Origin of the sequence: Amycolatopsis acidicola (assembly GCF_007713735.2) — a bacterium.
In the GTDB taxonomy this organism is placed as follows: Bacteria; Actinomycetota; Actinomycetes; order Mycobacteriales; family Pseudonocardiaceae; genus Amycolatopsis_E; species Amycolatopsis_E acidicola.
In genome coordinates this window covers 1-48511 of sequence record NZ_VMNW02000071.1, presented here as the reverse complement: position 1 = coordinate 48511, position 48511 = coordinate 1, and the positions used below count along the sequence as shown (strand labels likewise).

Genomic DNA, 48511 nt, shown 5'->3' with positions numbered 1-48511 from the left:
GGACCCGCAAGCTCTGTGTTGCCAGGCCCGCGCCGGGCAAAAAGGTTGCGGGTCCGGGGCGAAGTGATGAGGGCCTGGGCAGGCGACGGGATGACACCCAACTCCGGGTGCGGACCGCTGGCGCGGTCCGCACCCGTGTGGGTCGATCATGCTTACACGTCGATGGTGAATGCGCGTAGCCAGAAGCCTGGGACTGGTTCCCAATCCCGCTCCGGCATGCGGGCAAAGCCGATGCGCTCGTACAGGCGGTGCGCGGACTTCATCGCGTCCAGGCTGCACAGCACCACGCGCCGCGCGCCGAGTTCCCTCGCGCGGCCCAGCACGGCACGGGTCAGCGCCTCACCGACGCCGCGCCCGCGGGCGGCCGGGGCCGTGGACAGCATGCGGAACTCCAGCTCGTCCGGCCGCGAGATCTCCGCGAACCTCGAACCCGGCGGAGTGATCGTGACCGAGCCGAGCAGCTCACCCGCCCCGTCCACCGCGACGACCAGCTCCCCGTGCTCGGCGCGGCTCGCGGCGTCGGCCAGCTCCTCCGTGTACTCCGGATTCGCGACCAGCAGCCCATCATTACGATACGCCGCAACGGTGATCTCCCCGATCCTGCCGAACTCCCCTGGCTCGGCGGGACGGATCACCACCTCACTCATCCGCCTGCTCCTCCTCGCCCGCGGGCAGCGCCATCTCCGCCGCGGCTTCCGGGCCACGCTCCAGCAGCACCGCGAAACCGTCCTCGTCGAGTACGGGGACCTTCAGCTGCACCGCCTTGTCGTACTTCGAACCCGGCGCATCCCCCACCACGACGAAGGCCGTCTTCTTCGAGACCGACCCGGCGGCCTTGCCACCGCGGGACATGATCGCTTCCTTGGCCTCGTCCCTGGAGAACGTGTTCAGCGAGCCGGTGACCACAATGGACAGACCTTCGAGGTTGCGGGGAATCGACTCGTCCCGCTCCTCCGCCATCCGCACCCCGGCGGCACGCCATTTGTCGACCACCTCGCGATGCCAGTCGACCTCGAACCACTCCTGCACGGCTTGCGCGATGGTGGGACCGACCCCGTCGACGTCGGCGAGCGCTTCCTCCTCCGCGGACTCGATCGCGTCGATCGAGCCGAACTCCCTTGCCAGCGCCTGCGCCGCCGTCGGGCCGACGTGCCGGATGGACAGCGCCACCAGCACCTTCCACAGTGGACGGTCCTTGGCCGAGTCGAGGTTCTGCAGCAGCTTGCGCGCATTCGCCGACAGCTCACCCGCCTTGGTGCGGAAAAGCGGCACCATGGCCAGCTTTTCCTCGTCGAGGTCGAAGATGTCGCCCTCGTCGACCACCACCTTGGACTCCAGCAACGCGGTGGCCGCCTCGTAGCCGAGCACCTCGATGTCGAACGCGCCTCGACCGGCCAAATGGAACAGCCGCTCCCGAAGCTGCGCCGGGCAGGAACGCGCGTTCGGGCAACGGATGTCGACGTCGCCTTCCTTCTGGTGCGCCAGCTTCGTGTGGCACTCCGGGCACCGGGTGGGCATGACGAACTCGCGCTCGTCCCCCGTGCGGGCGTCGGCCACCGGGCCGAGCACCTCCGGGATCACGTCACCCGCCTTGCGGATCACGACCCTGTCCCCGATCAGCACGCCCTTGCGCTTGACCTCCTCGGCGTTGTGCAGGGTGGCCATCGCGACCGTGGACCCGGCCACCTTCACCGGCTCCATCACCGCGAACGGCGTGACCCGCCCGGTGCGGCCGACGTTGACCTGGATGTCCAGCAGCGTGGTCATCGCCTCTTCTGGCGCGTACTTGTACGCGATCGCCCAGCGCGGGGCCCGCGAGGTGGTGCCGAGCCGCCGCTGCAGCGACACCTGGTCCACCTTGATCACGATGCCGTCGATCTCGTGCTCGGCGTCGTGCCGGTGCTCGCCCCAGTACTCGATGTGGGCCAGCACATCGCCCGGCTTGGTGAACACCTTCGTGTGCGTGGACACCGGCAGCCCCCACGCCGACAGCGCGTCATACGCCTCGGACTGGCGCTGCGGCTCGAAGCCCTCGCGCTTGCCGAGCCCGTGGCAGATCAGCCTCAGCTTCCGGCTCCGCGTGACGCGGGGATCCTTCTGCCGCAAGGAACCCGCCGCCGTGTTGCGCGGGTTCGCGAACGGCGGCTTGCCCGCCTCGACGAGGCCGGCGTTGAGCTCCACGAAGTCCTCGACGCGGAAGAACACCTCGCCGCGCACCTCGACCAGCTCGGGCACCGGGAACTCGGCGGTGCCGGTGAGCTGCTCGGGCACCTGATCCAGGGTGCGGACGTTCAGCGTGACGTCCTCACCCGTACGCCCGTCCCCGCGGGTGAGCGCGCGCGTGAGCCTGCCGCGCTCGTAGAGCAGGTTGATCGCGAGCCCGTCGATCTTCAGCTCGCACAGATACTGCGTGGACCCGCCGACCTCGCGCTCGACCCTGTCCAGCCAGGCCAGCATCTCCTCGGTGTCGAAGACGTTGTCCAGGCTGAGCATCCGCTCCAGGTGGTCGTACGCGGCGAACTCGGTGGAGAACGTGCCGCCCACGTTCTGCGTCGGCGAATCCGGCGTGGCCAGGCCCGGGTACTGCCGCTCCAGCTCCTCCAGCTGGTGCAGCAGATCGTCGAACTGGCCGTCGGAGACCGTCGGCGAATCCAGCACGTAGTACCGGAACTGGTGGCCGCGGACCTCCTCCGCGAGGGCCTGGTGCCGTTCCCGCGCGTCGGCGGGAACCTCGGTCACATCCTGGGCAGCTGGCTGGTCACTCACAGCCGGTAGCCTAGCCACTCCCCCCGACATTTCCGGAATCCAGCTCGCGGACCAGGTCACGAAGTTCCAGCAGGCTCAGCGAATCCGCCGGTTCGTTGTCCGCGGCCTCCACTCTGCGTAGCCGTTCGCCCGCCAACCGTTCGCCGAGCGTGGCGTCCAGTGGGAGGAACGTCATCGCCGAGCGCGCGCCGGGATCCAGCTCGGCCAGCAGCGGGTGGTAGACGGCCACGTCCACCACGTCCCCGTCGACGAGCGCGGCCACCCGGAACTCGGCCAGCGCGATCCGGTGCCCGCCGAGGTTGACCGTCACCCCCGTCGGATCGGGCACCGGCGGTACCGAGTCGTGGTACTCCCAGATGGAGTCCTCCTCGGGCGCGGCCGCGGCCCACGCGTCGGTGAACGGGCGCAGCGCCGGGTCCTCCTGGCCGGTGACCACGAGCGCGTAGATCGCGCGCTGCCCGCGTTCGAGCGAGAAGTGCAGATCGGGGTGCAACCCGGCCACGGCCGAGGAAAGCTCGTGCTCGACCCGTTGCGGCGCGCCGTCACCGAGTGCGGCGTTGATCTCCGGCAGCAGTTCGAACCAGCGGCGCCAGAACGCGACCGCCGCCTCGTCCGGGTCGTCGGGCACCTCGGGGGCAGGCCAGGGCGTGCGCGGGTCGGGCACGTCGTCTTGCCTGGGGCGTCGCCGGAACCATCGCATCGCCCCTTACTACCAGCCTTCCGGCGGCTCTACGAACGCTTTGCCCAGATCCCTGGTCAGCGACAACGCCCGGCGCAGCCAGCTCGCGCCCGCCCCGGCGAAGCCGCACGAAGGCGTGGGCAGCGCTCGCTCGGCGAGGATCGATCGGTTGAACCCGAGGCGGTCCACCAACCGCAGCGCGGGCGCGGCGAGCTCGGCCAGCGTGACCGGCCGCGCGGGTTCGAGCGCCGGGACGAGGCCGAGGAACATCGTCACGCCGCTGTCCCACGCCTCACCGAGTTCGTCGAGCAGTTTCGCGGGCGCCCCGCCGAACGTGGTGCCGTCGAGCGCGAGCGCGCCCGCGCCGGTGGAATGGAGCAGGGCGACCGGCGGTTTCGGGGCGCAGCAATGGATGACGACCGGATTCCCGGTGATGGCACCGGCGCGTTCGACCACGTGCGAGAGCAGCTCGCGTGCCTCCGGCTCGCCGACCGCGTCGACCGTGCCGTAACCCGATGGCGTGGGCAGCGAGCCGGCGAGCACGTCCGGCAGGGTCGGCTCGTCGAACTGGACGACGACCTCGGCACCGGTGCGGGCCTTCAACTCGGCCACGTGGGAGGCGAGCCCTTCGAGCACCGATTCGGTGAATTCCCTTACCGCGCCGTGATCCGTGAGCACGCGGTGCCCGCGCGGGAGCTCGATGCCCGCGGCCAGTGTCCACGGTCCGGCCAGCTGGGTCTTGAGGACCTTCGGCCCCTGCGCGGCTTCCTGTACCGCGTCCAGGTCCCAGCGCAGCAGGTCGACCGCGCGGCGGTGGTCGTGTCCCGGCCGCGCCGCGACGCGGTACCCGCTGGGCACCACCTCGACGGCAAGGTCGACCAGCATCGCGGCCGTGCGGCCCAGCATGTCCGCGCCGACGCCGCGCGCGGGTAACTCGGGCAGGTGCGGGAACTCCGGCAGTTCACCGAAGACGACGGCGGCCGCCTCGGCGGGGTCGGTACCCGGCATCGAGCCGATACCGGTGGCCGCGGCCGCGGCCCAGGGCTTGTCGCTCACGACCGCCATTGTCTCCGGTGTTGCGAGGCCGTAAACGATGGGTGCCGCCGTCTCGCGCGGAGGCGCTCTGGTCCCGTACCTTTCGGGGAAAATCTTCCATTCGGACAAAGGAGGTGACGAGCATGAGGGTGGCACTGGCCCAGACGGACTGCCGGCTCGGCGATGTGACCGGAAATCTCGAGACCACCGAACGGCTGATCAAGGAATCCGCCGCGGACGGGGCCGACCTGGTGGTGTTCCCGGAACTGAGCCTGACCGGGTACGCGCTGGGGCAACTGGCCGACGACATCTCGCTGTGGCCGGACGACCCGCGGCTGGCCGAGCTGTCGAGGCACGGGCCCGACGTCGTGATCGGGTTGCTGGAGGACGGCCGGATCCGCAGGCACAATTCGGCGCTGTACCTGTCGGACGGGCAGGCGGTGCACAACCACCGCAAGCTCTACCTCCCGAACTACCTGATCTGGGAGGAGCGCAAGCACGCCAGCCCCGGGCAGCACATGCGCGCCTTCGACACCCGGTTCGCGCGGATGGCGACACTGATCTGCAACGACGCCTGGCAGCCGATGCTGCCCTGGCTGGCGGCGCAGGACGGCGCGGAAGTCCTTGTGGTGCCGACGAATTCGGCCGCCAAGCTGACCGGCGGTTCGTTCGATCCCGCGGAGTACTGGCACGACCTGCTCACGTTCACCGCCCGGATGCAGCAGTGCTGGGTGATCTTCGTGAACCGCGTCGGCGACGAAGCGGGCGTCCGCTTCTGGGGCGGCTCGCGGGTGGTCGACCCGTGGGGTTCGGTAGTGGCGACGGCGCCGACCTGGGAGGAGTCGCTGCTCGTGGTCGACATCGACCCGCAGGCGGTCCGCCGTCGGCGCCGGGAGATCCCGCTGCTGGCCGACGCCAGGCTCGGCCTGCTGCGCCGTGAACTCGAAAGGCTCATCAACGAAAGCGGCTCGGATTAACGGCGGGCATGAAGGGGCGGAGCCGCTTGTCGTGAGGACGGCGGCTTGCACCGCCGGGGGTTTGAATCGGCGGAGTCGCGCGGAGCGTGTCGGTTGAGGGTGGCGGTGGGAGACGGGAGGGGCCCCTACTCGCACCGCCACGCAAACCACCGTTGAAAGAGTTCCGCCAAAAATCCGACATTCCTCCGCAATTCACCGGTGTGCTCCCGCTGCGGGATTTCGCTGGCTACCCTTTGTGCGCATGACGAGTGATTCACGGCGGGCCGGTGGCGGCACGCTGTTCACCGAGCCGGTACTGGTGGTGAACCAGAAGGCCAAGCTGGTCGAGGCGTCGAACGAATTCGGCGTCTTCGACCAGCAGGGCCGGCAGCTCGGCGCGGTGGTCGAGGTCGGGCAGAGCACGCTGCGCAAAGCGTTGCGCCTGTTCACGAAATACGACCAGTACCTGACCCACCGGTTCGAAGTCCGGGACACCGGCGGCAGCATTGTACTGAAAGTGACGCGCCCGGCGAAAATGCTCAAGTCGCGTTTTCTGGTCACCAGGGCTGACGACACCCCGATCGGGGAAATCCAGCAGGAGAACGTGCTCGGGAAGATCCGGTTCTCCTTCACCGCCGGCGGCCGCGCGATCGGGCAGTTGCGCGCGGAGAACTGGCGCGCGTGGGACTTTTCCATCACCGACGCCGCGGACATCGAGATCGCCCGCGTCACGAAGACGTTCGCCGGTTATCTCCGGGAAGCGTTCACGACGGCGGACAACTACGTGGTCGAAATCCATCGTCAGCTGGCCGACCCGCTCGCCAGCATGGTCGTCGCCTCCGCGCTCACGGTCGACACGGCACTCAAGCAGGACGACCAGGGGTGACCGGGGTCTCAACGTCGTCCTGTGGACAATCCGTCCCTGAGCGTTTCAAAGTAAATGTTTCAGGCACGGAAGGGACGATGAGGTCGCGTGGAAGCAGTCGCCGATGACGGAGCACGCCCGTGGGACGAACCCGGGCTCTACGAGGTCGCCCCTGGCGTGCACCGGATCCCGCTCCCCCTGCCCAACGACGGTCTGCGCGCGGTCAACGTCTACGCGGTGACCGACGAGTCCGGCCTGGTGATGATCGACTCCGGCTGGGCGCTGGACGCGGCGCGGGAGCAGCTGGCGGCGGCGCTCAAGGGGATCGGCGCGGAGCTCGGCGACATCAGCCAGTTCCTGGTCACCCACGTGCATCGTGACCACTACACGCAGGCCGTGGCGCTGCGCCGCGAGTTCGGCACGAAGATCGCGCTCGGCGAGCACGAGGAAAACTCGCTGCGCATCACGATGGACCCCGATCGCGAGCCGGTGAACACGCATCTGCGGTTGATGCTGCAGTCCGGCGCCGAGCCGGTCGCGCGGAAGCTGCAGGAGATCTTCGCCGGCGGACGCCGTGAGCGCAGCATCTGGGACCTGCCCGACGAATGGCTCACCGCCGGCCGCCGCACCGTGCTGTCCGCCCGCGAGCTCGACATCGTGCCCACCCCCGGCCACACCGCCGGGCACGTGGTGTTCGACGACGGCGCGGCCGGGCTGATGTTCACCGGCGACCACGTGCTGCCGCACATCACCCCGTCGATCGGGTTCCAGCCCGGCGCGTCCGAGCTGCCGCTGCGCGATTTCCTCGACTCACTGCGCCTGGTGCGCGGGATGCCGGACCGGCGGATGCTGCCCGCGCACGGCGCCGTCAGCCCCAGCGTGCACGCCCGCGTGGACGAACTGCTGGCGCACCACGACGAACGGCTCACGCTCAGCGCGGAGGCGATCGCCGACGGCGCGACCACGGCTTACGAGGCCGCGCTCAAGCTGGGCTGGACGCGGCGCAAGCGCAAGCTCGCCGACCTCGACCCGTTCAACCAGATGCTGGCGGTCTCGGAGACCAAGGCACACCTCGATCTCCTTACCTACCAAGGCAGGATGAACGTGTCCGAAGTGGACGGAACGCGCTACTACAGCCTGCCCTAGCCTTCGCTCAGCTTCGCGCGCAGCTCGCGTTTGAGGATCTTGCCGGAGGCGTTGCGCGGCAGCTCTTCCACGAAGTGCACCGCCTTCGGCACCTTGAACGACGACAGGTGCCCCTTCGCGTGCGCCAGCAGCGCGTCCGCGGAAACGTCCTCTTTGGACACCACGACGGCGGTGACCGCCTCGATCCACTTCTCGTCCGGCACCCCGACCACGGCCACCTCGCCGACCGCCGGGTGGGTGTAGAGCGCGTCCTCCACCTCGCGCGAGGCGACGAGCACCCCGCCGGTGTTGATCACGTCCTTGATCCGGTCGACCACGTAGACGTAGCCCGCTTCGTCGACGCGCACGAGGTCGCCGGAATGGAACCAGCCGCCGCGGAAGGCTTCCTCGGTCTCCTCCGGCTTCTCCCAGTAACCGAGGCACAGCTGCGGCGAGCGGTACACGACCTCGCCCAGCTCCCCCGGCGGCACGTCGTTCATCTCGTCGTCGACCACCCGCAGCTCCACGAACAGCACCGCGCGGCCCGCCGAGTCCGGCCGCTGCTCGTGGTCGGCCGGGCCGAGGATCGTGGCCAGCGGCGCGATCTCCGACTGCCCGAAGCAGTTGTAGAAACCGAGCTCCGGCATGGCTTCCCGGAGCCGCGCGAGCACCGGACCCGGCATGATCGACGCGCCGTAGTACGCCTTGCGCAAGCCCGGCAGCGGGCGGAACTCCGGGTGGTTCGCCAGCGCCACCCACAGCGTCGGCGCCGCGAAGAAGGCGCCGTGCCCGTCCTCGCTCAGCCGCCGCAGGACCTCGCCCGGCTCCGGCACCTCCAGCAGCGTGTTTTCCGCGCCCACGGAAAGCCACGGCAGCAGGAAACAGTGCATCTGCGCGGAGTGGTAGAGCGGCATCACGTGCAGCGGGGCGTCGTCCGGCGTCATCTCCAGCCCCACCACGCAGGACAGGTACTCGTGCACCAGCGCCCGGTGGGTCATCATCGCGCCCTTGGGCCGCGAAGTGGTGCCCGAGGTGTAGAGCAGCTGCACCAGATCGGTGTCGGCGACGTCCACGTCCAGCTCCGGGACCGGCCCCCGCGAGGCGGCGGCCAACAGGGAATCCTCGGTGTCCCGCAAGGAAATCACCTGTTCGACCCCGGTGAGCCGGGCCGCCAGCGCGGGATCGGCGAGCGCCACCCGGCTGCCCGACTGCTCCACCAGATAGCCCAGCTCCTCGCCGACGAGGTTGTAGTTCATGGGTACGTGCACAAGGCCCGCACGGGCGCAGGCGAGGAAGCCGATCAGGTAGGCGTCGGAGTTCTTGCCGTACGCGGCGACCCGGTCGCCCTTCGCCAGCCCCAGTTCCAGCAGGCGCGCCGCCGCGCGGCTCACCGCCGCGTCGAGTTCGGCGTACGTCCACACCCTGTCGGCGAAGCGGAGCGCCACGCGCTCCGGCACCCTGGCTGAGCTGCGCCGGAGGATGTCCGCGACGGTGCTGGAACGGAGCGTGGTCATGGGTACCCTCCCGGCGACGGTGCCATACTCGGGTGCTGTGAGCGAGATCCACATTAGACGTGCCGAGGCCGCCGATGTCGAGCCGATCGTGGCGATGCTGGCCGACGACCACCTCGGCCGAAGCCGCGAGAACACCGCAGACCCGGCCCCCTACCAGCGCGCGTTCGCCGCGATCGACGCCGACCGGAACCAACTCCTCGCGGTGGCCGAGGAGGACGGCGAGCTCATCGGCACCCTGCAGCTCACGTTCATCCCCGGGCTGTCCCGCCAGGGCGCCACGCGCGCGCTCGTCGAGGCCGTGCGAGTGCGTGCGGACAGGCGCGGCGGCGGGCTCGGCGGGCAGCTCATGAAATGGGCCGTGGAGGAGGCGCGCCGCCGCGACTGCGCGCTGATCCAGCTGACGTCGGACGTCTCACGAACCGGCGCGCATCGGTTCTACGAAAAGCTCGGTTTCGAACGAAGCCATGCCGGATTTAAACTTTTGCTCTAGGCAAGCGTTTCGTGCCATACTCCGGCGAGTTGAGTCGAATACTTTTCCACGTCCGGGGTACCACGTTGTCGGGAACGGCCGCAGGCCGACAGACAACTTCGAGGACATCGCGGAGGTAGTATCGATGTCCGGTCGAACGGGCGAGTGCGGATGAGTGGAAGGCAGCACATCACCAGCGCGCACACCACGGTCTCCCAATGCTTCGTGGTCACTGTCGCGGGAGTACTCGACACGGTCAGCTACCGCGAACTGCGGGACACGCTGATCAAGCTGGCGGTCGAAGAACCGAGAGCGCTGGTGGTCGACATCGACAGCCTCGAAGTAGGCAACAGTGCGGCGCTCAGCGTTTTTTCCGCGGCCTCACTGCGGATCAGCGAATGGCCCAACCTGCCGCTCCTTCTGGTGGCCACCAACCCGGTCCGGCGGGGGGAACTCGACGCGAGCACCGTGCGCCGGTTCGTCCGCGTCTACGACTCGGCCACGTCCGCCATCGCCGCCCTCGACGAGGCACCACCCCGAAGACGCAGCGTCATGCGGTACCCGCCGGTGGCCGCCAGCTCGCATCTGGCGCGCAAGTTCGTGCGCACGACGACCGAGCAGTGGCACATCGGCCATCTGGCGCAGGACGCCGCGTGCATCGCCTCGGAGCTGGTCGAAAACGCTTTCCGGCACGCGGACACGGAGTTCGAGGTGCGGCTGGAACTGCGCCGCGGGCTGCTCACGGTCGCGGTGCGGGACGGCGTGACGACCCCGGCTGTCCTCCGCCAGCGCGCGGACGGGCTGCCGGACGGCTACGGCCTGCACATCGTCGCCGATCTGAGCCGGTCATGGGGCTGCATGCCGGACGTCCGCGGCGGCAAGGTCGTCTGGGCCGTACTGGCCTCGGCGCCGGACTGGTTCACCCGGCATCCCGCCTGGCCTACTCCGTGACCTCGTCGGCGGTCTCCATCACCAGTATCGCCCCGGTGGACGCCCCGTCGCGATTGCGCAGCGCGCCGCAGGTCACCCGGATCAGCACCGAACGGCCCCGCCGGTTCACCGCGTCCAGCACGGTTTCCTTGGCATAGGAGGAATCCGCGAGCGCCGAGCGCACCACCGGCCGGAGGTTGTCCAGCGGCAGCCCGATGTCGAGGTTCAGCAGATGCTCGCCCTCGGCCTCGTCGCGGCGCAGCCCCCACAGGTCCTCCGCGCCCGCGTTCCACGCCACCACGCGCATTTCCTGGTCCACCACGACGATGCCGGCACGCAGCGAGGTCAGGATGGATTCGAGGAACTCGTTGACGTCGTCGAGCTCCCTCGTGCGGTCCCGCAGCGCGTTGTTGATGGTCTGCAGCTCGTCGTTCGTCGACTGCAGCTCCTCGTTGGTGGTCTCCAGCTCTTCGTTGGTGGACTGCAGTTCCTCGTTCGTCGTCTCCAGCTCTTCGACCGTCGACTGGAGCTCTTCGTTCGTGGTCTCCAGCTCCTCGGTGGTGGACTGGAGCTCCTCGTAGGCGTTCTCCCGCTGCCGGTTCGCGTTGGCCAGCTCGGTGAGCAGCCGGTGGTTCGTCGTGACGTCATGGAAGACCACGGACACGCCGATCGGCTCGTCGGACAGGGAGATCAGGGGGCTCACGTGCAGTTCCAGCGCCAGCACCTCGCCGGGGCCGCGCTGCCATTCGATGTCCTTCACCCGCAGCGCGCGGCGTTCCTCGCGCGCCTGGTCGATCAGCGCGCGCAGTTCGATCGGGCGGTAGGAGATCTCCAGGTCCCGCAACGGCCTGCCGACATCGCGGTCGGACAGCGAGAACAACTGCTGTGCCTGCTGGTTCGCCAGTGCCACGACGCCTTCGGTGTTCACCACGACCTGCGCCACCGGGGTCGCGCCGAACGCCAGCGACCGCAGCTCCTCCAGCTCGCCGGGGCTGTGGCGCTGGGTGTTCAGCATGCTGTGGTCGTAGAACACGCCGCCGAGCGTGCTGGTGGGAATCTTGCGGAAGAACCGGTGCCGCAGGTCGATCGGGTCGAAGATGCGGCTGTGCGAGAGCAGCAGCTCCGCCTTGCCCATGAACAGGACTCCCCTTGGCACCAGGGCGAAATGCAGTTTGCGCAGGATGCTCGCCTGGCTCTCGGCGGTGAAGTACATCAGCGTGTTGCGGCAGACGAGCAGATCGATGCGCGAGATCGGGGCGTCCTGCACGAGGTCGTTGCGGCCGAAGATCACCGACCGGCGCAGATCCTTGTGAAAGACGTGCCTGCTGCCCTGCGGCTCGAAGTAGCGGTCGAGGTATTCCTCGGGAACCCCCGCGAGCTCGCGCTCCCCATAGGTGGCCGCACGGGCTTGCACGAGCGCTTCCTCGTCCACGTCGGTGGCGTAGATCTTGACCCGCTGGCGGAACTGCTCGAGCCCCATCGCCTCCGCGAACGCGATCGCGAGGCTGTACGCCTCCTCGCCGGAAGCGCAGCCCGCGCTCCAGATCCGCAGCTGATCCTCGGGACTGTGCTCGGCCAGCAGCATCGGGATGACGTCGGAGCGCAGGTAGTCCCAGGCGTCGTCGTCGCGGAAGAACGACGTCACGTTGATCAGGATCGTGTTGAACAGCGCAGCAAACTCGTCCGCGTTGACCTGCAGGTAGTCGAGGTACTCCGGGTAGCCCGCGATGCCGACCTGCGTCATGCGCCTGCCGACGCGGCGCATCAGGCTGCTGCGCTTGTACCCGGTGAAGTCGAAACCCCGGGCCTCCTTGACATAGTCGAGGATCGCCTCGAAACCCTCGTCGAAGTCAAGTTCCTTCTGGTCGCTCACGTGCGGACCCTACCTCGCCCCGCCTGGCTTGCTCAGGCCGATTCACCCGGTGGTTCCTCGTTGGCCCCGCCCGGCAACAGTGAACCGCCGAGCAGGTACCGGCGCAGCGTGTCGGCCGCGCCCGAAGCCTCGTCGTGGTGCCTGGTGTAGCGCTCGGCGACGTATCCGAAACCGTGCTCCCGCGCGTTCCTGCTCATCCGCCGCGCCAGGTCGCGCTTTTCCTCCAGCGCGCGCAACGCCGCCCACAGCGCGTGCTCGACGTCCTTCGACTGCTGCTCCAGCAACGCCTGCGCCGTCCAGGCGTGCCCGACGCGGCAGCGGTAGCGGGAATGCAGTTCGTCCACTGTGAAGAGCACGCCGTGGCAGTCCGGGCACGCGAGCCCGGACGGCTGGGAAACGTCGACCACTTCCGGTATCCCGATCCCGATCGCGCTCTCCGCGCGCGCGATCCGGTCTTCGACCTCTTCGAGTCGCGATGGCGGACCGCTGCCGCCGTTCGTAGGCTCGCGCACCAGACCTCCCAGTACCGCACCCATTTCGTTCGCGGACAACACCTGGTCCACCGCGACCCTCGCGAGCGCGCTTTCGGGCATTCCGGGGTACAGCGCGTCCCCGGGGTCCTGCACCAGCGCGAGACCACCGCGGGACTTGATGCTGGCGAGCCCGGCCGAGCCGTCGTCCAGCGAGCCGGACAGCACCACCCCGATCACACCGTCGCCGTGTGCCTGTGCCGCCGACCGGAAGAGCACGTCCACCGCCGGCCGGTACCCGTTTTCCGTGGGCCCGCGGGACAGCTGCATGCGGCCGTCGCGGACGAGCAGGTGGTGATCCGGTGGCGCGACGTAGATCCGGCCGTGCTCCAGGGAAAGCTCGTGCACCGCGGTTTCCACCGGCAGCGGGCCGGAGCGGGCCAGGATCGCGGGCAGCGCGCTCGCCCCGCCGGGCGGCAGGTGCAGCACCACCAGTACGGCGGCATCGAGGTTGCCGGGCAGCCCTCCCGCGAACTCGCGCAGCGCTTCCACTCCCCCGGCCGAAGCGCCGACCACGATCAGATCGCGGGTCTGCTCACCCACTCCGCTGCCTCCGCCCTCGCGTCGCCCGTGCAGTCGAGTGTTACCCGTTCCGTTTGACGGTAGTCCTTCCGAAGGCGTGCCGGTCAGTCTCCAGCCCGGGTTTTTGCCGTTTTTTCGGCGACTTCCACGGTGTCGTGGACCGTGATGCCGCCGGCGAGGCCGGTCAGCGCGAGCACGCGCGCGACGCGCGGGCCACAGACCAGCTGCGCGCGCTCGCATCCCCGTGCGGCGCGGGCGATCACTTCCAGGCCCGCGGCACCGAGGAACTCGACGTGCGACAGGTCGAGGATGAGCTCGCCGCAGCCGGAGGCCAGCTCCTCGGCGAGGCAGGCGTCGAGCCGGGGCGCGGTCAGCAGGTCGACCTCGCCGCCCACCGCTATCACCGTGATGTCCGGGCCCGGATGGCGCACTTCGAGCCGGAGCAGGGGGCCGGCCTGCGGGTCCTGCCGGGATGGGCCGAATTGCTCACGCACAGTCCGCCTCCCCTTTTCCGGGACGGTGTGGTGCTCCGCCTGCTCAGGCCGTCACGGCGATTTTAGCGCTGCCGAGGACCAGATCCCCACGTTTGTCCGGACCGTAGAGCACCGCGACCTGCCCTGGCGCGACGCCGCGCAGCGGCTCACGCAGCTGGATGCGCACCCTGCCGTCCACGACCTCGGCCACGGCGTCGGCGGTGCCGCCGTGCGCGCGCACCTGCAGCACGCATTCGGTAGGCCCGTCGAGCGGACGCTCCGACGGCCAGATCGGCCTGTCCGCCTCGATCTCGCGCACCTCGAGCTGCTCCGCGGAGCCGACCTTGACGGTGCCGGAGACGGGCTCCAGCGAGAGCACGTACCGCGGCTTGCCATCGGCCGCCGGCTGCTCGACGCCGAGGCCCTTGCGCTGGCCGATGGTGAACCCGTGCACCCCGGTGTGGCGGCCCAGCACGGCGCCGGTCTCCGCGTCCACGAGATCGCCGGGGTGCTGCCCGAGCCTGCGCTCCAGGAACTTCTTCGTGTCGCCGTCCGGGATGAAGCAGATGTCGTGGCTGTCCGGCTTGTTCGCCACCGCGAGCCCGCGGCGTTCAGCCTCGGCGCGCACCTCGGACTTGTGCGTGTCCCCGAGCGGGAACAGCGAATGCCGCAGCTGCTCCGGCGTCAGCGAGGCGAGGACGTAGGACTGGTCCTTGCCGGGGTCCGCGCTGCGCCGCAGCTCCGGCACGCCGTCCACAAAGGACAGACGCGCGTAGTGGCCGGTGGCGACGGCGTCGAACCCGAGGCCCATCGCCTTCTCCAGCAGCGCCTCGAACTTGATCTTCTCGTTGCAGGTGACGCACGGGTTCGGCGTGCGGCCCGCGGCGTACTCACCGACGAAGCTCTCGATCACCTCTTCGGTGAACCGCTCGGCGAAATCCCAGACGTAGAACGGAATCCCGAGGATGTCGGCGGCACGACGGGCGTCGTGCGAATCCTCGATCGTGCAGCAGCCACGCGCGCCGGTGCGCAGCGTGCCCGGCTTCGCCGACAGGGCGAGATGCACCCCGACGACGTCATGCCCGGCCTCGACCGCGCGCGCCGCGGCCACCGCCGAATCCACTCCCCCGCTCATCGCGGCCAGTACCCGCATCACACCCCCTGCTGTGTCTTCTGCTTGCGCAACCCGGTCAGCCCCGCCTGCCGCGCCCTGGCGACCACACCACCGATCTCGGCCGCCAACGCCTCGACGTCCGCCCGGGTGTTGGTGTGGCCGAGGGAAAACCGCAGCGAGCAGCGGGCCGACGTGGCGTCCGCGCCCATGGCCAGCAGCACGTGGCTCGGCTGGGCGACCCCGGCCGTGCAGGCCGAGCCGGTGGAGCACTCGATTCCCTTGGCGTCCAACAACATCAGCAGGCTGTCGCCCGCCGCGCCGGGGAACGTGAAGTGCGCGTTCGCGGGGAGCCGCTCCGGCCCCGGCGGGGCGCCGTTGAGCACCGCGTCCGGCACTTCGCGCAGCACCGCCGCGACCAACTCGTCCCGCAGCGCGCCGACGGTGGCCTCATGCCGCGGCTGCCCCGCCACGGCGGCCTGCACCGCGGTGGCGAAGGCGTGGATGGCCGGCACGTCGAGCGTGCCGGAGCGGACGTCACGCTCCTGGCCGCCGCCGTGCAGCAGCGGCACGCAGGGCGTGTCCCTCGCCAGCAGCAGCGCTCCGACGCCGTACGGCCCGCCGAGCTTGTGCCCGGTGAGCGTGAGCGCCGTGGTGCCACTGGCCGCGAAGTCGACCGGCACGGCACCGACCGCCTGCACGGCGTCGGTGTGCAGCGGGATCTCGTATTCGGCGCAGATCGAGGCGAGCTCGGCCATCGGGTTGACGGTGCCGACCTCGTTGTTCGCCCACATGACCGTGACCAGCGCCACCTCGTCCGGGGCCTGCTCGATGGCCTTGCGCACGGTCTCCGGCAGCACCCGGCCCTGGTCGTCGACCTCGAGCCAGGTGACCTCGGCCTCGGCGTGCTCCTCCAGCCACTGCACCGCGTCCAGCACCGCGTGGTGCTCGACCACACTGGCCAGGATGCGGCGGCGGGCGGGCTCGGCGTTGCGGCGGCCCCAGAAGATCCCCTTGACCGCGAGGTTGTCGCTCTCCGTGCCGCCACCGGTGAAGATCACCTCGGACGGCCGGGCGCCCAGCGCCTCGGCGATGACCTCGCGGGCCTCCTCGACCATCCGCCGGGCGCGCCTGCCGGAGGAATGCAGCGAAGAGGCGTTGCCCACGGTGGACAGCGCCTCGCTCATCGCCGCAATGGCTTCCGGCAACATGGGTGTCGTCGCCGCGTGGTCGAGATAGGTCATCGCCTTACCAGGGTAGACCGTCCGGTTCACCCGCGTGTGGGCCACCGGCGCGTGATCCCCGCCCCAGCCAGCGCCAAGCCGGTCAGGCACACCGCCAGCACGAACACCGCGGCCGAGGGCCGCTCCGCCGAGGCCAAGAGCCCCAGCAGGACGCCGCCGAAGCCGACGGTCAGCGCCGAAGCGACCCAGTCCGAGACCTGCATCGCGGAGGTGTTGAACCCGCGTTCGGCCACCGGCGAGAAGCGGAGCAGCAGCAGGCTGATCGACGGGTACGCGGTGCCCATGCCCGCGCCGCCGACCACGCTGCCGACGAACGCGACCCAGCCGGGGCACCACGGCTCGGCGACGAAGGCGAACACCACCATCGATCCCGCGACAAGGCCGAAACCTATGCGCAGCAACACTTCCCGAGACCAGTCGGGGTACCGGCCCTGCAGCCAGGACGCGGCCGACCAGCCGAGCGCGGCGACCGTGAGGGGCAGTCCCGCGAGGGCCGGGGAGTAGCCGTGCACCCTGGCCATCGTCAGCGGCAGGTACGCCTCCATTCCGGCGTATGCACCGCCGAGCAGCGCACGGGAAGCAACCACCGTTGGCAGCCCCGCCCGCGCGAGAAGCGTCCCGGCCGGCAGGAGCCGCCGCGCCGAAAAAGCAAGCGCGACCAGGCCCGCCAGGCCGTAGCCGAGCGCCGACGGCGAGGGATGCTGCGCCGCCCACGTGAGCGCGGCCACACCGATCGCGGCGGCCACGGCGGCGGTGACCCCCGCGCGGCGTTGCCGCTGACCGGGTTCCGGGCCGCCGAGCCTGCGCGCGATCGGCACGAGCATCACCAGCCCCAGCAGCGCCAACGGGGTGAGCCCGAAGAAAACCCAGCGCCAGCCGACGCTTTCCGTGACCACACCGGCCACCGAAGGCCCGACGACGGCGGGCAGCACCCACGCGGCGGCGTTCGCGGCGTACATCGCGGGCCGCTCGCGATCGGTGTAGACCAGCGCGATCAACAGGGACACGGCGACCAGCACCACCCCGGAACCCAGCCCCTGCAACACCCGGCCGGCGAGCAGCATCGGCATGTTCGCGGCGCTGCCGCAAAGGAAGAGCCCGCCGAGGAAGATCGCGGGACCGGTGACGAGCGCGAGCGCCGGGCCGCGCCTGTCGCACACCCGCCCGGACAGCACCGTCGCGACGACGCTCGCGACAAGGAAAGCCGTGAAGGGCCAGGAATACAGGGCCTGCCCGCCGAGCGCCGCCACCATCGTCGGCATCGCGGTGGCCACGCCCATGTTCTCGAACGCGATCAGGGTGACCACGAGCAGGCTCGCGACGGTGGTGGTCCGGTGGTCGGCGGACCACAGCGTGCCGCGCGGCCGTTCCGTGGTGATCACGGATCCAGCCTGCAACCTCCAGTGCGGTGGAGGTCAACGCGTTTCTACTTGGGGGCGGTCACCAGCGGCGGCAGCACCCGGGCCCGGCGCGGGAAACGCATCGTGCCCAGCGCCGAATGCACGGCCGTCTCGGCCAGCTCCGCCAGCTCTCGCCTATCCGCGGCGCGACCCGGAGCGATCTCTTCGCACACGTGCATTTCCAGTACCAGTCCGCGCAACCGCGCCACCCGGCGCAGCGAGTCGATCAGCGACTCCGGGCCGATGAATGCGGGCTGCGTGGTCTCGCGGCCGTCGGCGAGGCGGTAGCGCAACGCGATGGGCCGTACCGGCACACCACCGTCGATGGCGGCCTGGAACGTGGCCGGGCGGAAACGACCGGACGCCGGACCGCACCACGTGGTGCCCTCGGGTGTCACGTTCACCAGCGCGCCGGCGCGCAGCGCGCCGGCCAGCTCGGCCATCGTGCCCGGCAACGAGGAAAGGCTTTCCCTGTCGAGGAAAACGCTGCCGCCCTTGGCCACCAGCCTGCCCAGCACGGGCCAGCTCGCGATCTCCTTCTTCGCCAGCGCGCGCATCGGCCGCAGCGCGTTGACCGCGACGATGTCCAACCAGGACACGTGGTTGGTCACCACGAGCGCGCCACGACCGGCCTCGGCGGTGGCGAACTCCTTGCCGCCGTAGACCACCAGCCGCACGCCGAAGGCTCGCAGCACCGAGCGGAAGATGAAGCGCGCCAAGGGATCCCGCGCGCCGCGGAGCACGAACAGCGGGCTCACCGCGAACGCCAGCAGCACCACCGAGACCGCCGAGGCGATCCGCAGCACCCGCCGCGGGAACGCCACCGGGTCACCCGCCGGGGTCAGACATCCCGCGCCACAAGGGGAAGCGGGCATCCAGGCGTGGCTCACGCCCCCGCTCCCAGGAAGAACTTCAGGTACCGCTCGTCCATCTGCTGCAGGTCGAGCAACGTGAAGAAGTCCGCGACGCCGAAGTCGGGGTCGTGCGCGGGCGGGCCGCACACCTTCGCGCCCAGCCGCGTGTAGCCCTTGATCAACGGCGGCAGCACCGCACGCGCGGGACGGGCGATTTCGTGGCTCTGCCAAGGGTTCAGCGGCATGACCCGCAGCGCCTCGTCCGAGTAGTGCTTGGTCTTGACCAGGTCCCAGACACCCGCGGCGAACGAGCCACCGTCGTCCAGCGGCACCGACGCGCAGCCGGCGAGGTAGCGGTGCCCGGCCAGCAGCATGTAGCGCCCGATCCCGGCCCACACGAGGCTCACCACGGCGCCCGAGCGGTGGTCGGGGTGGACGCAGGAGCGCCCGGTCTCCACGAGCGAGCCGCGCACCCCGGCCAGCGCCGTCAGGTCGAATTCCGTGTCGGAGTACAGCATTCCCGCGTCGGCGGCGCGGTCCGGCGGCAGCATCCGGTAGGTGCCGACGATCTCGCCGCTGGTGTCCTCGCGAACGACCAGGTGGTCGCAGAACTCGTCGAAGCGGTCGGCGTCCAGTCCGTCTTTCAGCGAGTGCAGGTGCGCGCCCATTTCGCCGGCGAACACCTGGTAACGAAGTCTTTGGGCCGCAACGATTTCATCCGATCCGGCGACGAGCAGCGAGTAGTGCCGAGCGCCCTCGGCGGCTTCGGCACTGACGAGTAACTGTGACCGCGTCATGCGTCCAGGATGACCGCGGGGACGAAACCACCAGGACCCCCAAACCGTGACGAGTCCATGCACTTTATGTGAACCACACACGAAGAAGGGCACCCCCGCCGTGGCGAGGGTGCCCTTCTTCGATTTCGAACGTCAGCCCTTGCGCTGGGCGACCGCCTCGGTGAGCTGCGGGGCGACGTTGAACAGGTCGCCAACGACACCGAAGTCGGCGATCTCGAAGATCGGCGCCTCGGGGTCCTTGTTCACCGCGACGATCGTCTTCGAGGTCTGCATGCCGGCGCGGTGCTGGATCGCGCCGGAGATGCCCAGCGCGACGTACAGCTGCGGGGAGACCGTCTTACCGGTCTGCCCCACCTGGAACTGCGCCGGGTAGTAGCCGGAGTCGACCGCGGCACGCGAGGCACCGACGGCGGCGCCGAGCGAGTCGGCCAGCTTCTCCACGACGTCGAATTTCTCGGCCGAACCGACACCACGGCCACCGGAGACCACGATCGAGGCCTCGGTCAGCTCGGGGCGGTCGCCGCCGACGACCGGCTCGACACCGGTGATCTTGGCGGACTTGGCCGCGTCGGTCGCCGGGACCTCGACGGTCTCCTCGGCGGCCGCGCCCTCGGCCTCGGCCGCGTCGATCGCGCCCGGGCGCACCGTGATGACCGGCAGGCCGCTGGCCGCCTTGGACTTCACGGTGTACGCGCCACCGAAGATCGACTGCTCGACGGTGCCATCGGAGTTGACGCCGACCACGTCGTAGAGCAGCGCGCCGCCGAGGCGCACGGCGAGCCTGCCGGTGACCTCTTTGCCCTCACCGGTGGCGGCGGCGATGACGGCCGCCGGGGACACCCGCTCGGCCAGCGCGGCCAGCACGTCCACCTTCGGCGTCACGAGGTAGTTCGAGGCGTCGTCGGACTCGGCCACGTAGACCTTCTGCGCGCCGTAGGAAGCCAGCTGCTCCTTGAACTTGCCCGCGGTGCCGGGGGCACCCACGACGACGGCCGACGGCTCACCCAGCTCGCGCGCGGCCGTGAGCAACTCGAAGGTCAGCTTCTTGAGTTCGCCGCCCAGGTGGTCGACGAGAACCAGTACTTCAGCCATGTCTCGTTACCCCTCTCAGATGATCTTCTGGCCGACCAGGTACTCGGCGATCTTCGAACCGCCGTCACCCTCGTCCTCGACGCGCTGACCGGCCTGCCGCGGCGGCTTCGGGGCCGCCTCGGTGACCGCGGACTGCGCGTTGGCCAGGCCGACCGCGCCCGCGTCGATGCCGAGGTCGGCGATCGTCAGCGTCTCGACCGGCTTCTTCTTCGCGGCCATGATGCCCTTGAAGGACGGGTACCGCGGCTCGTTGATCTTCTCGCTCACGCTCACCAGCGCCGGCAGGCTCGCCTCGAGGTGGGTCAGCCCGTCCTCGGTCTCGCGGTCGGCCTTGACGTTGGTGCCGTCGACGGTCAGCTCACGCACGAAGGTCAGCTGCGGCAGGCCGAGCAGCTCGGCGAGGATCGCGGGCACCGCACCGGCGCGGCCGTCGGAGGCCTCGTTGCCGGCGATGATCAGGTCGTAGCCCTCGACCTTGCCGATCGCGGCAGCCAGCACCTTCGACGTGGCGATCACGTCGGAGCCGTGCAGCGCCTCGTCGGAGACGTGGATGGCCTTGTCCGCGCCCATCGAGAGGGCCTTGCGGATGGCGTCGGTGGCGCGGTCCGGGCCGACCGAGATCACGGTCACCTCGCCCTCGCCGGCTTCCTTGATCTTGAGGGCCTCTTCGACGGCCTTCTCGTTGATCTCGTCGAGCACCGCATCGGCGGACTCGCGGTCCAGTGTGTGGTCAGCATCGGAGAGCTTCCGCTCCGAATAGGTGTCCGGCACCTGCTTGACCAGGACGACGATATTCGTCATGGGTCTGCTTCGACCTCCCTTAACGTGCGCTACTTGCCGGTAGCGTATGGACGTTTCGGTCTCCTGGCGCGCCGAGGTGACGCCATTCACCTGGATTCGCAATCTACTAGGACCATCGTCCCGGTTTCTCACCGACGCCAAGATACTACTCCGGGTGGATTCCCGGGCGGACGGACTACACGTCGTAGACCTTTCGGGTTAACCTCACACACCGTGTCCACTCACGTAGCGGTAGTAACCGATTCCACGGCCTCCCTGCCCGACCAGTTGGTCAGACAGTGGGGCATCAAGGTGATCCAGCTCCAGCTCCAGGTGGCGGACCGGATCGACGACGAGTCCCGGTTCGACCGCGGGGAGCTCGTCGACTCGCTGGAGGCCGGGATGCCGGTCGCTACGTCGCCGCCGGATCCGGGGGCGTTCTTCTGGACCTACCAGGACGCCGCGGCCGCCGGCGCCGCGGCCGTGGTCAGCGTGCACATCTCCGGCCGGATGTCGGCCACCGTGCACGCCGCCCGCCAGGCCGCCGAGCAGGTGCGCATCCCGGTGTACGTGCTCGACAGCGCCACGGTCGGCATGAGCCTCGGCTTCGCGGTGCTCTCCGCGGCGCGCGCGGCGGCCGCCGGCGCGCAGGTCAACCGCGTCGTCGAAGCAGCCGAGCGCCGGTTCACGAGCAGCTCGGAACTGCTCTTCGTGGACACACTCGAATACCTGCGCCGCGGCGGCCGGATCGGCGCCGCGTCCGCGATGCTCGGCACCGCGCTGTCGATCAAGCCCTTGCTGACCGTACGCCGCGGCGAGGTCGCGCCACTGAGCCGGGTGCCGGGCGCGCGCCGCGCGATGAACAAGCTCCTCGAAATCGCCGCGCAACGGGCGGGCGGCCATCCCACCGAACTGGCGGTGTCGACCTTCCGGCGCTCCGACCGGGAAATGAGCGTGGTGCACCAGCTGCGTGACCGCATCCCGAACGTGCGGGACCTGACCGTCGTCGAAGCCAGCAGCGTCGTGGGGGCGCACGTCGGACCCGGCTCGATGAGCATCACCGTCTCCCCGGTCTGACGGGAACTCCGGCCGGGCGGCCGTCCGTTGGAAAGGCACGAAACGGACACCACGGAGGAGTGACATGGCCTCGTTGTTCACCAAGCTCTCGCGCCTGGCCAACAGCCCGCAGGGCCGCCAGGCGATCCGGCAGGCGAAGGACTTCGCGAATGACCCGAAACGCCGTCAGCAGGCCAAGGACGCGGTGGAAAAAGTCCGGCGGCAGCTGTCCGGTAAGCGCCGTTCGCACTGATCCCGGAGATTTTCGGGCAGACCTGTAACGTTCGCTGATCTTCACCCGATAGGGTCCTCCCTCAGCCGCACTAGCGAAGGAGCTGCTGAGTGCACCAGGGGACGAAAACGCGGGAAGCGACCAGCGACGAAGAGCGCCTGCTGGCCGAGCAGCGGCGGTTTTCGACCGCCCCCTTCGACGCGAGACCGGTGCTGACAGCGGACGAGAACGACCTGGACCTCCGGCTGTTCACCACCACCTACCTGCCGTCGTTCGTCGCCGCGGAGTCGCTGGAGGAGAACCAGCGGCCGGTGGAGGCCGACCTGGCGTGGCTCCGGCTGACCACGCCGTCCGGCACCCCGACCGGGCTCGGCCTGATCGCGGTCGGCCGGGATCCCGCGGCCCACGTGCCCGGCGCGTACCTGCAGTTCATCCGCTACCAGGGCCTCGACCTCGACGCGCCGGTCGTGGACCAGCACGAGCTGCGCGGCAATCTCGTCGGCACGGCCACCCGGCTGTCCGCGTTGCTGACCAGCCACCTGCGCCACAAGCTCGCCGAGGGCGACGGGCTGTTCCGAGAGGAGCAGCTGCCGGACTACCCGCTGGAGGCGCTCCGCGAGACGTGCATGAACGCGATCATGCACCGCGACTACGAGCGTTCCCACGCGCCGGTGCGCATCGCGTGGTTCGACGACCGCATCGAGGTGACCAACCCCGGCGGCCCGTTCGGCCAGGTGCGGCCGGACAACTTCGACCGCGTCAACGACTACCGCAACCCGGGGCTGGCCAGGGCGATGAAGGCGCTGGGCTACGTGAACCGGTTCGGCCGCGGCATCTGGCGGATCCGCTCGGCGATGGCGCGCGCGGGCAGCCCGGTGCCGGAGTTCCGCGTCGAGCAGGGCTCGTGGTCGGTCGTCTTGCGGAAATGGCCGTGAGTACCGGCAAGTAGGGTCGCACCGTGAGCACCTCATCCGCGCGCGCCGAAGCGCTGCACCTCACCGGGGAACGGACGGTTCCGGGGATCCCCGAGGAGACGTACTGGTTCCGCCGGCACGAGGCGGCCTACCTGGCGCTGCTGCCGCACGTTTCGGGCGGCACGGTGCTGGAAGCCGGCTGCGGCGAGGGTTACGGCGCCGCGCTGATCTCCGGACAGGCCGAACGCGTGCTGGCACTGGACTACGACGAGCCGACGGTCGCGCACGTCTCGCGGCGCTACCCCCGGCTCGACGTGCTGCGCGCGAACCTGGCGTACCTGCCATTGCGTTCGTCCACTGTGGACTCGGTGGCGAACTTCCAGGTGATCGAGCACCTCTGGGACCAGGCGGGATTTCTCGCCGAATGCCTGCGGGTGCTGCGGCCAGGCGGGCGGCTCGTGGTGACCACGCCGAACAGGCTCACCTTCACCCCGGACAGCGATGTTCCGCTCAATCCGTTCCACACCAGGGAACTCGCACCGTCCGAATTGGACGAACTGCTGCGTGAAGCGGGCTTCGAGGTGGAGCTGCTGCACGGGCTGCACCACGGCCCGGGCATGCGCGCGCTCGACGAGCGCTACGGCGGTTCGATCATCGACGCGCAGCTCGAGGTGGTGATGGGGCAGCTGCCGGGACAGGCCACGTGGCCAGAACCGCTGCTGTCGGACATCACCGCCATCCGCGCCGAGGACTTCGAGATCCACGGCGAACGGCTGGACGAAAGCCTGGACCTCGTCGCCGTGGCGGTGCGCCCGTGAGCCAAGAAGAGGGCACTTTTTGCCTTGTCCTGCACAGCCATCTGCCGTGGCTGCCGCATCACGGGTCTTGGCCGGTCGGCGAGGAATGGCTCTACCAGGCGTGGGCGCATTCCTACCTGCCGGTGGTCGATCTGCTGCACCGCTTCGCCGAAGAGGGCAGGCGCGACGTGCTCACCCTCGGCGTCACACCGGTGCTGGCCGCGCAGCTGGACGACCCGTACTCGTTGCGCGCGTTCCACGAGTGGCTCGGGCATTGGCAGCTGCGGGCGATGCAGGCCAGCACCCTGCCCGGTCTCGGTGAGCTGGGCGCGCTCGAGCACCGCGCTGCGGCGCACGCGACGGAGGAGTTCGAAACCCGTTGGCGGCACGGCTTTTCTCCCGTGCTCAGGTCGTTTGTGGACAGTGGAACCATCGAGCTGCTCGGCGGCCCGCTGACCCACCCGTTCCAGCCGCTGCTCGACCCGCGGATCCGAGCTTTCGCCCTGCGCGGCGGTTTGGACGACACGCACCTGCGGATCGGGCGCCGCCCGGCGGGCATCTGGGCGCCGGAGTGCGGCTACGCGCCCGGCATGGAGGACGGTTACGCGGCCGCCGGCGTGGAGCGCTTCCTCGTCGACGGCCCTTCGCTGCATGGCGACACGTCGGCCGCGCGCACGGTCGGTGATTCCGACGTGGTCTGCTTCGGCCGGGACCTCGAGGTGACGTACCGGGTCTGGTCACCGAAGGCGGGCTATCCCGGGCACGCGAACTACCGCGACTTCCACACCTGGGCGCACGAAGTGGGGCTCAAGCCGTCGCGGGTCACCGGGAAGACGGTCGCGCCGCAGGACAAGGCGCCCTACGACCCGGCGCTGGCCGAGGACACGCTTCGCTTGCACGTCAAGGACTTCGTGGACACCGTGGTCACCCGGCTGCGCTCACTCCGGGAACGGCACGGACGCCAGGCGCTCGTCGTCGCGGCGTACGACACCGAGTTGTTCGGGCACTGGTGGCACGAAGGGCCGGCGTGGCTGGAAGGCATCCTGCGCGCGCTGCCCGAAGCCGGGGTCCGCGTCACGACGCTGGAAGGCGCGTTGGCCGCCGGGCATCTGGGCTCGCCCGTCGACCTGCCCGCGTCGTCCTGGGGTTCGGGCAAGGACTGGCGGGTGTGGGACGGCGAGCAGGTGGCCGACATGGTCGCCGACAACGCCGCGCTGCAGCAGCGGCTGCTCGCCCTGCCGAAGACGGAGTTCCGGGATCCCGTGCGGGACATGGCCGTCACCGAGGCGATGCTCGCGCTCTCCAGCGACTGGGCGTTCATGGTCACCAAGGACTCCGCCGCCGACTACGCCCGCCGCCGCGCCCGCGTGCACACCGAACGGTTCGACGCCCTCGCCGCGGGCCGCGCGGTTTCCTTTGCCGGGGACCGGTTGTTCGGGCAGCTGGACGCGCGGCTGCTCTGAGGCCGACCACCGACAGGCACCGCTTCACCTGGCCAGGTGGCGCGTCACCCCTCCATCGGGCGTACTCCGGCTCCTTCGCGGCCCGCCGGTGGTGCACTTCGGGCATGAACGGATCGCGTTTTCGCACTGCACTGATAGCCCTGCTGACCGGCTGCGCGATGCTGACCGCCGCGCCTGCCGCCTCCGCCGCCCCGGCGGCGCCCAAATCGAAGGTTGCCGTGCACGCCAAGGCCGAGAAGGACAGCGTGCACGTCGGCGAGAAGGTGAAGATCACCGGAGACCTGGACGCGTCCAGCCAGAACCGGGTCGACAGCCTGGAGCCTGTGATCGTGCAGAGCCTGCAGGCGGGGGTGTGGGTGAACCTGAGCACCGGGTCCTGCCGCCCCAACGGGCTGTTCAGCATCGATCTCAGTTTCACTGTCTCGGCACAGCTGAGCCTGCGCGTGTTCCACCCGGAAACGGGTCTTTACGCGTCGGCGACTTCGAGCGTGTTCGGATTGCTCGTGCTGTAACGTGACTTAAATCACTATCTTTAAATTCGTCCCCCTCGGGCAGTGCTCAGCGAAGTTGACTAGTGAGTAACCTTCGCTCATGCGTGTGCTGATGCTCTCCTGGGAGTACCCGCCGGTCGTGGTCGGCGGGCTCGCCCGCCACGTGCACGCCCTCGCCCGTCACCTGGCCAGAGACGGTCACGAAGTGGTCGTGCTGTGCCGGCATGTCGCGGGGACGGACGCGCACACGCACCCCACCACCGACCGGACGGTCGACGGGGTGCGTGTCATCCGGGTCGCCGAGGACCCGATGCACGTGACCTTCGAACAGGATCTGGTCGCCTGGACGCTGGCCATGGGGCACGCGATGGTGCGTGCCGGGCTGGAGTTGTTCCGCACCTGGCAGCCCGACGTGGTGCACGCGCACGACTGGCTGGTGGCCCACCCCGCGATCGCGCTCGCCGAGGCGGGCGGGCAGCCGCTGGTCTCGACCATCCACGCCACCGAAGCCGGACGGCACTCGGGCTGGCTGTCATACCCGCTCAACCAGCAGGTGCACTCCGCGGAGTGGTGGCTGGCCAACCGGTCGGACGAGCTGATCACCTGCTCTCGGGCGATGCGCACCGAGGTCGCCGGGCTGTTCGACCTGGAGCCCGACGGGATCACGGTGATCCACAACGGCATCGAGGAACGCGGCTGGCGCGTGCCGCAAAGCGAGATCGCCGCGGCCCGCGAACGTTTCAGCCCCAAGGGCGAGCCGCTCCTGCTTTACTTTGGTCGGCTGGAATGGGAAAAAGGCGTGCAGGACCTGCTGGCCGCACTCCCCCAAATCCGGCGCGAACACCCAGGCGCCCGTGTCGTGGTGGCCGGGCGGGGCAGGCATCTGGAGCCGCTCATCGAGCAGGCACGGAAACTGCGGATCCGCCGCGCCGTGCACTTCGCCGGGCACCTCCCGGACAGGGAGCTACGCGCCGCGCTCGCGGCTGCCGACGCCGTGGTTTTGCCCAGCCGCTACGAACCTTTCGGCATCGTCGCCCTCGAAGCGGCTGCCTCGGAGGCACCCCTGATCGCCTCGACTGCCGGCGGTCTCGGCGAGGTGGTCATCGACGGGATCAGCGGCCTGTCCTTCGCCCCCGGCGACGTAGCAGCACTGCACGATGCCGTCGATTCGGTGCTGCGGGACCGTAAAGCCGCCAAAGCCCGCGCCCGCACAGCCCGCGCCCGCCTCTCGGTCGACTTCGACTGGGCCCGCATCGCCGAGGCAACGGCCGAGGTCTACCGCCGCGCGAAGGCCGTGGATCACGGAGAGCTGCCAAGGCCCAAAATCCCCACGGGCAATGCCTTCAATCCGTAGATCTCAAGCGGGATAAGGGCGTCCGCCACCCGGCGACGCAACGCGAGCCACCCCACCACGCACTCCACCGCCACCCGGCAACGAAAGCCGGGAACACCCGACGACCACACCCCTCCGCCGCTCCGATCCCCAGCCTGCTTTTGCGATCTTGGGGCTGGGTCAAGGTACTCTTTCCCGCCTTGACGCAGCCCCAAGATCGCAAACACTCACAGATCGGGGCGGCGGAGGGGTCCACACAGCGCGCCCCGCGCGCGTCCGTTGCTGCCCCAACGCAACAACAAGGCCGAGGGGAAAGAAGCCCCTCGCCGGGGAGGCAGACTCCGGGATAACAGGGGTTTCGCAGATCCACTCACCGAAAGTGCGTGGCTGGGTTGGGGGAGTTGGGTGTCATCCCGTCGCCCGCGAAAGCGGTATCACTTCACCCCGGACCCGCAAGCTCTGTGTTGCCAGGCCCGCGCCGGGCAAAAAGGTTGCGGGTCCGGGGCGAAGTGATGAGGGCCTGGGCAGGCGACGGGATGACACCCAACTCCGGGTGCGAACCGCTGGCGCGGTCCGCACCCGTCAGAACACCGGCAATGACTCGTCGCGCTCGCTTCGGAGGCCGAAGATCCTCCGCTCGTTCTCCGCTATCCGCACGTCGTTGATGCTGGCCTCGCGTCGGCACATCAGGCCGTCGTCGCTGAACTCCCACAGCTCGTTGCCGTAGCTCCGGTACCAGCGCCCCTCCGAATCATGGCTTTCGTACTGAAAACGCACCGCGATGCGGTTGCCGCGAAAGCCCCAGAGTTCCTTGCGCAGCGCGTAATCCAGCTCGCGCTCCCACTTCGCCGTCAGGAACCGCACGATGGCCTCGCGTCCGACGACGTGCTGATCCCTGTTGCGCCACACCGAATCCTCCGTGTACGCCAACGCCACGCGCTCGGGATCCCTGGTGTTCCAAGCATCTTCGGCCGCCCGCACCTTCTGCGCGGCGGTCGTCTCGTCGAACGGCGGGAACGGCGGGCGGCTCATCGGGACCTCCAAGAGAGAACGTCGGTTCTCCCCAGCATAGAGAACCAGCGTTCTCCTCGCCAGCACGAAAACAGCCCGGTGGGAAGTTGGGGTTTCCCACCGGGCCTTTCGCGCGCCGTCCGGCCAGAGATCAGCGCGAGCCGTTTTCCCCGTCAGGAGGAGGGAAAACGGGGTCTTGTCAGGTCAAATCGGTCAGGTAGCGGGCGTACGCGCCCGAGGTGAGGAAGCCGGGCAGCTTCTCGCCGAGCGCGGTCTCCACGAAGATCTCCCGCGCATCGTCGAGCCGGTTGCCTTCGCCGAGGTCCGCGCGGACGCCGGCGAGTTCCTCGTCCAGCCACTCGTACACCAGCTCCGGCGTGACGGCGGTGCCGTCGTCGAGCTTCGTGCCGTTGCGGATCCACTGCCACACCTGGCAGCGGGCGATCTCGGCCGTCGCGGCGTCCTCCATGAGGTTGAAGATCGCCGCGGCGCCCGCGCCACGCAGCCACGAGTCGACGTAGCGCAGAGCCACGTTGATGTTGGCGCGCAAGCCCTTTTCGGTCACCTCGCCACCGGCGCTGGCCACGTTCAGCAGGTCCTCGGCGGTCACGTCGACGTCGTCACGCAGCCTGCCGAGCTGGTTGGGCCAGCCGCCGAGCGTTTCGGTGAACACGCTCTCGCACACCGGGACCAGGCCGGGGTGCGCGACCCACGAACCGTCGAACCCGTCGCCGGCCTCACGTTCCTTGTCCTGCCGCACCTTCTCCAGCGCGTTCGCGTTGACCTCGGGGTCCTTGCTCGGGATGAACGCCGCCATCCCGCCGATGGCGTGCGCGCCGCGCTTGTGGCAGGTGCTCACGAGCAGCTCCGTGTAGGCGCGCATGAACGGCACCGTCATGGTGACCTGCGCGCGGTCCGGCAGCACGAAGTCCGCGCCGTGGTCGGCGAAGTTCTTGATGAGCGAGAAGATGTAGTCCCACCGGCCCGCGTTGAGCCCGGCGGCGTGCTCACGCAGTTCGTAGAGGATCTCGTCCATCTCGAACGCGGCGGTGATCGTCTCGATCAGCACGGTGGCCCGGATCGTGCCCTGCGGGATGCCCAGTTCGTCCTGCGCCAGCCGGAAAACGTCGTTCCACAGCCGCGCCTCGAGGTGGTTCTCCAGCTTCGGCAGGTAGAAGTACGGGCCGCTGCCGCGCGCCAGTAGCTGGCGTGCGTTGTGGAAGAAGTAGAGCCCGAAGTCGACCAGGCTCGCGGAAACCGGACGCCCGTCGATTCGCAGGTGCTTCTCCACCAGGTGCCAGCCGCGCGGGCGGGCGACGATGGTCGCGGGCGAGTCGCCGACGGTGTAGCGCTTGCCGTTCGACTCGAAGTCGATGTTGCGGCGGATCGCGTCGAACAGGTTCAGCTGACCGCCGATGATGTTCTGCCACGTCGGCGAGGTCGCGTCCTCGAAGTCGGCCAGCCACACCCGCGCGCCCGAGTTGAGCGCGTTGACCGTCATCTTCCGGTCGGTCGGGCCGGTGATCTCCACGCGGCGGTCTTCGAGACCGGGCGCGGGCGGGGCGATCTGCCACGACGTGTCGTTGCGGATCCAGCGCGTCTCCGGGAGGAAGTCCAGCGGGCGCTCGCCCGAGGCCAGCTCTTCGCGGCGCGTGCGGCGCGCGTCCAGCAGCTCACGGCGGCGGCCGGCGAAAGCGTTGTCCAGCTTGGCGACGAACTCCACCGCGGCCGGGGTGAGAATTTCGTCGAACCGCTCCCCGCGGGGACCGGCGACGTCGATCCGGGACGTGAACATGACTACTACCTCTCTTCGGCTTGCGCGGCGGGCGGTGCGGGCCGGCGCCACCGTGTCGGCGGCGCCGGCCCGTTCGCTACCTCAGAACTGGGCTTCCTCGGTGGAACCCTTGAGCGCGGTGGTCGAGCTCTCCGGGTTCAGCGCGGTGGAAACCTGGTCGAACCAGCCGGTGCCGACCTCGCGCTGGTGCTTCGTCGCGGTGTAGCCCCGCTCCTCGGAAGCGAACTCGCGCTCCTGCAGCTCGACGTAGGCCGACATGCCTTCGCGGGCGTAGCCGTGCGCCAGGTCGAACATGGAGTAGTTCAGGGCGTGGAAGCCGGCGAGGGTGATGAACTGGAACTTGTAGCCCATCGCGCCCAGCTCGCGCTGGAACCGCGCGATCGTGTCGTCGTCGAGGTGCTTCTTCCAGTTGAACGACGGCGAGCAGTTGTAGGCCAGCATCTGGTCCGGGTACTTCGCCTTGATCGCCTCGGCGTACTTGCGGGCGACCTCGAGGTCCGGAGTGGACGTTTCCATCCACAGCAGATCGGCGTACTCCGCGTAGGCCAGACCGCGGTCGATGCACGGCTCGATGCCGTTGTTGACCTCGTAGAAGCCCTCGGCGGTGCGGTTGCCGGTCAGGAACTTCTGGTCACGCTCGTCCACGTCGCTGGTGAGCAGCGTCGCGGCCTGCGCGTCGGTGCGGGCGACGACCAGCGAAGGCACGTTCAGCACGTCCGCGGCGAGGCGGGCGGCGTTCAGGGTGCGCTCGTGCTGCTTGGTCGGGATGAGCACCTTGCCACCGAGGTGGCCGCACTTCTTCTCGGACGCGAGCTGGTCCTCCCAGTGCACGCCCGCGGCACCGGCGGCGATCATGCCCTTCATCAGCTCGAAAGCGTTGAGCGGGCCACCGAAACCGGCCTCGGCGTCGGCGACGATCGGGGCGTACCAGTCGATGTCGGTGTTGCCCTCGGCGAAGTTGATCTGGTCGGCACGGCCCAGCGCGTTGTTGATGCGACGCACGACGGCGGGCACCGAGTTGGCCGGGTACAGGCTCTGGTCCGGGTAGGTCTGGCCAGCCAGGTTGGCGTCGGCCGCGACCTGCCAGCCGGACAGGTAGATCGCCTTGAGGCCGGCGCGCACCTGCTGCACCGCCTGGTTACCGGTCAGCGCACCCAGCGCGTGGACGTAGTCCTCGCTGTGCAGCAGCTGCCAGAGCTTCTCCGCGCCACGCCGGGCCAGGGTGTGCTCCTCGACCACACTGCCACGCAGCTTGATCACGTCGGCCGCGCTGTAGGACCGCTTGACGCCCTTCCACCGAGGGTCGCTCTCCCACTGCTTGGCCAGCTCTGCGGCCGCCTGCTCGAGGTTCTGTGCCATGAGATGTCTCCACCTTTGCGAACTTTGCGATGACTCGCTGTCTGCCCATGACCATGACATGGCCTGCGGAAACGCCGCCACTGCTCCAATTTGCCAATTTTTGCGAAATTTCCGTAGCATGTTGTGAAGGTTGCGAACGAGGGCTTCGCAGCAGCTCGAAATCTTGACGACTGAACCGGTTTCTTGATCGGTACGGGCCGGAAGATCTGCGCCAGGAGGGCCGATGCCAGACAAGACTTTCGCCGGGGCGAAACTCCGCCATCTCCGCGAAACCCGCTCGATGAGCCAGGCGGACGCGGCACGTTTGCTGGAAATCAGCCCCAGCTACCTCAACCAGATAGAGCACAACGCCCGTCCGCTGACCGTTCCGGTGCTCCTTCGCATCACCGAAGCGTTCGGCGTCGACACCGAGTTCTTCGCCAACAACGACGCCGCGCGCCTGGTCGCCGACGTGAAGGAAGCGCTGCTCGACGAGGCCATCGGACTGGAGGCGACCACCAGCGAGCTCAACGAGCTGGCCACGAACCTGCCGGGAATCGCGCAGGCGCTGGTGAAGCTGCACCGCAGCTACCGCAACGCGGTGGAAACCACGGCCGCGCTGGTCACCGAAAACGGCATGGGCCTGCACGGCAGCGCGGCCGCGCCCCTGCCGCACGAAGAGGTCCGCGACTTCTTCTACGAGCGCGAGAACTACGTCGCCGAGCTGGACGAGCGCGCGGAGAAAATGGCTCAGGACATCGATCTTCGGCGCGGCGGCGTGCACCGCACGCTGCAGGACAGGCTCACCGACCACTACGGCGTCGAGGTCACCAACGAAGGCATCGACGAGGCGCGCGGCCAGCAGCACAAGTACGAACCGGGCGCCCGCGTGCTGCGCATGGCGCCGAGTCTTCGCATCGGGCAGCGGGCGTTTCGGATGGCTTCGCAGATCGCGCTGCTGGAGTACGACGACCTGATCACGGAGCTGGCCGACTCGTGGGCGTTCTCCGGACCGGCCGCGCGCTCACTGGCCAGGGTCGGGCTGGCGAACTACTTCGCGGGTGCGCTGATCCTGCCGTACGGCGCGTTCCTGTCCACCGCCGAGAAGTACCGCTACGACATCGAGCGCCTGTGCGACCACTTCGGCGTCGGGTTCGAGACGGTCTGCCACCGGCTCTCGACCCTGCAGCGGCCGAAGGCCCGCGGCGTGCCGTTCTCCTTCGTGCGGGTCGACCGCGCGGGCAATATGTCCAAACGCCAGTCCGCCGCCGGGTTCCACTTCTCGCGGGTCGGCGGGGCCTGCCCACTGTGGAACATCTACGAGGCGTTCACGTCGCCGGGCAAGGTGATCACGCAGATCGCGACGCTGCCGGACGGCAAGAGCTACTTCTGGGTCGCGCGCACGATCCAGCGGAACATCGGCGGCTACGGCAGCCCGGGCAAGATGTTCAGCGTCGGACTCGGCTGCGAACTCCGCCACGCGCGGCGGCTCGTGTACTCGCAGGGCCTCGACCTGGACGACCGCGCCGCGGCCACGCCGATCGGCATGGGCTGCAAGGTGTGCGACCGGCCGGCCTGCCCGCAGCGCGCCTTCCCGACCATCGGCAAGCAGCTGACGGTGGACGAGAACACGTCGACGTTCGTGCCGTATCCGGCCGTGCCTAAGGGTTAGCCGTCCCGGCGACAGCGCGCAGCGAGGCCAGCGCCTCGGCGAAAAGCTCGCGCAGAGGCCGTTTTTCGGCCGACTGCAACCAGCGCTGCATCGCCGTCTGCTGCACGAGCGCACCGGCTTGCGCGGTGAGAAGCGCCGTATCGGCGTCGACGCCGCGCGCGCGGAGCGCCTCGGCGAGGGTGTCGGTGAGCGCGGCCCGCTTGCGAAGCTCGCGCTCGTGCAGCTCGGGGTTGGCCTCGATGATCGCTCCGCGGCGCATCACGTCGTCGCGGTTCCCCTCGAACATCTCGTCGGCAGCGGCTTGCAGACCGCGCACGACCGCGTCCAACGGCGGGACGTCATCGGGGCTTTCACCGAGCTCGCGCAGGATGATCTCGCGCTGATACTCGGCGGCCCGGCCGAAGAGCACTTCGCGCTTGTCGGCGAAGTGGTTGAAGAACGTCCTCTTCGTCAGCCCCGCCCGCTCGGCGATCTCGGCCACCGTCGTGCGCTCGAACCCTTGCTCGGCGAAGAGTTCGAGAGCCGCGTTCTGGAGGCGGCCGACCCCGTCCGGTTCCCATCGAGGCATCAGCCGAGCATAGTCATTGCACCAAGTGCAGTCACCGGTGCTACAGTGATTACACCAAGTGCAATCACTGCCGAGGAGCCTCAGCCATGCGCGTGTTCGTCACCGGTGCCTCCGGGCACATCGCCTCCGCCGTCATCCCCGAACTGTTGTCCGCAGGCCATTCCGTCACCGGCCTGGCTCGCTCGGACCGTTCCGCGTCCGCCGTGCAAGAGCTCGGCGCCGACATCCGCCGAGGCGATCTGGACGACCTCGACGGCCTGCGCGCGGCGGCTCACGAGGCCGACGCCGTCATCCACCTCGCGTTCAAGCACGACGAGATGAACTCCGGCGACATGGCCACCGCGATCGCCGCGGACCTGCAGGCGATCGCGGCCCTGGGCGACGCCCTGCAGGGTTCGGGCAAGCCCTTCGTCGGCACGAGCGCGACGCTCGCGCTGGTCCTGGCCGGTTTCCAGGGACAGCTGACCGAGCAGGACATGCTGCCCGGTGGCCCGCGGATCGACGCCGAGAACGCCGTGATCGCGCTCGCCGGGCAGGGAGTGCGGTCCTCGGTCGTCCGCCTGCCGCCGACGGTGCACAGCCTCGGCCGGTACAGCCTCGGCTCGGCGTTGCTCGAAATCGCCCGTGCGACAGGGGTTTCCGGCTACGTGGACGACGGCACCAACCGCTGGCCGTCCGCCGACACACGCGACGTCGGCCGCCTCTACCGCCTGGCGGTCGAATCCGCGCCCGCCGGCTCCCGGCTGCACGCCGTCGCCGAGGACGGGATTCCCTTCCGCGACATGGCGAACGCGATCGGCGAACGCCTCGGCGTGCCCGCCGCTCCCGTCGACCCCGAGCAGCATTTCGGTCTGCTGAGCGCTTTCGTGAGCGGCGACAACCCGGTTTCGAGCAAGATCACCCGCGATCTGCTCGGCTGGACGCCGACCCGTCCCGGTCTCATCGCGGATCTCGCTATGTTGGCAGGATGATCCTGACTGTGTGCGGGAGTTTGCGGGACGGCTCGACGAACGCAGCGGTGCTGAAGACGGCGCAAGCGCTTGCACCCCAAGACATCGACGCCTACGACAAACTCTGCGAACTGCCGCATTTCAACCCCGACGACGACAGCGAGCCGTTGCATCCCGCGGTGGCGGATCTGCGCGCCCGGCTGACCGGGGCCGACGCGGTGCTGTTCTGCACGCCGGAGTACGCGGGCGCGCTCCCGGGCTCGTTCAAGAACCTGCTCGATTGGTCCGTCGGCGCGGAAACGATGCAGGGCAAGCCGATCGCGTGGATCAACGCGTCATGGGCCGCGACGGGAGCGGCGAACGCCCACGCCTCGCTGCGGATCGTGCTGGGCTATTTGAACGTGCACATCGTCGAAGAGGCCTGCGTGCACATCCCCGTGGGCCGGACGTCGCTGGGCGAGGACGGGCTGGTGGCCGATCCCGAAGCGAGGGAAGCGATCGCCGCCGCGGTGGCCACGCTGGCTAAAGCCAGTTGACCCAGTTGCCGTGGGATTCGGCCCACGCGAGCGGCCGGCCGTCCCTGGCCAGCAGGTAGTCGGCGGGCCGGTCTTCGATCTCGACGCCGGGGATCGCCGTGCTGGCTTCGTTGGCCAGCCAGACGGCCCCGGCGTCGCGAACGGATTCGGCGAAGGCGGCCCGCTCGGCGGCGTCTTGCACGTAGACCAGGACGGCGGTGTGGAACACCACGAGCGTCGCGTCCTTCGGCGCTTCGCTTGCCAGCGAAGCGAAATCGGCACGCAGATCGCCTCGTCGCACGGGCGGCGGTTCCTGGGCGGCGATCTCGAGCGCCTTCCGCAGCCGCGGCCGCCGCTCCTCCTCGCCGGGCCAGATCAACGCGTCCAGCCAGGCACAGTCGTCGGCGCTGGTCACGTCGACGGGGTCGAGGTCGAGGCCCGCGCGCCAGACCACCTCGGGCACCTTCGACGGCAGCGGCGTGGCGTCGTTCGCGGTGCAGGACAACGTGAGCGGGCCCGGGATGGTGACGCGGCCGTAGTCGTAGCCGTACCGGTCCGGCTGCAGGCAGAGCCCGGCCGAGGCGCCGACTTCCAGCAACGCCAACGGTTGCGGCAGCTGGGCGAGCGCGGGCAGGAGCGTCGCGCAGCGGGCGGGCTCGTTGGTCTGGGTCCGGTGCGTGAGCATCACGTCGCGGATTTCGTCGGCGCGGTCGGTGAACCGGGCCCGAAACCACGGCCAGTCCGGGATCGGCCCGCACAGGTACTGCACCGCGCTGAAGAACAGGTTCGGCTGCCACTTCTCCGGCGGCAGTTCGGCCAGGAACCCCAGCAGCCGCGGCTCGCGCGCGACCTGCGCCGCGAGCTCGGCGTATATCCGGGACTTCGCCGGCGCCTCGACCTCGGCGAAGTGGGTGTAGATGCGGGCGACCCGCCCCGTCACTGCCCCTGTTCCAGGGTTTTCTGCAGTGCTTTGTTCGCCTTGCGGGCCATGTCCTTGATCGCCTCTCGACGTTCCGCGTCCGCCTCGTAGTCGGCCTTGCGGTCACGCACCACGCGGGCGGGCGAGCCGACGGCGATCGCGTAGTCCGGGATGTCACCGCGCACCACGGCGTGCGCGCCCAGCACGCAGCCCCGGCCGACCCTGGTGCCCTTGAGCACCGAGACCTTCGTGCCGATCCAGGTGTCCGGCCCGATCCGCACCGGGGACTTCACGATGCCCTGGTCCTTGATCGGCAGGTTGATGTCGCTGGTCACGTGGTCGAAGTCGCAGATGTAGACCCAGTCGGCGACGAGCGTGGCCGAGCCGAGCTCGATGTCGAGGTAGCCGTTGATCACGTTCTGCCTCCCGAACACGGCCTTGTCCCCGATCCGCAGCGAGCCCTCGTGACAGCGGATGGCGTTGCCGTCGCCGATGTGCACCCAGCGGCCGATCTCGAGCCTGGCGTAGCCGGGCCGGCAGTGGATCTCCACGTCCTTGCCGAGGAACACCATGCCGCGCAGGATGATGTGCGGATTGAGGGCGCGGAACTTCAGCAGCCGCCAGTACCGGACGAGGTACCAGGGCGTGTAGGCACGGTTGCGCAGCACCCAGCACAGCGAGTCGGCCGTCAGGAAACGAGCCTGCCGCGGGTCCCGCCGCGCGCGCCGCCAGGCGGCCGCCCGCGAAACCAGCGGCGCTCCCCACATCGATGTCATAGGTTGACAGTATGCCGGTCAAACTGATCATCGATACGGACCCGGGCGTGGACGACGCCTTCGCGATCTCCCTCGCCGCGTTGAGCGAGGACGTCGAGCTGCTCGGGGTCACCTCGGTGTTCGGCAACGTCGGACTCGAGGCGACCACCCGCAACGCCTTGCGGGTACTGGAGTTGTGCGGCCGCTCCGACGTGCCGGTGGCGGCGGGCGCGGCCCGGCCGCTCGTGCACCCGCAGCCCGCTCGGGCCGGTCACGTGCACGGCTCCGACGGGCTTTCCGGCAGGTCGGCCGCGCTGCCCGAGCCGCGGCGCGAAATAGAACCGGGCGGCGCCATCGGGCTGTTCGTGTCCTTGCTGGAGGCGGCGGACGAGCCGGTGACCATCGCCCCGATCGGCCCGCTCACCAACATCGCGGTGCTGCTGGCCGCGTACCCGCGGTTGAAGGAGAAGATCGGCCGCATCGTGCTGATGGGTGGCGGTGTGAACCGCGGGAACAGCACTTCGGCCGCGGAGTTCAACATCTGGAGCGACCCGGAGGCCGCGCGGCGGGTGCTCGTCGAGGAGGACGTGCCGTGCGTGATGGTGCCGCTGGACCTGACGCACCAGTGCGCCGTGGACACCGCTTGGCTGGCCAAACTGGCCGCCGCCTCGCCGATCGGCGCCGCGCTCGACGCGCTGACGCCCGACTATTTGGCTTCGTACCGCCGTTCCCTGGGCTGGGACGGGATCGTGCTGCACGACGCCGTCGCGGTGGCCGAGGCGATCAGCCCCGGCATCCTCCGCACGGAGCCGCATCCGGTGGAGGTCGACTGCTCGTTCGGCCCGGGGCGCGGCGCCACCCTCGTCGACCAGCGGCGGCCGGAGATGCGCGGCGAAGGCGAAGGCGCCGTGGCCCCGAGCACCGTCCAGGTCGCGGTGGCGACCGATGTGGACGGGCTCGGGGAGTTCGTGCTGGGGCGCCTTACGCGTTGAGCGCGGTCTTGAGTACGCCGACGGCCTGGGTGATCGCCGCCTCGGCCGCGTTGGTCTCGCGCAGGGCGTTGAGCATCACGAAGTCGTGGATGATGCCCTGGTACCGCACGGCCGTGACCGGCACACCGGCCTGGCGCAGCTTGGCCGCGTAGGCCTCGCCCTCGTCGCGCAGCACGTCGGCTTCACCGGTGATCACCAGTGCGGGCGGCAGCCCGGCGAGCTCGTCGAGCGATGCGCGCAGCGGGGAGGCGGTGATCTCCGCGCGCTGTTTTTCGTCGGTGGTGTACTGGTCCCAGAACCACTTCATGCCGGTGCGGCTGAGGAAGTAGCCGTCGGCGAACTCCTCGTACGAGCCGGTGTCGAAGTTCGCGTCGGTGACCGGGTAGAAGAGGACCTGCTGCGCGAAGGTGACGCCGCCGCGCCGCTTGGCGAGGATCGTGGTCGCCGCTGTCATGTTGCCGCCGACCGAGTCCCCGGCGATGGCGATGCGGGTCGCGTCGAGGCCCTTCTCCGCGCCGTGCTCGGCCACCCACTTGGCGACCGCGTAGTTCTGCTCGATCGCCACCGGATACCGCGCCTCGGGGGAAAGGCTGTACTTCGGGAAGACCACGGCGGCTCTTACGCCGACGGCCAGCTCGCGGATGAGTCTGTCGTGGGTGTGCTCGTTGCCGAAGACCCAGCCGGCGCCGTGGATGTAGACGATCACCGGGAGCGTGCCGGTGGCGCCCTTCGGCTTCAGGATCCAGACCGGGACGTCGGCGACGGTGGTGTCCTCGATGTCCACGTCCGGCTTGGCGATGTCGCCGGACTGCACCTCGTCGACCGTCTTGCGGCCGTCGACGGGGCCGAGGTCGTAGAGGTAGGGCGGGTTCGCGGTCGCCTCGGCGAAGGCCTGGGCGGCGGGCTCGAGAGCGAGGTTCCGCGGGTTGGCGGTCATGTCCATCTCCTCGGGGTTGGCGGTGTCGTACCGGTCGAGATTGAAAGTAGTATCCAATTGAGTTGTGCACAACTTAATTGGGTACAATGAGATGTGGGACACCTCGGCAGGTGATCCAGGCAGGCCGGAAGGCATGATGAGGACATGGGACCCGCACCGAAGCTCGACGATCAGGTGTGCTTCGCGCTGTACGCCGCTTCGCGCGCGGTCACTGCGCTCTACCGTCCGCTGCTGGACGAAATGGGTCTGACTTATCCGCAGTATCTGGTGATGCTGGTGCTGTGGGAGCAGGGCGGCAGCCCGGTGAAGGACATCGGCACGGCGCTCAGCCTCGACTCCGGGACGCTTTCGCCGCTGCTGAAGCGACTCGAGCGCTCCGGCCTCATCCGCCGCGAACGCCGCAACGAGGACGAACGCTCGGTTCGCATCACGCTTACACCGGACGGGTTGGCCCTGCGCGAAAAGGCCGCCCCGCTGCCCATCGTGGTCGGCGACGCAATGGGCCTGGACCAATCCGGCCTCGACGAGTTGCGCGACACCCTGCGCAAGCTGACCGAGTCGGTCAACAGCTACCAGCTCAGGGCTGCGGAATCCGAAGCGCGGCCAGCCGCCGGTTGAGCCGTTCGGTGCCGGGCACGCAGACCGGGTAGGTAAGCCCGGGGTCCGGGTCGGTGATCTTCTCGCAGGTGATCTTGTACTCGCCGGCGCAGATGTAGGTCAGCCCGTTGCCGGGGCGGGGAAAGATCGTGCTCAGCCGGATCTCGTGCTCGTCCCCGCGATCGGCCAACCCGTCGAAGGGATCCGCGTAAGGCACCCCACCCACAACGAACTCGTGCGGCTCGTCCCCGCGGTACCCAAAGGCAGGCGGCGCGGCGGTGGGCGACGCGAAGGTGGGCGGCGCGAAGGTGGGCGGCGCGAAGGCGGTGAGTCCGGCGTTGCGGTATGCCGGGTCGCGGGGGCTGGCGTCGCTGCGTCCGGCATTGCGGTGCCCCACCTCGGCGCGTCCTGAGCCGCGGTGGCCCGAGTCGCGCAGCCCGGCGTCGGCGCGTCCCGAATCGCGCTGCCCCGAGCCGCGCAGCCCGGCGTCGGCGCGTCCCGAATCGCGCTGCCCCGAGCCGCGCAGCCCGGCGTCGGCGCGTCCCGAATCGCGCTGCCCCGAGCCGCGCAGCCCGGCGTCGGCGCGTCCCGAATCGCGCTGCCCCGAGCCGCGCAGCCCGGCGTTGCCACGGCCCATATCGCGGTATCCACCGTCGCCACGCTCCAAACCACCGCGCCCCAAGTCGCGGTGCCCGACGTCGCCGTGCCCCAATCCGACGTTGCCACCTCCCAACCCGCCGCGCCCCAAGTCGCGATAGCCAATCGCGCCGCGACCCAAATCGCCGCGCCCCGAATCGCGGTAGCCAACGTCGCCGCCTCCCGGACCGTCGCGCCCCAAGCCGCGGTAGCCGACGGCACCGCGTCCCAAATCGCCACGCGCCAGATCGCGATGCCGGACGTTCCCGCGCCGCAAGTTCCGGTGTCCGAAAAGGATCCCAAGAATCTCGTGCAACCGGCCAAGTGTGACCGCATCCGGCACGACAACGCGCATCGCGTCCCCGTCGGCGGGCTCGACTTTGAGCTGCTGCACGCGCACGCGGACGTTCGCCTCGGCCAGCTCCCTGTGCAGCTCCGCCGCAGCCGGGTGCTCACTTTCGGCGAGCAGCTCCAGCCCACCGCAGTCGCGGACGTAGTGAAACGCAGCCTCGACACCGCCGCGCATCCGAGCCGACAGCGCATACTCCGTAACCAGCCAACGACGTTGCGGGCCATCGACCCCACGCCCCTCACCCCAGTCGGCGAGCGCGGCCAACGCGTGCGCGCGGAGGTTGTTGTAGCGCAACGAGTTCCGCCACGCCGTCAGCGCCTCGTCTCCGAATCCCGCGACCACCTCCACCGCCGCGACGCGCTCCACCGGTGTGGTGAACTCCGCCGCGTACAACAGTTGCGCCGCACCGAAAACCGGCCGCCGATCACCGAACCAGCGCAGGGCCTGCCGCCACGCCTCGTCTTCCGGCAGCGTCGCCAGACGGGCAAGCAGCTCAGGTACAGCCGTTTCCGGTGTGACCGCTTCCGGAGCCCGCTCTTCGAACCACCGGTAGACCCACTCCCCCAACGGCGTCAGGCGGTTTTTCCGGTCCAGCGCCCCAAAAGTGCGCAGAAGCTCGACAGCATCAGCAACAGGAAGGCCGCTCTGCCGGAACGATTTCCCAGCCGCCGCACCGTCGTCGTAGCCGTCGAGGATCTCCCGGACGGCCACCTCGAGGCGCACTCCGCTGCCGCTGTTCCCAGTGTCGCCACGCTCCCCAACGTCGCCACGTCTGGCAACCTCGTCAGCATCGACAGCATTGCCGATACCGACGCGCTCTTCGGAAAGCGCGCTCAGGACTGCCCGGCAAAGGGTGACCGCACCCTTCCTGTGCCGATCATGCGATTCGGCGCGCAGGACCGCATTCAGCCCCTTCAGCCAAAGCTCGGCCGGATCTTCATCCACCGGGCACGCGACCGCTTTGGAGGCACCGATCTCGATCAGCCCCGCACCTTCGGCAGCCAGCCACGGCCAATGGATCGGCGTGACGTCCGCTGCTGTGCGCACCTTCTTCGGCACCTTCACGCCAAGCACTGCCGCCGCGGCGGGCACTTCGGACGGACGCAGAACCCCTTTGGCCGTAACGGGTTTGCCACTCCCGACCCAGTGAGTGAGCTTCACCGCATGCGACAACCCCCGGCCGGCCAAGGTCGAGATCTGGGAAGTCACCCCCAGGACCCTAGCGCGGCGAGAGAGCCAGTCCGCCTTCGGCACAGGCCGGTAAGCCCGCATTCCGTTGTGGATCATCCACACCCGCGCTGCACCTCATTGCAGCCAAGCTCGTCGCAGCTCACCTTCACAACCCGCGAGGCAGCAACTCAGCCCACAAGGCGGCGCGCACCGGCTCACATGACAGACCTCCCATCAAACTCGAATATCACCGTGACCATCCACCCTCCACACCTGACACTGGCCTTCGCCCGTCACCTAGGCTTCAACCGTGACTCTCATCGACAAGATCGCTTGGATCCATCTCGAACAAGGCTCCATCCTGAGCACGCGCTCTCACGGTAAGGACGCCTTTTATCTCCCCGGCGGGAAACGGGAACCGGGCGAATCCGACGTCGAGACCCTGGTCCGCGAAATCGACGAAGAACTGGGTGTCGCGATCGAAGCGTCCAGCGCCCAACGTTTCGGCACCTTCGAAGCCCAGGCCCACGGACGTGGAGACGGCGTCCTGGTCCGAATGACCTGCTATACCGCCGACTACCACGGCACACCAGTCGCGCGGAGCGAAATCGCGGAACTGCGCTGGCTCACCCATGCCGATCGCGATCGCGTCTCCCCCGTGGACCAGATCATCTTCGATCATCTACTCGATCTGAATCTCCTCCTCGCCCATCCGGAATGACTGATTCCACCTCATGATTCCGCAGGAACCGGCCGCGGGAAGCACCGCGAGAAACGGTGCGCCAGCTCCTGATCGCCCTCGACGTGCACATCCGAGAGCGGCCGCTCACCGAATACCACCCCGCGCATAGCCGCGGGATCACCTTCCAACACCGCGTCGGGCATATCCGCGCCTCCACGGCGAGCGCGGAAATACCCGTCGTCGATCTCGATCTCGAAGGAATCGTCCAAGAACCGCAGGTCGTAGCGTCCGACCAGCCCCACGGCTCGTTCGGGGTCGAACGTGGTCTTCAACGCGAGCACCAACGCGTCCACGCTCAGCTCCGAATCCACACCCAAAATCTCCCGGCTTCCCCATCGACCCAGCTCGATGAGCACCGGCTCCAAATCCGCGCCGCGTTCCGTCAGCTCGTAAACCTTCGCACTCACCGGCGGCCCGAACCGGCGATTCCGCACGACGCCTGACTGCTCCAGCTCCCGCAGTCGCTGCGAGAGGACGTTCTGACTCATCCCCGGCAAGCCGCGCGCCAGGTCGCTGAACCGTTTCGCACCGAACAGCAGCTCCCGGACCACGAGGAGCGCCCACCGCTCCCCGACCACATCCAGAGCCCGAGCCACGCCGCACGGGTCGTCGTAACTTCGCATACTCGAAAGTGTAGCTTGCTTTTCAGGATCCGTCACTACTAAGTTAGGAGCATGACCACCGACACACTCTCCCAAGGGCAGGTCCAGCCCCTCGATCACGCAGTGGCGCGGCGCTTGCTTCGCTCCACCGAGCTCGCCAGCCTGGCCGACGCGGCCACCGGCAGCAAGCCGCGCCTGTTTCCGATGCTGTCCCACCGGAACGCCAAGGAGGCCACGTTCGCCGAGTCTCGAAAAATCGCGGCGCTACAGGCTAGGCCGGAGGTAGCGGGCACAACCGACCACCGCGGCCCTCCTCCCCAGATAGCCCTCGGGCGCGGACACGACGAAGCCATGGCCACAGAGGACGTCGTGCCGGAATACGCCGGTGTCGGCGTGCCCGACTGCGTCAGCCGCTTGTCAGGGAAAAGCCCAGCCGAACAGTTCACGACACGTGGGAGCACAGAGTGGCCACCTTCGCATTGATCCCCGGAGCAGGCGGGCAAGCCTGGTACTGGCACCGGCTGGTCCCGGAACTGACCAAACACGACCACGAAGCGCTCGCGATCGAACTGCCGGCATCAGACGATTCCGCAGGGCTTTCCGAGTACGCCGACGTGGTTGTGGATGCCATCGGCGAACGGTCCGACGTGGTGCTGGTCGCCCAGTCGCTGGGAGGCTTCACGGCACCATTGGTCTGCGAACGAAGAAAAGTCGACCTGCTCGTCATGCTCAATGCCATGATGCCTTCACCGGGCGAGCCTCCTGGCGACTGGTGGCGCAACACTCATCATTCGCGCCCTCATGAGGACTTCGACCCATACCGTGACTTCTTCCACGACGTGCCGCCAGACATCACCGCCGAAGCAATAGCCCGAGGAGAGACACCACAGTCCAGCACACCTTTTGCCGAGCCTTGGCCACTGCAGAAGTGGCCGGACGTACCGACAAGATTTCTCCAGGGCTTCGATGACCGCTTCTTCTCGGTCGGATTTCAACAGCGCGTCGTCCGAAATCGGCTCGGGATCGATCTCGACCAGATGCCAGGGGGCCATCTCGTCGCACTGAGCCGACCAGCCGAACTCGCGGAGCGCCTCATCGATTACTTCGAGGAGGTGGCGCCCAGGGCTTGAAATTGCCATCGGAAATCACGAGCCCGAGCCCACACGGGTCGCGTGTGCAGCACAACTGCAACCCCCGCCGAAACGACTACAGACCCGGAGACACAACCACACTGATTCGCTGCCCCACGAAGAGAACAGAGCCGCGGGATAAACTCGTTCACGTCTGATACAGGAAGACAGCCCCGACGCGACAAGTGTCAACTTGTCGAGACTATGCGTTTTAGCAAGGGTACGATCCGGGCATGACCGGGGCTCGACGACCGCATACAGGACGCCGCCGCAACGAGGCAGCACGCGAAGCGATCCTCGCCGCCGCCGCGGGTCTGCTGGCTCACGGCGAGGTCGGGATCAGTGTCGACACCATCGCCGCGGCCGCAGGCGTCGGCAAGCAGACGATCTACCGCTGGTGGCCGTCGAAAGGTGCGGTCCTCCTGGAAGCGGCGGTGGCACAAGCCGAAATCCAGGCGCCGGTCCCGGACACCGGCTCACTGGGGCAGGATCTCGACGTGTTTCTCGTCGCGACTTTTCGCACGGTCGCCGCGAACAAGTCATTGCTGCGCAACGCGATGGCCGAGGCGCTTCGTGATGACGCCGCAGCAAAAGTACTCAAGGAGTTCGCCGTAAGCCGACGGGCCGCCTTGGCGGAAATCCTTGAGCGAGCACAACAACGTGGCGTGGCGATCGAAGACAGGGACCTCACGCTAGACCAGGCATTCGGCGTGTTGTGGTACCGGATCCTGTTCGAGCACGACGAGCTGGACGAGCAGGCCGCCGAACGTCTGGCCGCGGCGCTGGCCCGCAGCGCCGCCGGCTAGATCGCGCTACCTGGCTCGATTCGAGCCAGGTGACTACTAACGAGCACCAAGGAATTTGAGCGTAAGCCGGGCTGGCCAGTGCAGCTGGGCGGAGTCAAAACCGGAGACCAGCAGCCGGGCTTGAGCCCCTTGTCCGATTGCACTATCCATTCAGGTTTCGCCCGTCCGGGACAAGAGCATCGAGTAAGACCCGTGCGCCAGGCCGAGGCGCCCGGATGCCCAGCACCGCCCACCGCGACCCCCGGCACTCCACACCCGAGACCCGGCACCGAGCACCGAGCACCCGAGCACCCGAGCACCCGAGCACCCGACGTCCACGACAGAAAGGTCAAACAATCGCAACAGTCACGCGCCTTGTCGAGCGCGCATACCCGACCGGAACAACACGCATGGCTCGGTCGCACGATCGCGCGCCGCGGAACACCCACTTCGAAGCCGCCTGACCAACTTTGCGAGATCGCACCACAAGACTTTCAACGCTTCCCAGCCCAGGCAACGTAAGCCCAGGCCAGTGGCCTGCCGGGCCAGGCAGATGACTGGGCCCTTACCCGGGCAGCACCAAGCCGGAGGGGCGAATCGATCCACCCGTCCAGAAGCTGAGCCTTGCTAATAGCTCTTACTAAGAGCTACCTTGACTCCATGCCTCGGGATCGAACCGCCCTTGCGGAGAACCTGATGAAGACCGTCGCGGGGTTGCGGCGGACGGTTCGTCGTCAGATCCGCGCCCAACTGCCCGGCCGTCGGGAGCTGACGGGTGCGCAAATGGAGTTGCTGCGCGAGGTCAAGCGCAACCCGGGAATCGGGGTGGCCGCGGCCGCACGGGCATTGCATCTGGCGGGCAACTCCGTCAGTACGTTGGTCAACCAGCTCGTTTCGGCAGGAATGCTGGAACGACAGGTCGACCCCGACGACCGCCGGGCCGTGCGACTGGAGGTCACGGCGGCGACCCGTGAACGCCTCGACACCTGGCAGCGCGCCAGAAATGCCTATGTGGCAGGAAAGCTCACCGAACTGTCCGAAGAGGACACTGAAAAAATCGCCGAGGCGATGCCCGCGCTCGGCAGACTGCTGGCCCTCATCCAAGAAGGCGCCTGACCCTTCCGACAAGTGGATGGATGCCCCCTCCAGGAGGACGCATGACCTCTCCCCCAGCGGTGCGCTGCACCGCCCTCCGGCACGCGTTCGGCGAAACAGTTGCGGTCGACGGGTTGGACCTGGAGATCGCGACCGGCCGCGTCTTCGGGCTACTCGGCCCGAACGGGGCCGGTAAGACCACGGCTATCCGGATGATCACCACGCTGCTTCCGGTGAAAACCGGCTCCGTGGAGGTCTTCGGCCTGGACGTGTCCCATCGCCGAATGGCCGTGCGCCGGTTGATCGGCTATGTGCCACAACAACTTTCGGCCGACGGGACGTTGAGCGGACGGGAGAACGTGGCGCTCTTCGCGCGACTGTTCGACGTCCCGCGGCGCACGAGGGCCGAGCAGGTCGACTCGGCGCTGGACGCGGTCGGGCTCCTCAAAGAGGCAGACCGGCCTGCGTCGGGTTACTCAGGCGGCATGATCCGGCGCCTGGAACTGGCCCAGGCCCTGGTCAGCTCGCCGCGCCTGCTGATACTCGACGAACCGACGATCGGCCTGGATCCCATCGCGCGAGCCAGCGTATGGGAACGCATCGAGCAGATCCGGCTGGAGACCGGGATGACCGTCCTGGTCACCACCCACTACATGGACGAGGCCGAACAGTACTGCGAACGCATCGCCCTCATGCACCGCGGCCGGATCCGCGCCGAGGGCAGTCCGGCCGAGCTCGAGACCGACCTCGGTCCCGGGTCCACTTTGGATGACGTGTTCCGTGCCGTGACCGGCGACCAGCTCGAAGGAGGAGGGATCCGCGATGTCCGTGCCGCTCGCCGCACCGCCCGCCGCCTGGGCTGAGCCCGGCCCGGCGCGCCGCCTGCAGCAACTGCTGTCCCGGGTCGGCACGATGTGCCTGGTGGAACTGCAAAAGCTCCGCCACGACCGGTCCGAACTGGTCACCAGGGCCATCCAGCCGGCGCTGTGGTTGCTGATCTTCGGCGAAACCTTCACCAGACTGCGGGCGATCCCCACCGGGGACGTCCCGTACCTGGACTTCCTGGCGCCGGGCATCCTCGCCCAGTCGGCGTTGTTCATCGCGATCTTCTACGGCATCCAGATCATCTGGGAACGGGACGCCGGAGTGCTCGCGAAGCTGCTCGTCACCCCGACACCACGAACGGCATTGGTGGCAGGTAAGGCTTTCGCGGCCGGGATCCGGGCGCTGGCGCAGGCGTTGATCGTGCTCATACTGGCAGCAATTCTCGGTGTGTCGATGACCGTCAACCCGTTCAAACTGCTCGGCACCGCGTTCGCGCTCGTGCTGGGGTCGGCGTTCTTCTGTTGCCTCTCCATCGTGATCGCCGGGGTGGTGCTGTCCCGGGAACGACTGATGGGTATCGGGCAGGCCATCACGATGCCCTTGTTCTTTGGTTCCAACGCGCTGTATCCGGTGGAGCTGATGCCGGGCTGGCTCAAGGTGCTCAACCACGTCAATCCGCTCAGCTACGAGGTTGACGCGTTACGCGGCTTACTCATCGGAACGGCGTCCCGGCTCTGGCTCGACTTCGGCGTATTAATCGGTGCTGCGGCAGTGGCTATCGGTGTCGCGTCCGCGCTGCTCGGGAGGCTTGCCCGGTAAGTTTGTCGATTTTCCGACGGGGGTACCCCTTTACGCACGGTGCTACGGCAAGTGGCGCACGCCTATAAAAGGGGACGAGATCATGGCTCGTTCGGAAGACACACACATCCGCGTCAGCGGAATCCAGCCGGTGCAGGTGCTCGCCGGCCTGATCGGCTTGGTGTACCTGGCACTGGGCATAGTCGGCTTCGCCCGCACGGGCTTCTCCGACTTCGCCGGGAACCCCGAGGTCATGCTGCTCGGGTTCATGATCAACCCGCTGCACAACCTCGTGCACGTCGTGGTCGGTGTGCTCGGCATCGTGATGGCCAGTTCGTCGGCGACGTCCCGGATCTTTGGCTGGTTGCTGTTCCTCGGCTTCGGGGTGGTGTCGATCTGGGGCCTGATGATCACCGGGATCATCTCCCGGAATCCGGTGTCGGGTATGGGTAACCCGCTCAACCTCAACGCCGCGGACAACTGGCTGCACGTGGTTTCCGCGATCGTCGGTCTGGTGCTCGCGGTGATGCCGGCACGCAAGGTGGCGCACATCAGCTCCCCGGCGAGCACTCCGGCGGACGCCACCACGGTCAGCACACCCCCGGCTGCAGCGGCGCAAACGCAGACCATGCCGCCGGTCGACTCGACGCGCGAGCCCGCGATGGGCGCCGACGCGACCCCGACCGAACCCAGCGGGACACCGAAGCAGCATCGGATGCCACGGCTGGGTCGCCGCAGCGCGGCGCATTGAACCGCGCACTGAATCGGCAGGGCGCAGGAAAGGATCGATAGCCCCACAGCCCGCAGCCCGCCCGTGGGGCTGGGGGCTGCGGGGGTGCGGGCCGCAGGCTCGGGCGCTGCAGGCTGTGGCGGTACGGGCCGCAGGCTCGGGCGGAGCGGGCTGTGGCGGTACGGGCCGCAGGCTCGGGCGATGCGGGTTATGGGGGTGCGGGGGTCGGGCCGCAGGCTCGGGCGGAGCGGGCTGTGGCGGTACGGGCCGCAGGCTCGGGCGATGCGGGCTATGGG

The 48511-nt window shown here is 68.8% G+C and carries 49 protein-coding genes; 25 read left to right on the top strand and 24 right to left on the bottom strand.

What is annotated here, in order from left to right:
• Nucleotides 1-152 precede the first annotated feature (152 nt).
• Genes FPZ12_RS33520 through FPZ12_RS33505 form a run of 4 tightly spaced genes read right to left on the bottom strand, consistent with a single transcriptional unit; the run spans nt 153 to nt 4510 of the window.
• Nucleotides 153-647, bottom strand: a complete 495-nt coding sequence (locus tag FPZ12_RS33520; protein WP_144758318.1) for a GNAT family N-acetyltransferase — start codon at nt 645-647, stop codon at nt 153-155.
• Nucleotides 640-2796, bottom strand: a complete 2157-nt coding sequence (gene ligA / locus FPZ12_RS33515) for an NAD-dependent DNA ligase LigA (RefSeq protein ID WP_144758316.1) — start codon at nt 2794-2796, stop codon at nt 640-642. Before ligA ends, FPZ12_RS33520 begins: the two co-directional genes overlap by 8 nt.
• Nucleotides 2777-3466: a hypothetical protein gene (locus tag FPZ12_RS33510; RefSeq protein WP_144758314.1), complete on the bottom strand. Its 690-nt coding sequence runs from the start codon at nt 3464-3466 to the stop codon at nt 2777-2779. The genes ligA and FPZ12_RS33510 overlap by 20 nt, the downstream gene beginning before the upstream one ends.
• A gap of 9 nt (nt 3467-3475) precedes the next feature.
• Nucleotides 3476-4510 carry a methionine synthase gene (locus tag FPZ12_RS33505; protein WP_144758312.1) on the bottom strand — a complete coding sequence of 345 codons (1035 nt, stop codon included), beginning with the start codon at nt 4508-4510 and terminating at the stop codon, nt 3476-3478.
• A 113-nt stretch (nt 4511-4623) separates the two neighbouring features.
• On the opposite strand from FPZ12_RS33505, the gene FPZ12_RS33500 reads away from it, so the two are divergent.
• From FPZ12_RS33500 to FPZ12_RS33490, 3 genes are all read left to right on the top strand, one after another.
• Nucleotides 4624-5457: a nitrilase-related carbon-nitrogen hydrolase gene (locus FPZ12_RS33500; RefSeq protein ID WP_144758310.1), complete on the top strand. Its 834-nt coding sequence runs from the start codon at nt 4624-4626 to the stop codon at nt 5455-5457.
• 241 nt (nt 5458-5698) lie between these two features.
• Nucleotides 5699-6322 (top strand): LURP-one-related family protein, encoded by a 624-nt coding sequence (locus FPZ12_RS33495; RefSeq protein WP_144758308.1) that lies wholly within the window; start codon nt 5699-5701, stop codon nt 6320-6322.
• A gap of 87 nt (nt 6323-6409) precedes the next feature.
• On the top strand, nt 6410-7447 hold the full coding sequence (locus FPZ12_RS33490) for an MBL fold metallo-hydrolase (RefSeq protein WP_144758306.1): 1038 nt from the start codon (nt 6410-6412) through the stop codon (nt 7445-7447).
• Here FPZ12_RS33490 and FPZ12_RS33485 read toward each other — a convergent pair.
• Entirely contained in the window at nt 7444-8940 is a 1497-nt protein-coding gene (locus FPZ12_RS33485; protein WP_144758304.1) for a fatty acyl-CoA synthetase, read from the bottom strand. The genes FPZ12_RS33490 and FPZ12_RS33485 overlap by 4 nt on opposite strands.
• Before the next feature lie 94 nt (nt 8941-9034).
• On the opposite strand from FPZ12_RS33485, the gene FPZ12_RS33480 reads away from it, so the two are divergent.
• Both FPZ12_RS33480 and FPZ12_RS33475 read left to right on the top strand, forming a co-directional pair.
• Nucleotides 9035-9430: a GNAT family N-acetyltransferase gene (locus FPZ12_RS33480; RefSeq protein WP_424923662.1), complete on the top strand. Its 396-nt coding sequence runs from the start codon at nt 9035-9037 to the stop codon at nt 9428-9430.
• A 150-nt stretch (nt 9431-9580) separates the two neighbouring features.
• Nucleotides 9581-10360: an STAS domain-containing protein gene (locus tag FPZ12_RS33475; RefSeq protein WP_144758300.1), complete on the top strand. Its 780-nt coding sequence runs from the start codon at nt 9581-9583 to the stop codon at nt 10358-10360.
• Here the strand turns inward: FPZ12_RS33475 and FPZ12_RS33470 are convergent.
• The 10 genes from FPZ12_RS33470 to FPZ12_RS33425 all read right to left on the bottom strand — a co-directional run bounded on the left by FPZ12_RS33470 (nt 10350) and on the right by FPZ12_RS33425 (nt 21036).
• The gene (locus tag FPZ12_RS33470) at nt 10350-12212 is read right to left on the bottom strand and encodes a CheR family methyltransferase (RefSeq protein ID WP_144758297.1); all 1863 of its coding nucleotides are present in this window, start codon (nt 12210-12212) and stop codon (nt 10350-10352) included. The genes FPZ12_RS33475 and FPZ12_RS33470 overlap by 11 nt on opposite strands.
• Nucleotides 12213-12244: 32 nt before the next feature.
• Nucleotides 12245-13285: a chemotaxis protein CheB gene (locus FPZ12_RS33465; RefSeq protein ID WP_144758295.1), complete on the bottom strand. Its 1041-nt coding sequence runs from the start codon at nt 13283-13285 to the stop codon at nt 12245-12247.
• Between the two features lie 83 nt (nt 13286-13368).
• A complete protein-coding gene (locus FPZ12_RS33460) occupies nt 13369-13758 on the bottom strand; it encodes an STAS domain-containing protein (RefSeq protein ID WP_144758293.1) in 390 nt (129 codons plus the stop codon).
• 43 nt (nt 13759-13801) lie between these two features.
• The gene (gene mnmA / locus FPZ12_RS33455) at nt 13802-14890 is read right to left on the bottom strand and encodes a tRNA 2-thiouridine(34) synthase MnmA (protein ID WP_144758291.1); all 1089 of its coding nucleotides are present in this window, start codon (nt 14888-14890) and stop codon (nt 13802-13804) included.
• Entirely contained in the window at nt 14890-16092 is a 1203-nt protein-coding gene (locus tag FPZ12_RS33450) for a cysteine desulfurase family protein (RefSeq protein ID WP_144758289.1), read from the bottom strand. The genes mnmA and FPZ12_RS33450 overlap by 1 nt, the downstream gene beginning before the upstream one ends.
• A 26-nt stretch (nt 16093-16118) precedes the next feature.
• The gene (locus FPZ12_RS33445) at nt 16119-17474 is read right to left on the bottom strand and encodes an MFS transporter (RefSeq protein ID WP_243770165.1); all 1356 of its coding nucleotides are present in this window, start codon (nt 17472-17474) and stop codon (nt 16119-16121) included.
• A gap of 44 nt (nt 17475-17518) precedes the next feature.
• Nucleotides 17519-18382, bottom strand: coding sequence for a lysophospholipid acyltransferase family protein (locus tag FPZ12_RS33440; protein WP_144754381.1), 864 nt, complete (start codon nt 18380-18382; stop codon nt 17519-17521).
• On the bottom strand, nt 18379-19143 hold the full coding sequence (locus FPZ12_RS33435; protein ID WP_144754378.1) for a GNAT family N-acetyltransferase: 765 nt from the start codon (nt 19141-19143) through the stop codon (nt 18379-18381). The genes FPZ12_RS33440 and FPZ12_RS33435 overlap by 4 nt, the downstream gene beginning before the upstream one ends.
• A 132-nt stretch (nt 19144-19275) precedes the next feature.
• Nucleotides 19276-20235, bottom strand: a complete 960-nt coding sequence (locus tag FPZ12_RS33430) for an electron transfer flavoprotein subunit alpha/FixB family protein (RefSeq protein WP_144754375.1) — start codon at nt 20233-20235, stop codon at nt 19276-19278.
• 15 nt (nt 20236-20250) lie between these two features.
• Complete coding sequence (locus tag FPZ12_RS33425; RefSeq protein ID WP_144754372.1) at nt 20251-21036, bottom strand: electron transfer flavoprotein subunit beta/FixA family protein; 786 nt, start codon at nt 21034-21036, stop codon at nt 20251-20253.
• A 213-nt stretch (nt 21037-21249) separates the two neighbouring features.
• Here FPZ12_RS33425 and FPZ12_RS33420 point away from each other — a divergent pair, with 213 nt between their 5' ends.
• The 7 genes from FPZ12_RS33420 to FPZ12_RS33395 all read left to right on the top strand — a co-directional run bounded on the left by FPZ12_RS33420 (nt 21250) and on the right by FPZ12_RS33395 (nt 27322).
• Nucleotides 21250-22092: a DegV family protein gene (locus tag FPZ12_RS33420; RefSeq protein ID WP_144754369.1), complete on the top strand. Its 843-nt coding sequence runs from the start codon at nt 21250-21252 to the stop codon at nt 22090-22092.
• Nucleotides 22093-22156: 64 nt separating this feature from the next.
• A complete protein-coding gene (locus FPZ12_RS45810; RefSeq protein ID WP_166462990.1) occupies nt 22157-22324 on the top strand; it encodes a hypothetical protein in 168 nt (55 codons plus the stop codon).
• A gap of 89 nt (nt 22325-22413) precedes the next feature.
• Nucleotides 22414-23238, top strand: a complete 825-nt coding sequence (locus FPZ12_RS33415; RefSeq protein WP_144754366.1) for an ATP-binding protein — start codon at nt 22414-22416, stop codon at nt 23236-23238.
• A 23-nt stretch (nt 23239-23261) separates the two neighbouring features.
• Nucleotides 23262-24035, top strand: coding sequence for a class I SAM-dependent methyltransferase (locus FPZ12_RS33410; protein WP_144754363.1), 774 nt, complete (start codon nt 23262-23264; stop codon nt 24033-24035).
• The gene (locus FPZ12_RS33405; RefSeq protein ID WP_144754360.1) at nt 24032-25477 is read left to right on the top strand and encodes a 1,4-alpha-glucan branching protein domain-containing protein; all 1446 of its coding nucleotides are present in this window, start codon (nt 24032-24034) and stop codon (nt 25475-25477) included. The genes FPZ12_RS33410 and FPZ12_RS33405 overlap by 4 nt, the downstream gene beginning before the upstream one ends.
• A gap of 104 nt (nt 25478-25581) precedes the next feature.
• Nucleotides 25582-25989, top strand: a complete 408-nt coding sequence (locus FPZ12_RS33400) for a hypothetical protein (protein ID WP_243770164.1) — start codon at nt 25582-25584, stop codon at nt 25987-25989.
• Between the two features lie 79 nt (nt 25990-26068).
• Entirely contained in the window at nt 26069-27322 is a 1254-nt protein-coding gene (locus FPZ12_RS33395) for a glycosyltransferase family 4 protein (RefSeq protein WP_144754357.1), read from the top strand.
• Between the two features lie 561 nt (nt 27323-27883).
• Here FPZ12_RS33395 and FPZ12_RS33390 read toward each other — a convergent pair.
• The 3 genes from FPZ12_RS33390 to aceA form a co-directional block, all read right to left on the bottom strand.
• Nucleotides 27884-28333 (bottom strand): nuclear transport factor 2 family protein, encoded by a 450-nt coding sequence (locus FPZ12_RS33390; RefSeq protein ID WP_144754355.1) that lies wholly within the window; start codon nt 28331-28333, stop codon nt 27884-27886.
• Between the two features lie 178 nt (nt 28334-28511).
• Nucleotides 28512-30107: a malate synthase A gene (aceB, locus tag FPZ12_RS33385; RefSeq protein ID WP_144754352.1), complete on the bottom strand. Its 1596-nt coding sequence runs from the start codon at nt 30105-30107 to the stop codon at nt 28512-28514.
• A gap of 81 nt (nt 30108-30188) precedes the next feature.
• Nucleotides 30189-31466, bottom strand: coding sequence for an isocitrate lyase (gene aceA / locus FPZ12_RS33380; protein ID WP_144754350.1), 1278 nt, complete (start codon nt 31464-31466; stop codon nt 30189-30191).
• Between the two features lie 223 nt (nt 31467-31689).
• Between aceA and FPZ12_RS33375 the strand changes: the two genes are divergently transcribed.
• Nucleotides 31690-33117, top strand: coding sequence for a short-chain fatty acyl-CoA regulator family protein (locus FPZ12_RS33375; protein WP_144754348.1), 1428 nt, complete (start codon nt 31690-31692; stop codon nt 33115-33117).
• Here FPZ12_RS33375 and FPZ12_RS33370 read toward each other — a convergent pair.
• On the bottom strand, nt 33107-33685 hold the full coding sequence (locus tag FPZ12_RS33370; RefSeq protein WP_144754345.1) for a TetR/AcrR family transcriptional regulator: 579 nt from the start codon (nt 33683-33685) through the stop codon (nt 33107-33109). The two genes, FPZ12_RS33375 and FPZ12_RS33370, sit on opposite strands and share 11 nt — an antisense overlap.
• 86 nt (nt 33686-33771) lie before the next feature.
• Between FPZ12_RS33370 and FPZ12_RS33365 the strand changes: the two genes are divergently transcribed.
• Nucleotides 33772-34656 carry an SDR family oxidoreductase gene (locus tag FPZ12_RS33365; RefSeq protein ID WP_144754343.1) on the top strand — a complete coding sequence of 295 codons (885 nt, stop codon included), beginning with the start codon at nt 33772-33774 and terminating at the stop codon, nt 34654-34656.
• A complete protein-coding gene (locus tag FPZ12_RS33360; RefSeq protein ID WP_144754341.1) occupies nt 34653-35171 on the top strand; it encodes an NADPH-dependent FMN reductase in 519 nt (172 codons plus the stop codon). The genes FPZ12_RS33365 and FPZ12_RS33360 overlap by 4 nt, the downstream gene beginning before the upstream one ends.
• Here FPZ12_RS33360 and FPZ12_RS33355 read toward each other — a convergent pair.
• Nucleotides 35158-36090, bottom strand: a complete 933-nt coding sequence (locus tag FPZ12_RS33355; RefSeq protein WP_144754339.1) for a DUF2332 domain-containing protein — start codon at nt 36088-36090, stop codon at nt 35158-35160. The genes FPZ12_RS33360 and FPZ12_RS33355 overlap by 14 nt on opposite strands.
• Complete coding sequence (locus FPZ12_RS33350) at nt 36087-36845, bottom strand: acyltransferase (RefSeq protein WP_144754337.1); 759 nt, start codon at nt 36843-36845, stop codon at nt 36087-36089. Before FPZ12_RS33350 ends, FPZ12_RS33355 begins: the two co-directional genes overlap by 4 nt.
• Before the next feature lie 11 nt (nt 36846-36856).
• Here FPZ12_RS33350 and FPZ12_RS33345 point away from each other — a divergent pair, with 11 nt between their 5' ends.
• Entirely contained in the window at nt 36857-37816 is a 960-nt protein-coding gene (locus FPZ12_RS33345; RefSeq protein WP_144754335.1) for a nucleoside hydrolase, read from the top strand.
• Here the strand turns inward: FPZ12_RS33345 and FPZ12_RS33340 are convergent.
• Nucleotides 37806-38753 (bottom strand): alpha/beta hydrolase, encoded by a 948-nt coding sequence (locus FPZ12_RS33340; RefSeq protein ID WP_144754333.1) that lies wholly within the window; start codon nt 38751-38753, stop codon nt 37806-37808. The genes FPZ12_RS33345 and FPZ12_RS33340 overlap by 11 nt on opposite strands.
• 144 nt (nt 38754-38897) lie before the next feature.
• Between FPZ12_RS33340 and FPZ12_RS33335 the strand changes: the two genes are divergently transcribed.
• The gene (locus FPZ12_RS33335; protein WP_144754331.1) at nt 38898-39371 is read left to right on the top strand and encodes a MarR family winged helix-turn-helix transcriptional regulator; all 474 of its coding nucleotides are present in this window, start codon (nt 38898-38900) and stop codon (nt 39369-39371) included.
• Here the strand turns inward: FPZ12_RS33335 and FPZ12_RS33330 are convergent.
• Nucleotides 39331-41547: a hypothetical protein gene (locus FPZ12_RS33330; RefSeq protein ID WP_150980600.1), complete on the bottom strand. Its 2217-nt coding sequence runs from the start codon at nt 41545-41547 to the stop codon at nt 39331-39333. The two genes, FPZ12_RS33335 and FPZ12_RS33330, sit on opposite strands and share 41 nt — an antisense overlap.
• Nucleotides 41548-41818: 271 nt before the next feature.
• Here FPZ12_RS33330 and FPZ12_RS33325 point away from each other — a divergent pair, with 271 nt between their 5' ends.
• Complete coding sequence (locus FPZ12_RS33325; RefSeq protein ID WP_144754327.1) at nt 41819-42229, top strand: NUDIX hydrolase; 411 nt, start codon at nt 41819-41821, stop codon at nt 42227-42229.
• An 11-nt stretch (nt 42230-42240) separates the two neighbouring features.
• On the opposite strand, the gene FPZ12_RS33320 is transcribed toward FPZ12_RS33325, so the two are convergent.
• On the bottom strand, nt 42241-42873 hold the full coding sequence (locus FPZ12_RS33320; protein ID WP_243770163.1) for a winged helix-turn-helix transcriptional regulator: 633 nt from the start codon (nt 42871-42873) through the stop codon (nt 42241-42243).
• A 51-nt stretch (nt 42874-42924) separates the two neighbouring features.
• Between FPZ12_RS33320 and FPZ12_RS33315 the strand changes: the two genes are divergently transcribed.
• The 7 genes from FPZ12_RS33315 to FPZ12_RS33285 all read left to right on the top strand — a co-directional run bounded on the left by FPZ12_RS33315 (nt 42925) and on the right by FPZ12_RS33285 (nt 48236).
• On the top strand, nt 42925-43335 hold the full coding sequence (locus FPZ12_RS33315; RefSeq protein ID WP_144754325.1) for a pyridoxamine 5'-phosphate oxidase: 411 nt from the start codon (nt 42925-42927) through the stop codon (nt 43333-43335).
• A complete protein-coding gene (locus tag FPZ12_RS33310) occupies nt 43317-43982 on the top strand; it encodes an alpha/beta fold hydrolase (RefSeq protein WP_144754323.1) in 666 nt (221 codons plus the stop codon). The genes FPZ12_RS33315 and FPZ12_RS33310 overlap by 19 nt, the downstream gene beginning before the upstream one ends.
• Nucleotides 43983-44215: 233 nt before the next feature.
• Nucleotides 44216-44788, top strand: coding sequence for a TetR/AcrR family transcriptional regulator (locus tag FPZ12_RS33305; RefSeq protein WP_144754321.1), 573 nt, complete (start codon nt 44216-44218; stop codon nt 44786-44788).
• 675 nt (nt 44789-45463) lie between these two features.
• Entirely contained in the window at nt 45464-45883 is a 420-nt protein-coding gene (locus tag FPZ12_RS33300) for a MarR family winged helix-turn-helix transcriptional regulator (RefSeq protein WP_243770162.1), read from the top strand.
• A 41-nt stretch (nt 45884-45924) separates the two neighbouring features.
• The gene (locus FPZ12_RS33295) at nt 45925-46725 is read left to right on the top strand and encodes an ABC transporter ATP-binding protein (protein ID WP_144754317.1); all 801 of its coding nucleotides are present in this window, start codon (nt 45925-45927) and stop codon (nt 46723-46725) included.
• Complete coding sequence (locus FPZ12_RS33290) at nt 46685-47506, top strand: ABC transporter permease (protein ID WP_144754315.1); 822 nt, start codon at nt 46685-46687, stop codon at nt 47504-47506. The genes FPZ12_RS33295 and FPZ12_RS33290 overlap by 41 nt, the downstream gene beginning before the upstream one ends.
• An 82-nt stretch (nt 47507-47588) precedes the next feature.
• Nucleotides 47589-48236, top strand: coding sequence for a DUF4383 domain-containing protein (locus FPZ12_RS33285; protein WP_144754313.1), 648 nt, complete (start codon nt 47589-47591; stop codon nt 48234-48236).
• Nucleotides 48237-48511 lie beyond the last annotated feature (275 nt).

Bases quoted from the DNA above. Each gene is read 5' to 3' on its own strand.
- FPZ12_RS33520 (WP_144758318.1), bottom strand. From the start codon at position 647: ATGAGTGAGGTGGTGATCCGTCCCGCCGAGCCAGGGGAGTTCGGCAGG.
- ligA (WP_144758316.1), bottom strand. From the start codon at position 2,796: ATGTCGGGGGGAGTGGCTAGGCTACCGGCTGTGAGTGACCAGCCAGCT.
- FPZ12_RS33510 (WP_144758314.1), bottom strand. From the start codon at position 3,466: ATGCGATGGTTCCGGCGACGCCCCAGGCAAGACGACGTGCCCGACCCG.
- FPZ12_RS33505 (WP_144758312.1), bottom strand. From the start codon at position 4,510: ATGGCGGTCGTGAGCGACAAGCCCTGGGCCGCGGCCGCGGCCACCGGT.
- FPZ12_RS33500 (WP_144758310.1), top strand. From the start codon at position 4,624: ATGAGGGTGGCACTGGCCCAGACGGACTGCCGGCTCGGCGATGTGACC.
- FPZ12_RS33495 (WP_144758308.1), top strand. From the start codon at position 5,699: ATGACGAGTGATTCACGGCGGGCCGGTGGCGGCACGCTGTTCACCGAG.
- FPZ12_RS33485 (WP_144758304.1), bottom strand. From the start codon at position 8,940: ATGACCACGCTCCGTTCCAGCACCGTCGCGGACATCCTCCGGCGCAGC.
- FPZ12_RS33480 (WP_424923662.1), top strand. From the start codon at position 9,035: ATGCTGGCCGACGACCACCTCGGCCGAAGCCGCGAGAACACCGCAGAC.
- FPZ12_RS33475 (WP_144758300.1), top strand. From the start codon at position 9,581: ATGAGTGGAAGGCAGCACATCACCAGCGCGCACACCACGGTCTCCCAA.
- mnmA (WP_144758291.1), bottom strand. From the start codon at position 14,890: ATGCGGGTACTGGCCGCGATGAGCGGGGGAGTGGATTCGGCGGTGGCC.
- FPZ12_RS33450 (WP_144758289.1), bottom strand. From the start codon at position 16,092: ATGACCTATCTCGACCACGCGGCGACGACACCCATGTTGCCGGAAGCC.
- FPZ12_RS33435 (WP_144754378.1), bottom strand. From the start codon at position 19,143: ATGACGCGGTCACAGTTACTCGTCAGTGCCGAAGCCGCCGAGGGCGCT.
- FPZ12_RS33430 (WP_144754375.1), bottom strand. From the start codon at position 20,235: ATGGCTGAAGTACTGGTTCTCGTCGACCACCTGGGCGGCGAACTCAAG.
- FPZ12_RS33425 (WP_144754372.1), bottom strand. From the start codon at position 21,036: ATGACGAATATCGTCGTCCTGGTCAAGCAGGTGCCGGACACCTATTCG.
- FPZ12_RS45810 (WP_166462990.1), top strand. From the start codon at position 22,157: ATGGCCTCGTTGTTCACCAAGCTCTCGCGCCTGGCCAACAGCCCGCAG.
- FPZ12_RS33400 (WP_243770164.1), top strand. From the start codon at position 25,582: ATGAACGGATCGCGTTTTCGCACTGCACTGATAGCCCTGCTGACCGGC.
- FPZ12_RS33395 (WP_144754357.1), top strand. From the start codon at position 26,069: ATGCGTGTGCTGATGCTCTCCTGGGAGTACCCGCCGGTCGTGGTCGGC.
- FPZ12_RS33390 (WP_144754355.1), bottom strand. From the start codon at position 28,333: ATGAGCCGCCCGCCGTTCCCGCCGTTCGACGAGACGACCGCCGCGCAG.
- aceB (WP_144754352.1), bottom strand. From the start codon at position 30,107: ATGTTCACGTCCCGGATCGACGTCGCCGGTCCCCGCGGGGAGCGGTTC.
- aceA (WP_144754350.1), bottom strand. From the start codon at position 31,466: ATGGCACAGAACCTCGAGCAGGCGGCCGCAGAGCTGGCCAAGCAGTGG.
- FPZ12_RS33375 (WP_144754348.1), top strand. From the start codon at position 31,690: ATGCCAGACAAGACTTTCGCCGGGGCGAAACTCCGCCATCTCCGCGAA.
- FPZ12_RS33370 (WP_144754345.1), bottom strand. From the start codon at position 33,685: ATGCCTCGATGGGAACCGGACGGGGTCGGCCGCCTCCAGAACGCGGCT.
- FPZ12_RS33365 (WP_144754343.1), top strand. From the start codon at position 33,772: ATGCGCGTGTTCGTCACCGGTGCCTCCGGGCACATCGCCTCCGCCGTC.
- FPZ12_RS33360 (WP_144754341.1), top strand. From the start codon at position 34,653: ATGATCCTGACTGTGTGCGGGAGTTTGCGGGACGGCTCGACGAACGCA.
- FPZ12_RS33350 (WP_144754337.1), bottom strand. From the start codon at position 36,845: ATGACATCGATGTGGGGAGCGCCGCTGGTTTCGCGGGCGGCCGCCTGG.
- FPZ12_RS33345 (WP_144754335.1), top strand. From the start codon at position 36,857: ATGCCGGTCAAACTGATCATCGATACGGACCCGGGCGTGGACGACGCC.
- FPZ12_RS33340 (WP_144754333.1), bottom strand. From the start codon at position 38,753: ATGACCGCCAACCCGCGGAACCTCGCTCTCGAGCCCGCCGCCCAGGCC.
- FPZ12_RS33335 (WP_144754331.1), top strand. From the start codon at position 38,898: ATGGGACCCGCACCGAAGCTCGACGATCAGGTGTGCTTCGCGCTGTAC.
- FPZ12_RS33320 (WP_243770163.1), bottom strand. From the start codon at position 42,873: ATGCGAAGTTACGACGACCCGTGCGGCGTGGCTCGGGCTCTGGATGTG.
- FPZ12_RS33315 (WP_144754325.1), top strand. From the start codon at position 42,925: ATGACCACCGACACACTCTCCCAAGGGCAGGTCCAGCCCCTCGATCAC.
- FPZ12_RS33305 (WP_144754321.1), top strand. From the start codon at position 44,216: ATGACCGGGGCTCGACGACCGCATACAGGACGCCGCCGCAACGAGGCA.
- FPZ12_RS33300 (WP_243770162.1), top strand. From the start codon at position 45,464: ATGAAGACCGTCGCGGGGTTGCGGCGGACGGTTCGTCGTCAGATCCGC.
- FPZ12_RS33295 (WP_144754317.1), top strand. From the start codon at position 45,925: ATGACCTCTCCCCCAGCGGTGCGCTGCACCGCCCTCCGGCACGCGTTC.
- FPZ12_RS33290 (WP_144754315.1), top strand. From the start codon at position 46,685: ATGTCCGTGCCGCTCGCCGCACCGCCCGCCGCCTGGGCTGAGCCCGGC.
- FPZ12_RS33285 (WP_144754313.1), top strand. From the start codon at position 47,589: ATGGCTCGTTCGGAAGACACACACATCCGCGTCAGCGGAATCCAGCCG.